Annotated in this window: 69 protein-coding genes, 1 tRNA gene and 1 pseudogene (2 of these 71 cut by a window edge); 25 read left to right on the forward strand and 46 right to left on the reverse strand. The window is 67.4% G+C overall.

The features are described from left to right. The 42 genes from ACZYYX_RS17000 to ACZYYX_RS17205 form a co-directional block, all read right to left on the reverse strand. Positions 1 to 592, reverse strand: partial view of a hypothetical protein gene (locus tag ACZYYX_RS17000; protein WP_463815716.1) — the 5' end (the start) only. It extends 842 nt beyond the left edge of the window; the window shows 592 of its 1,434 coding nt (coding positions 1–592); the start codon lies at positions 590 to 592; the stop codon falls past the left edge of the window. After that, the gene (locus ACZYYX_RS17005; RefSeq protein ID WP_463815717.1) at positions 593 to 4,999 is read right to left on the reverse strand and encodes a transglycosylase family protein; all 4,407 of its coding nucleotides are present in this window, start codon (positions 4,997 to 4,999) and stop codon (positions 593 to 595) included. It abuts the gene before it with no gap. Positions 5,000 to 5,005: 6 nt separating this feature from the next. Continuing rightward, positions 5,006 to 5,329, reverse strand: coding sequence for a hypothetical protein (locus ACZYYX_RS17010; RefSeq protein WP_463815718.1), 324 nt, complete (start codon positions 5,327 to 5,329; stop codon positions 5,006 to 5,008). A 53-nt stretch (positions 5,330 to 5,382) separates the two neighbouring features. Then, entirely contained in the window at positions 5,383 to 5,802 is a 420-nt protein-coding gene (locus ACZYYX_RS17015) for an adenylosuccinate synthase (RefSeq protein ID WP_463815719.1), read from the reverse strand. Beyond that, entirely contained in the window at positions 5,799 to 6,614 is an 816-nt protein-coding gene (locus ACZYYX_RS17020; protein WP_463815720.1) for a hypothetical protein, read from the reverse strand. Before ACZYYX_RS17020 ends, ACZYYX_RS17015 begins: the two co-directional genes overlap by 4 nt. 86 nt (positions 6,615 to 6,700) lie before the next feature. Next, complete coding sequence (locus ACZYYX_RS17025) at positions 6,701 to 7,096, reverse strand: hypothetical protein (protein WP_463815721.1); 396 nt, start codon at positions 7,094 to 7,096, stop codon at positions 6,701 to 6,703. Beyond that, entirely contained in the window at positions 7,093 to 7,329 is a 237-nt protein-coding gene (locus tag ACZYYX_RS17030; RefSeq protein ID WP_463815722.1) for a hypothetical protein, read from the reverse strand. The genes ACZYYX_RS17025 and ACZYYX_RS17030 overlap by 4 nt, the downstream gene beginning before the upstream one ends. Continuing rightward, entirely contained in the window at positions 7,326 to 7,628 is a 303-nt protein-coding gene (locus ACZYYX_RS17035) for a hypothetical protein (RefSeq protein ID WP_463815723.1), read from the reverse strand. Before ACZYYX_RS17035 ends, ACZYYX_RS17030 begins: the two co-directional genes overlap by 4 nt. Continuing rightward, entirely contained in the window at positions 7,625 to 8,167 is a 543-nt protein-coding gene (locus ACZYYX_RS17040; RefSeq protein WP_463815724.1) for a hypothetical protein, read from the reverse strand. The genes ACZYYX_RS17035 and ACZYYX_RS17040 overlap by 4 nt, the downstream gene beginning before the upstream one ends. Next, positions 8,167 to 8,475, reverse strand: a complete 309-nt coding sequence (locus tag ACZYYX_RS17045) for a hypothetical protein (RefSeq protein ID WP_463815725.1) — start codon at positions 8,473 to 8,475, stop codon at positions 8,167 to 8,169. Before ACZYYX_RS17045 ends, ACZYYX_RS17040 begins: the two co-directional genes overlap by 1 nt. Positions 8,476 to 8,520: 45 nt before the next feature. Beyond that, positions 8,521 to 9,756, reverse strand: coding sequence for a phage major capsid protein (locus ACZYYX_RS17050; RefSeq protein ID WP_463815726.1), 1,236 nt, complete (start codon positions 9,754 to 9,756; stop codon positions 8,521 to 8,523). A 14-nt stretch (positions 9,757 to 9,770) separates the two neighbouring features. Further along, positions 9,771 to 10,571 carry an HK97 family phage prohead protease gene (locus ACZYYX_RS17055; protein ID WP_463815727.1) on the reverse strand — a complete coding sequence of 267 codons (801 nt, stop codon included), beginning with the start codon at positions 10,569 to 10,571 and terminating at the stop codon, positions 9,771 to 9,773. Next, positions 10,558 to 11,901, reverse strand: coding sequence for a phage portal protein (locus ACZYYX_RS17060; protein ID WP_463815728.1), 1,344 nt, complete (start codon positions 11,899 to 11,901; stop codon positions 10,558 to 10,560). Before ACZYYX_RS17060 ends, ACZYYX_RS17055 begins: the two co-directional genes overlap by 14 nt. A gap of 9 nt (positions 11,902 to 11,910) precedes the next feature. Further along, on the reverse strand, positions 11,911 to 13,671 hold the full coding sequence (locus tag ACZYYX_RS17065) for a terminase large subunit (protein ID WP_463815729.1): 1,761 nt from the start codon (positions 13,669 to 13,671) through the stop codon (positions 11,911 to 11,913). Beyond that, positions 13,622 to 14,113: a phage terminase small subunit P27 family gene (locus ACZYYX_RS17070; RefSeq protein WP_463815730.1), complete on the reverse strand. Its 492-nt coding sequence runs from the start codon at positions 14,111 to 14,113 to the stop codon at positions 13,622 to 13,624. The genes ACZYYX_RS17065 and ACZYYX_RS17070 overlap by 50 nt, the downstream gene beginning before the upstream one ends. Positions 14,114 to 14,338: 225 nt before the next feature. Continuing rightward, positions 14,339 to 14,524: a hypothetical protein gene (locus ACZYYX_RS17075; RefSeq protein ID WP_463815731.1), complete on the reverse strand. Its 186-nt coding sequence runs from the start codon at positions 14,522 to 14,524 to the stop codon at positions 14,339 to 14,341. A 2-nt stretch (positions 14,525 to 14,526) separates the two neighbouring features. After that, entirely contained in the window at positions 14,527 to 14,736 is a 210-nt protein-coding gene (locus tag ACZYYX_RS17080) for an HNH endonuclease (RefSeq protein ID WP_463815732.1), read from the reverse strand. A gap of 362 nt (positions 14,737 to 15,098) precedes the next feature. Then, positions 15,099 to 15,893 carry a DUF1922 domain-containing protein gene (locus tag ACZYYX_RS17085; protein WP_463815733.1) on the reverse strand — a complete coding sequence of 265 codons (795 nt, stop codon included), beginning with the start codon at positions 15,891 to 15,893 and terminating at the stop codon, positions 15,099 to 15,101. A gap of 77 nt (positions 15,894 to 15,970) precedes the next feature. Then, entirely contained in the window at positions 15,971 to 16,276 is a 306-nt protein-coding gene (locus ACZYYX_RS17090; protein ID WP_463815734.1) for a hypothetical protein, read from the reverse strand. Beyond that, positions 16,273 to 16,860 (reverse strand): RuvC family protein, encoded by a 588-nt coding sequence (locus ACZYYX_RS17095; RefSeq protein ID WP_463815735.1) that lies wholly within the window; start codon positions 16,858 to 16,860, stop codon positions 16,273 to 16,275. The genes ACZYYX_RS17090 and ACZYYX_RS17095 overlap by 4 nt, the downstream gene beginning before the upstream one ends. Next, complete coding sequence (locus ACZYYX_RS17100; RefSeq protein WP_463815736.1) at positions 16,857 to 17,027, reverse strand: hypothetical protein; 171 nt, start codon at positions 17,025 to 17,027, stop codon at positions 16,857 to 16,859. Before ACZYYX_RS17100 ends, ACZYYX_RS17095 begins: the two co-directional genes overlap by 4 nt. Then, a complete protein-coding gene (locus ACZYYX_RS17105; RefSeq protein WP_463815737.1) occupies positions 17,024 to 17,335 on the reverse strand; it encodes a hypothetical protein in 312 nt (103 codons plus the stop codon). The genes ACZYYX_RS17100 and ACZYYX_RS17105 overlap by 4 nt, the downstream gene beginning before the upstream one ends. Beyond that, positions 17,332 to 17,619: a hypothetical protein gene (locus ACZYYX_RS17110; RefSeq protein ID WP_463815738.1), complete on the reverse strand. Its 288-nt coding sequence runs from the start codon at positions 17,617 to 17,619 to the stop codon at positions 17,332 to 17,334. Before ACZYYX_RS17110 ends, ACZYYX_RS17105 begins: the two co-directional genes overlap by 4 nt. Continuing rightward, positions 17,619 to 17,771: a hypothetical protein gene (locus ACZYYX_RS17115; protein WP_463815739.1), complete on the reverse strand. Its 153-nt coding sequence runs from the start codon at positions 17,769 to 17,771 to the stop codon at positions 17,619 to 17,621. Before ACZYYX_RS17115 ends, ACZYYX_RS17110 begins: the two co-directional genes overlap by 1 nt. Next, on the reverse strand, positions 17,768 to 18,202 hold the full coding sequence (locus tag ACZYYX_RS17120) for a hypothetical protein (protein ID WP_463815740.1): 435 nt from the start codon (positions 18,200 to 18,202) through the stop codon (positions 17,768 to 17,770). The genes ACZYYX_RS17115 and ACZYYX_RS17120 overlap by 4 nt, the downstream gene beginning before the upstream one ends. Continuing rightward, entirely contained in the window at positions 18,199 to 19,164 is a 966-nt protein-coding gene (locus ACZYYX_RS17125; RefSeq protein WP_463815741.1) for a hypothetical protein, read from the reverse strand. Before ACZYYX_RS17125 ends, ACZYYX_RS17120 begins: the two co-directional genes overlap by 4 nt. Further along, positions 19,164 to 19,949, reverse strand: coding sequence for a DNA-methyltransferase (locus ACZYYX_RS17130; protein ID WP_463815742.1), 786 nt, complete (start codon positions 19,947 to 19,949; stop codon positions 19,164 to 19,166). The genes ACZYYX_RS17125 and ACZYYX_RS17130 overlap by 1 nt, the downstream gene beginning before the upstream one ends. After that, positions 19,946 to 20,083, reverse strand: coding sequence for a hypothetical protein (locus ACZYYX_RS17135; RefSeq protein WP_463815743.1), 138 nt, complete (start codon positions 20,081 to 20,083; stop codon positions 19,946 to 19,948). Before ACZYYX_RS17135 ends, ACZYYX_RS17130 begins: the two co-directional genes overlap by 4 nt. Next, positions 20,080 to 20,385 (reverse strand): hypothetical protein, encoded by a 306-nt coding sequence (locus ACZYYX_RS17140; protein WP_463815744.1) that lies wholly within the window; start codon positions 20,383 to 20,385, stop codon positions 20,080 to 20,082. Before ACZYYX_RS17140 ends, ACZYYX_RS17135 begins: the two co-directional genes overlap by 4 nt. Further along, on the reverse strand, positions 20,382 to 20,687 hold the full coding sequence (locus ACZYYX_RS17145) for a hypothetical protein (RefSeq protein WP_463815745.1): 306 nt from the start codon (positions 20,685 to 20,687) through the stop codon (positions 20,382 to 20,384). The genes ACZYYX_RS17140 and ACZYYX_RS17145 overlap by 4 nt, the downstream gene beginning before the upstream one ends. After that, positions 20,684 to 21,289 (reverse strand): hypothetical protein, encoded by a 606-nt coding sequence (locus ACZYYX_RS17150; protein ID WP_463815746.1) that lies wholly within the window; start codon positions 21,287 to 21,289, stop codon positions 20,684 to 20,686. Before ACZYYX_RS17150 ends, ACZYYX_RS17145 begins: the two co-directional genes overlap by 4 nt. Beyond that, positions 21,290 to 22,648 carry a hypothetical protein gene (locus ACZYYX_RS17155; protein ID WP_463815747.1) on the reverse strand — a complete coding sequence of 453 codons (1,359 nt, stop codon included), beginning with the start codon at positions 22,646 to 22,648 and terminating at the stop codon, positions 21,290 to 21,292. It lies immediately after the preceding gene. 14 nt (positions 22,649 to 22,662) lie between these two features. Then, a complete protein-coding gene (locus tag ACZYYX_RS17160; RefSeq protein WP_463815748.1) occupies positions 22,663 to 23,763 on the reverse strand; it encodes a PD-(D/E)XK nuclease-like domain-containing protein in 1,101 nt (366 codons plus the stop codon). Then, positions 23,760 to 23,912 carry a hypothetical protein gene (locus ACZYYX_RS17165; protein WP_463815749.1) on the reverse strand — a complete coding sequence of 51 codons (153 nt, stop codon included), beginning with the start codon at positions 23,910 to 23,912 and terminating at the stop codon, positions 23,760 to 23,762. The genes ACZYYX_RS17160 and ACZYYX_RS17165 overlap by 4 nt, the downstream gene beginning before the upstream one ends. Then, entirely contained in the window at positions 23,909 to 24,181 is a 273-nt protein-coding gene (locus tag ACZYYX_RS17170; protein ID WP_463815750.1) for a hypothetical protein, read from the reverse strand. Before ACZYYX_RS17170 ends, ACZYYX_RS17165 begins: the two co-directional genes overlap by 4 nt. Next, positions 24,174 to 24,743 carry a hypothetical protein gene (locus ACZYYX_RS17175; protein ID WP_463815751.1) on the reverse strand — a complete coding sequence of 190 codons (570 nt, stop codon included), beginning with the start codon at positions 24,741 to 24,743 and terminating at the stop codon, positions 24,174 to 24,176. The genes ACZYYX_RS17170 and ACZYYX_RS17175 overlap by 8 nt, the downstream gene beginning before the upstream one ends. Beyond that, positions 24,740 to 25,087, reverse strand: a complete 348-nt coding sequence (locus ACZYYX_RS17180; RefSeq protein WP_463815752.1) for a hypothetical protein — start codon at positions 25,085 to 25,087, stop codon at positions 24,740 to 24,742. The genes ACZYYX_RS17175 and ACZYYX_RS17180 overlap by 4 nt, the downstream gene beginning before the upstream one ends. After that, positions 25,084 to 25,329 carry a hypothetical protein gene (locus ACZYYX_RS17185; RefSeq protein ID WP_463815753.1) on the reverse strand — a complete coding sequence of 82 codons (246 nt, stop codon included), beginning with the start codon at positions 25,327 to 25,329 and terminating at the stop codon, positions 25,084 to 25,086. Before ACZYYX_RS17185 ends, ACZYYX_RS17180 begins: the two co-directional genes overlap by 4 nt. Next, positions 25,326 to 25,625: a hypothetical protein gene (locus ACZYYX_RS17190; protein WP_463815754.1), complete on the reverse strand. Its 300-nt coding sequence runs from the start codon at positions 25,623 to 25,625 to the stop codon at positions 25,326 to 25,328. The genes ACZYYX_RS17185 and ACZYYX_RS17190 overlap by 4 nt, the downstream gene beginning before the upstream one ends. Positions 25,626 to 25,686: 61 nt before the next feature. Beyond that, complete coding sequence (locus tag ACZYYX_RS17195) at positions 25,687 to 26,106, reverse strand: hypothetical protein (protein WP_463815755.1); 420 nt, start codon at positions 26,104 to 26,106, stop codon at positions 25,687 to 25,689. Then, positions 26,103 to 26,456 (reverse strand): hypothetical protein, encoded by a 354-nt coding sequence (locus ACZYYX_RS17200; protein WP_463815756.1) that lies wholly within the window; start codon positions 26,454 to 26,456, stop codon positions 26,103 to 26,105. Before ACZYYX_RS17200 ends, ACZYYX_RS17195 begins: the two co-directional genes overlap by 4 nt. Positions 26,457 to 26,568: 112 nt before the next feature. Further along, positions 26,569 to 26,811, reverse strand: coding sequence for a helix-turn-helix domain-containing protein (locus ACZYYX_RS17205; RefSeq protein WP_463815757.1), 243 nt, complete (start codon positions 26,809 to 26,811; stop codon positions 26,569 to 26,571). 238 nt (positions 26,812 to 27,049) lie between these two features. Between ACZYYX_RS17205 and ACZYYX_RS17210 the strand changes: the two are divergent. Beyond that, positions 27,050 to 27,142, forward strand: a pseudogene (locus ACZYYX_RS17210) (hypothetical protein); the annotation flags it as partial. Positions 27,143 to 27,233: 91 nt separating this feature from the next. Here ACZYYX_RS17210 and ACZYYX_RS17215 read toward each other — a convergent pair. Next, positions 27,234 to 27,306, reverse strand: a tRNA-Arg gene (locus tag ACZYYX_RS17215). Between the two features lie 101 nt (positions 27,307 to 27,407). On the opposite strand from ACZYYX_RS17215, the gene argS reads away from it, so the two are divergent. The 6 genes from argS (at position 27,408) to rho (ending at position 36,163) form a co-directional block, all read left to right on the forward strand. Next, positions 27,408 to 29,060: an arginine--tRNA ligase gene (argS, locus tag ACZYYX_RS17220; protein ID WP_463815758.1), complete on the forward strand. Its 1,653-nt coding sequence runs from the start codon at positions 27,408 to 27,410 to the stop codon at positions 29,058 to 29,060. Positions 29,061 to 29,095: 35 nt separating this feature from the next. Then, positions 29,096 to 30,475, forward strand: coding sequence for a diaminopimelate decarboxylase (gene lysA, locus ACZYYX_RS17225; protein WP_463815842.1), 1,380 nt, complete (start codon positions 29,096 to 29,098; stop codon positions 30,473 to 30,475). Positions 30,476 to 30,479: 4 nt separating this feature from the next. Further along, positions 30,480 to 31,796, forward strand: a complete 1,317-nt coding sequence (locus tag ACZYYX_RS17230) for a homoserine dehydrogenase (protein ID WP_463815759.1) — start codon at positions 30,480 to 30,482, stop codon at positions 31,794 to 31,796. After that, complete coding sequence (gene thrC, locus ACZYYX_RS17235) at positions 31,793 to 32,872, forward strand: threonine synthase (protein WP_463815760.1); 1,080 nt, start codon at positions 31,793 to 31,795, stop codon at positions 32,870 to 32,872. Before ACZYYX_RS17230 ends, thrC begins: the two co-directional genes overlap by 4 nt. 15 nt (positions 32,873 to 32,887) lie before the next feature. After that, positions 32,888 to 33,841: a homoserine kinase gene (gene thrB, locus ACZYYX_RS17240; protein ID WP_463815843.1), complete on the forward strand. Its 954-nt coding sequence runs from the start codon at positions 32,888 to 32,890 to the stop codon at positions 33,839 to 33,841. A 309-nt stretch (positions 33,842 to 34,150) separates the two neighbouring features. Next, positions 34,151 to 36,163, forward strand: a complete 2,013-nt coding sequence (gene rho / locus ACZYYX_RS17245) for a transcription termination factor Rho (RefSeq protein WP_463815761.1) — start codon at positions 34,151 to 34,153, stop codon at positions 36,161 to 36,163. 3 nt (positions 36,164 to 36,166) lie between these two features. Here rho and ACZYYX_RS17250 read toward each other — a convergent pair whose 3' ends face one another. Beyond that, the gene (locus tag ACZYYX_RS17250; protein WP_463815762.1) at positions 36,167 to 37,132 is read right to left on the reverse strand and encodes a quinone oxidoreductase family protein; all 966 of its coding nucleotides are present in this window, start codon (positions 37,130 to 37,132) and stop codon (positions 36,167 to 36,169) included. Positions 37,133 to 37,210: 78 nt separating this feature from the next. Here ACZYYX_RS17250 and ACZYYX_RS17255 point away from each other — a divergent pair, with 78 nt between their 5' ends. Next, positions 37,211 to 37,717, forward strand: coding sequence for a MarR family transcriptional regulator (locus ACZYYX_RS17255; RefSeq protein ID WP_463815763.1), 507 nt, complete (start codon positions 37,211 to 37,213; stop codon positions 37,715 to 37,717). Here ACZYYX_RS17255 and ACZYYX_RS17260 read toward each other — a convergent pair. Next, positions 37,698 to 38,102: a MarR family winged helix-turn-helix transcriptional regulator gene (locus tag ACZYYX_RS17260; protein WP_463815844.1), complete on the reverse strand. Its 405-nt coding sequence runs from the start codon at positions 38,100 to 38,102 to the stop codon at positions 37,698 to 37,700. The two genes, ACZYYX_RS17255 and ACZYYX_RS17260, sit on opposite strands and share 20 nt — an antisense overlap. Before the next feature lie 97 nt (positions 38,103 to 38,199). Between ACZYYX_RS17260 and ACZYYX_RS17265 the strand changes: the two genes are divergently transcribed. Next, complete coding sequence (locus tag ACZYYX_RS17265; protein WP_463815764.1) at positions 38,200 to 38,790, forward strand: maleylpyruvate isomerase family mycothiol-dependent enzyme; 591 nt, start codon at positions 38,200 to 38,202, stop codon at positions 38,788 to 38,790. Between the two features lies 1 nt (position 38,791). On the opposite strand, the gene ACZYYX_RS17270 is transcribed toward ACZYYX_RS17265, so the two are convergent. After that, positions 38,792 to 39,412 carry a TetR/AcrR family transcriptional regulator gene (locus ACZYYX_RS17270; protein ID WP_463815765.1) on the reverse strand — a complete coding sequence of 207 codons (621 nt, stop codon included), beginning with the start codon at positions 39,410 to 39,412 and terminating at the stop codon, positions 38,792 to 38,794. A 129-nt stretch (positions 39,413 to 39,541) separates the two neighbouring features. Between ACZYYX_RS17270 and fadD1 the strand changes: the two genes are divergently transcribed. From fadD1 to ACZYYX_RS17350, 16 genes are all read left to right on the forward strand, one after another. After that, complete coding sequence (gene fadD1, locus ACZYYX_RS17275; protein ID WP_463815766.1) at positions 39,542 to 41,125, forward strand: fatty-acid--CoA ligase FadD1; 1,584 nt, start codon at positions 39,542 to 39,544, stop codon at positions 41,123 to 41,125. A 160-nt stretch (positions 41,126 to 41,285) separates the two neighbouring features. Beyond that, entirely contained in the window at positions 41,286 to 41,531 is a 246-nt protein-coding gene (rpmE, locus tag ACZYYX_RS17280; RefSeq protein ID WP_463815767.1) for a 50S ribosomal protein L31, read from the forward strand. Positions 41,532 to 41,652: 121 nt separating this feature from the next. Continuing rightward, a complete protein-coding gene (gene prfA, locus ACZYYX_RS17285; RefSeq protein WP_463815845.1) occupies positions 41,653 to 42,696 on the forward strand; it encodes a peptide chain release factor 1 in 1,044 nt (347 codons plus the stop codon). A gap of 23 nt (positions 42,697 to 42,719) precedes the next feature. Further along, positions 42,720 to 43,547 carry a peptide chain release factor N(5)-glutamine methyltransferase gene (prmC, locus tag ACZYYX_RS17290; RefSeq protein ID WP_463815846.1) on the forward strand — a complete coding sequence of 276 codons (828 nt, stop codon included), beginning with the start codon at positions 42,720 to 42,722 and terminating at the stop codon, positions 43,545 to 43,547. Between the two features lie 13 nt (positions 43,548 to 43,560). Next, positions 43,561 to 44,223 (forward strand): L-threonylcarbamoyladenylate synthase, encoded by a 663-nt coding sequence (locus ACZYYX_RS17295; protein WP_463815768.1) that lies wholly within the window; start codon positions 43,561 to 43,563, stop codon positions 44,221 to 44,223. 15 nt (positions 44,224 to 44,238) lie between these two features. Further along, a complete protein-coding gene (locus ACZYYX_RS17300) occupies positions 44,239 to 45,444 on the forward strand; it encodes a glycosyltransferase family 4 protein (protein ID WP_463815769.1) in 1,206 nt (401 codons plus the stop codon). A 262-nt stretch (positions 45,445 to 45,706) separates the two neighbouring features. Next, positions 45,707 to 46,180: an ATP synthase subunit I gene (locus ACZYYX_RS17305; protein WP_463815770.1), complete on the forward strand. Its 474-nt coding sequence runs from the start codon at positions 45,707 to 45,709 to the stop codon at positions 46,178 to 46,180. A gap of 19 nt (positions 46,181 to 46,199) precedes the next feature. Then, a complete protein-coding gene (gene atpB, locus ACZYYX_RS17310; RefSeq protein WP_463815771.1) occupies positions 46,200 to 47,033 on the forward strand; it encodes a F0F1 ATP synthase subunit A in 834 nt (277 codons plus the stop codon). A gap of 70 nt (positions 47,034 to 47,103) precedes the next feature. Further along, positions 47,104 to 47,352, forward strand: a complete 249-nt coding sequence (locus ACZYYX_RS17315; RefSeq protein ID WP_046361386.1) for a F0F1 ATP synthase subunit C — start codon at positions 47,104 to 47,106, stop codon at positions 47,350 to 47,352. A 9-nt stretch (positions 47,353 to 47,361) separates the two neighbouring features. Further along, entirely contained in the window at positions 47,362 to 47,871 is a 510-nt protein-coding gene (locus ACZYYX_RS17320; protein WP_463815772.1) for a F0F1 ATP synthase subunit B, read from the forward strand. Then, complete coding sequence (locus ACZYYX_RS17325; RefSeq protein ID WP_463815773.1) at positions 47,871 to 49,208, forward strand: F0F1 ATP synthase subunit B/delta; 1,338 nt, start codon at positions 47,871 to 47,873, stop codon at positions 49,206 to 49,208. Before ACZYYX_RS17320 ends, ACZYYX_RS17325 begins: the two co-directional genes overlap by 1 nt. Before the next feature lie 49 nt (positions 49,209 to 49,257). Then, the gene (atpA, locus tag ACZYYX_RS17330) at positions 49,258 to 50,898 is read left to right on the forward strand and encodes a F0F1 ATP synthase subunit alpha (protein WP_463815774.1); all 1,641 of its coding nucleotides are present in this window, start codon (positions 49,258 to 49,260) and stop codon (positions 50,896 to 50,898) included. Between the two features lie 41 nt (positions 50,899 to 50,939). Then, positions 50,940 to 51,869: a F0F1 ATP synthase subunit gamma gene (locus tag ACZYYX_RS17335; protein WP_463815775.1), complete on the forward strand. Its 930-nt coding sequence runs from the start codon at positions 50,940 to 50,942 to the stop codon at positions 51,867 to 51,869. A 32-nt stretch (positions 51,870 to 51,901) separates the two neighbouring features. Beyond that, positions 51,902 to 53,353 (forward strand): F0F1 ATP synthase subunit beta, encoded by a 1,452-nt coding sequence (gene atpD, locus ACZYYX_RS17340; protein WP_048422046.1) that lies wholly within the window; start codon positions 51,902 to 51,904, stop codon positions 53,351 to 53,353. A gap of 34 nt (positions 53,354 to 53,387) precedes the next feature. Then, on the forward strand, positions 53,388 to 53,753 hold the full coding sequence (locus ACZYYX_RS17345; protein ID WP_463815776.1) for a F0F1 ATP synthase subunit epsilon: 366 nt from the start codon (positions 53,388 to 53,390) through the stop codon (positions 53,751 to 53,753). 6 nt (positions 53,754 to 53,759) lie between these two features. Next, positions 53,760 to 53,817: the 5' portion of a DUF2550 domain-containing protein gene (locus tag ACZYYX_RS17350; RefSeq protein WP_463815777.1), read on the forward strand. The gene runs 389 nt beyond the window's last position; 58 of the gene's 447 nt are visible here — the first part of the coding sequence; the start codon lies at positions 53,760 to 53,762; its stop codon lies beyond the right edge, outside the window.

Here is a 53,817-nt window from a genome sequence, read left to right on the forward strand (position 1 = left end):
GGAACGTGCCGCCCGATCCCGTCACCACGAGGCTGAACCGGTCGTTGGTGGTCTGCCCGCCGAACGTCAGGGGGAAACGGCCGCCGGTGGCCACCACGGCGACAGTGAACCGGTCGTTGGGGTTCTTCCACTGCGACGCGTCCTCGCGGCCCTCGTACATCGGGTTCAGCGCCACGCACGACGCCACCGCGTGGTACTCGTAGTCGATGTCGGCGTCGAAGCCGTCCGTCGTCGTGTAGACGATCTCTTTGGCCAGGCGCAGCGTCAGTGACCTCGGCCCCGACGGGCCGTCCCAGGTGGCTTTCACCTTGCGCAGGTTGTGCGGAGTGCCCCACAGGCGCTGAAACCGTTTGCGGCTCTCGGGAGTGAGCCAGAACGGCAGCACCGGCTCACGGATCGGCACCTCAATTCCGACCGCTCGGCCGCCGGTCTCGAATGCACCCGACTGCGTGCGGAGCTTGAACGCGGTGTCGTACATGCCCTGCGGGTCGGTGTCGAGAATGATGTCGTCTTCGAGATAGTCATCGGTCGGCGCGGAGATCACCACGGAATCGCCGTTGTCCGACTCGAGCGTGATGGTGCTGACGGGCATCTAGAACCTGTCCAGTTTCGTTGCGGCGCGCTCACGTTCAAGACGAGTTGCCTTGACGAACGCGTCCTCGGTGTCGCGGGCGTGGATGTTCCACACGGTGGTCGGTGCCGGTCCGGGCTGTTGGCCGGCTCGGCGGCCGTGCTCGGGGCCGTTGTCCAAGGGCGGCAGTGTCGCGGCCGGCGTCGCCGACAGCGGCGCGGCAGAGCCTCCCCCGCCCCCGCCGAAGGAACCGAGCGGGTTCGAGCCGTCGAAGATCTTGTTTCCGGCGCTGTCGCTGATACTCAGGCCGCTGACGAACGTCGATGCCGCCTTTAGCCAGCCGGGAGCATCGTTGACGCCCAGCACCCCGAGCGCGGACTTCACCTGGCCGCCGGCCAGCTCGCCCAGCGCGGGGCCGAGGTCGCTGGCGCGTTCGTCGCCGCCGGCAAGGGCCGTGCCGAGCCCCGACAGCGGCAGCGCCGCGGCCTCCGAGATGGACGACGGCATGCCCGGTCCCTTCGCGCCGGACGCCGTCGGACCGGGCATGGGCGCGAGGCTCGCATCGGAGTACTGGCCAGCTGCTGTCTCGTCAGCAGTCGCCGGGTTGATCACGCCCGGGCCGGACGCATCAGCCGGTGCGCTCGCCTGCTTGGTGGTGTACGTGTTCGGCCACGCGCCCGGGCCCTGAACCTGCAACGTGGCCTCGGCCGCCGCGATCTGCTGCTCACGGCTCGCCAGGTCCGCGCGCGCTGGCGCGCCCTGCGGCTTGAACGCGTCCCACGTCGACTGCGTGAACTGCAGCCCACCGAAGTAGCCGTTGCCGGTGTTGATGTGCCAGTCGCCACCCGACTCCTTCTGCGCGATGGCGTCCCAATCCGGCACCGTTCCGCCGAGCGCGCCACCGGACTTGCCACCCTGCAGCGCGCCCCGGAGACCGTTCGCGATGCCGGGCCCCGAGAAGATGTGGACGTGGTCCATGTGGTTGTCGGTGGGGCTGCCGCGGTCGGGCATGTCGTAGCCGCCGCCGCCCGGGTAGTACAGGTGCTGCCGCCAGATGACCCACTTCAGGTCGATGGCGTCGGCGTTGGACAGCGCGAAGTCCTTGACGGCGTCGCCGGCTGACTTGTTCCCGCCGACCATGACGTCGAGCGCGCGGCCGGTGGAGTGCTCGTTGAAGCCGTCACCGCCCGGCCGGTACCCGCCAATGTCGCTGATGCCGAACCGCTGCCGGATGATGTCGCGGAGCTCTGACGTGCCTTCGACGAGGCCGCCGCCGGCATAGCCGGGCAGCGGGAGCCGGCCGTTGTTGTTCATGAAGTCGAGGAGGCCGGGGTACGCGTTTTCGATCTTCGTCTGTGACGGCGCCTTGATGACGTACTCCTTGCCGTGCACGACGCCGGCGATCTTGTCGACGGGGAGGCTGCCGGTGTAGCCGCCGGCCGACAGACCCTTCAGCGTCTTCCCCCAGCTGTTGAGCTTGTCGGCGCCGGGAACGCTGAAGCCAAACACCTCGGTCGGGACGCCTTCGAGGAAGCTGCCGAGCATCTTCAGCGGCGCCTTGATTACATCGACCAGGCCCGAGAATGCCTGTGTGACACCGGTCTTGATCGCGTCAGCGCCGCCGACCACCCCGGACTTGAGTGCATCCCAGCCAGACTTGAAGCGGTCGAAGATGCCGCTAACGAAGTCCCACGCAGTACTGAACGCCGTCTTGATGCCCTCCCACGCCGGCGTAATCGCGTTGTTCCACAACCACATTGCGCCGTCGCCGACCGTGCGCCACGCACCCGCCCACAGGTCGAAGACGATCTTCATGCCGGTCCAGGCGGTCTGCAAACCGGCGCTGATTCCCTCCCAGGCGGGTTTGAGGGCGTTGTTCCACAGCCACATCGCCACAGCGCCGATGCCTTCGAACGCCGCCTTGATGCCTGGCCACAGCGTTTGCGAGATCCAGTCCCACACCGCGGAGACGACGGTCTTGATGCCGGCCCACGCGCCCTGCACGATGTTGCGGAACGTCTCGGAATGGTTGTAGGCGTAGACCAGGCCGGCGGTCAGGCCCGCCAGCGCCAGGATAATCAGGCCGATCGGGTTCGCGTTTAGCGCCGCGTTGAGCAGCCACTGTGCACCGGTGATGACGCCGGTGGCCGCCGATCCGGCCAGCAGCGCGACACGGTGCGCAGCGAGTGCGATCGCGTTGGTTCCCAGCGATGCTGTGCCCGCGCCCGTTGCCGCGGCGAACACACCCTGAGCGACCGACGCCGCGGCCATAGCTGTGTTCCACACCAGCATCGCCGCGCCGATCCCCTTGGCGGCCAGAGTGACCGCAAGGATCACCGGGGCCATCGGCCCCAGGTGCGACACGATGGTGGCCAGGGACGGCGCAATCGCGGCGAGCACCGTTGACCACGGCCGGAACGAATCAACGATCGACGGCAAGATCGGCGCCAGGTTCGACATCACCTGACTCAGTGCCGGCATCAGCTCGCGCGCCATGGCCATGATGCCGGGCGTGGCCTGGCCGATCGCGTCACCGATGTCTCGGAAACCGGGCGCCAGCGCGGGAGCCGATATCTTGCCGAGATCTGCCAGGGTGCTGAAGATCGGACTCAGCACGTCGGAGACGCTCGAGATGATCGACTTCACTGCGGCGAAAGTGGCTTCCATCTGGCCGGGGCTGATGTTGGCCAGCCAGTCGCCGAGCCGGCCGAGCTGCGTGTCGATGGCCGTGCCCACATCGGCGAACGTCTTGCCCGCGGTGCCAGCGAACGACAGCAGACCCGTCACCAGGCCGCTGAGACCGGAGTCGGGGCCCTTGAACGCTGAGAAGAACGTGCCCGTCGCCGCGATCATGTCGTCAAAAGCCTTGCGGCTCTGCGGCCCAGCCAGAGTGTTGACGATGTCGACGCCAATGCCGCCGAACAGGGTGGACAGGCCGGCCAGTTTCGGCTTGATACCGTCGATCAGGCCGCTGAACGTGCCGAATGCCGGCTCCAACGCGGTGGTCAGGCTATCGGTGATCGTCTGCCTCAAACCCTTCACAGAGTCGAGCACTGGTGCGATTCGCTGCCCGATCATCAGATCGAATGGGTCGACGCCCGCCTGGCCCTGGTTCTGTGCGTCGGCGACCGCCTGCATCGCGTCGGCGAGCTGGTTCTGAGAGTCGATGACGGCCTGGTTGGCGTCGGCGACGCGCTGCTTGGCGGCCACCACCTCGTCGGAACCCTCGACGCCCTTGGCGTTCTGCTCGGCAGCCTTGTCGGCGAGATCGCCGTTGGATTCCTGCACTTCGGCGAGACGCTGCTCGGCCTCCTGAACGCGCAGGATCGCGCGCTCGCGGTCGATCATGTCGAACGACTGGCCGTCTTTGCCAAGGTTGTTCAGGTCGCGCCGCGCCTCGATCAGAGACAGTTGCGCGTCCTTCTCCGACAGCGCGGCACCGGCCAGCGTCAGCCGCATGTCCTCGATCTGCTCGACGGCATCTTTCCGCGCCCGCGTCAGGTCACGCTCGGCATCGCGAGAATCGCGCTTGGCCCGCTCCACCGACTTCTCAGCGGTCTCAACCTGCTTGCTGGCCGACGCCACCGCCTTGGCCTGCGACACCCCGCCGTCGCTCGACTCGTATGCCTTCACAGCATCCTGCAGCCCCTTGACGCCCAGGCCCAGCGTGAGCAGCGCGGGTCCGAGAATGCCCGACGCCGCGCCGGCGGCCACGCCCATCGCGGCAGCCAGTGCTGTCAGCGCCGACACCATCGGCCCACCCAGCAGCGCCGTCACGCCGGTAGCCACGCCCAGCAGCGCCGACAGGCCGATCGTGCCGACAGCGGCGTACTTGCCGATGTTGTTCAGGATCGACAGGCCGCGGCCGACTGCGTAGAGCACGATCAGCGACGACGTGACGCGTCCGATGTCGCGGGCCGCGCCGCCAGCTGCACGCGACACCAACCCCAAGCCGGCGGCGAGGCGGCCGACACCGCCGCCGCCAAGCATGGCCACCGCGCCGCCAGCAGCAAGCAGCGACCGCGACATCACTTGTGCCGCAGCAGAAGCCAGCTTCGTCCCCGTGGCGATGGCACCAACGTTGCGCAAGATCGCCGCGCCGCTGGACACCGCGGAATCGAACCCCGACGACAGCCCCTTGATGCCGGACGCGATGCCCGCAGCGAGGCTCGAGCCAAAGCGTTGGCCGGTGCGCGACGCGTTGGCCGAGGACAACTCATCCTCAACCTGGCGATGCAGACCGCTGGCGATGCGGGCGCCAGCGATGCCCTGCTTGATGTCGCGGCCGGCGCGCACACCCGCAGCGCGCGCGCCGGACACATCGACGTCGACATCGATCGACAGGTCGCGCGCCTGCCGAGCGATGTACTCACGCACCCCGCGCAGCGACGGGATCAGCTGCAATGTTGCGTAACCGATAGTCGTCACTTCACATCACCCCAATCCGTATGCCTTCTTGCGCTTTTCGTACGTGGCCCGCAGCTCGGCGAGCCGCGCCTGCTTCGCGTCGTTGCGGGCTTTGGCTTGCGCCGCCGCCCGAACCGGATGGTCGACGAACCCGCCCCGGCGGCCCTCGTTGGCCTTCTGCGCCCACAGGTCCGCGAGCAGATTCGCCTCATTGCCGTACGGGATGCGGCCATCGTTGAGAGCTCGTACCGTTGCCGACTCGACCGGCAGCTGCCGCACCAGCACACGCACCCGGCGAAGCGACAATGCGCCGCGATACAGGTCGAGCAAGTCGACTTGGTAGAACCGCAACAGGTCAGCCTCTATCGCGTCACCGTGCTCGTTGAGCAGGTGATAGAGGCCGGCTAGTTTCCCCCGAGCTCCTCAAGCTTCCGGCCCAGATCGGCGAAGTCGCCGAGTGTGGGCCGCTGCGCAACGAAAGCCGCCCACTGCTCCGGACCGAGCAGCAGACGCAGCCCGGCCGTCTCCGCATCCTCTGGGCGAATCTCGAGGCGCGCCAACGCCTCTTCGTCACCGTTAAGGACTAAGAATGCGTCCAGCGGCATGTTTTCGCCCACGGGGATCTGCAGGGTGATCCCGCACCTTGCCTCAACAGCCACGTACCCATCGGTCGCCTCGGCCTCACGCTGCTTGGCTGCAGCCGTCTTGGCCGGCGCTTTCTTGGCCGGCGCCTTGCGCGGCTTGCGATCCTGCGGCTTCGGCGCGTGATCCGGAATGCGAGACGTCCGCTTCGCCGGAGGCGTCCGCTTCGCGGGGGCGCTCACGCGACGCTCACGGTGCCGCCGGTGCCGGCCGCGGCGACGCCGGTGACCGGGCCGGTGAACGTGACGACCAGGGGGCCGCCGTCGGGGCCGGTCACGGTGGCGCCCGGCGCGGGCAGCGCCTGCACCGACGACAGGCCGCGCAGCGCGGTCTGCAGCGCGGCAGCGGTCTTGGCGTTGATGGCGCCGGACGTCACGCCGGTGACGGTGGTGGTGTAGGACGTCACGCCCGCGGCGATCGTGTACGTCTTGGCCACGTCGTCAGTCGACGCATCGGTGACCTGGAAGATGTCGCCGCTGGCGTCGGGGCTGTGGTGCAAGGTGATGTCGGCCCACGACAGTTCGCCGTCGATGATGCCGCCGTGCCCCTTCAGCTCCGCCGCCGCGGGGCGCAGCGCGGTCCAGATGATGGTGCGGTCCTCGTCGGCGAACTTGTACAGCACGTAGACCTGGACATTGCGCGGGTTGCCGATCTTGTTGGGCGCCGAGCCGGGCAGCACGACCTTCTTGGTCACCGCGTTCGTCTCGAGCACCGTGAAGCCCGTGTTGAGCTTGCCGTTGCGCAGCTTCGTCCGGAACTTCGGGTGGCCGAACGCGTCGTACTCCTTGACCTCGATCGACGGGTCGAGCGGGATGCCCTTCTTGTCGTCGACCAGGCCCGAATGACCCCAGCCGAGGGTCGAGAGGTCTGCCGTCACCGAGGTAGGGATGAACGGCGTGATGTCGTTGTTCGGGACGTCGGACTTCAGCAGCAGCCACACCTCGGCCTGATCCGGGATCAGGCTCTGATCGGGGTTGATGATTCCATTCGGCATGCGAATTCCCTCCTTCAAGGGCGTTGCGAATTGCCCTCGCGGGCTTCGACACCTCCACCCGGGCGGGCGAGGCAGATCAGTGCGCGCTACTGCGGCACAGCGGTGCGGGCGCGTGTCCGCACGGTGAACGACGCAAGTTCGCCCTTGGTCTTTGGGTCGCGGGCGTCAAGCACGCCGGTGCCGGGCAGGACCGCGGCGATACCGGGGATGCGGGCGGTCAGCAGCCGGGCCAGCGCGGCGTGCGCGTAGGTGCGGTCACGACCCCCCGTCCACGACGTCACGCGGATCGTCGGCGACGTCCCGACCGGCCACACGGTCAGCGGGTCGCCGTCGTCGGCCACGATCAGCGCTGGCTCAGAATCCACCGTCCACTTCGCCGGCAGCTCAAGAGCGACAATCAGGTTCGGAAACCGTGTCGCCAGATCGTCTTTCAGCCAGTCCTTGATGACCTGAGCCACGTCGATCGGCTCTCGGCTTGTCACCTGGGGTGCACCTCAAGGCCGACTGCAGCGGCGGCGCGGGTCAGTACGCCGTCCTTGGCCTGCTGCTCAGCCGGGACGCTGATCGCCGCGGCAGCGCGGTCGGTCGTGTAGAAGTCGACGACGGCGTCTTCACCCGCGGCAGCACCGACCTTGCGGGCCACATCGTGCACATACCTCGCGGCGATGTCTTTCAGCACTTCGGCGCCGCCGGCCTCGTCGAGCTCGAAGCTCATCCCTGCCCCCGGTTGCACAGCACCTCGACGACGCCCCGGCCGGAATGCTCCCAGCCGTTGACGACGATGCTGAACCGGTCGCCGCGCACCGTCAGCTCGTCGTCGTTCTTGATGTCCGTGCCCAGCGGCAAATACACGGTGTAGGCGGTCGATTCACCGTCTCGGCCGCGCTCGACGAACTCCGACCCGCCACCCGGGGCGACGACCACCGGTGTCAGCGGCAGGTCGGGCACCTCGGGTGTGAGCTTGCCGTCGTTGTCGCGGGTCCGGCCGCGGTGACGGATGACCTTCTCGGTCATGCTGGCGCCTCGAGTCGGTACTGCTCGAGCAATGATCGTTCGACGACGCTGAACGCCGAGCCTGCTGCCAGCGCCTCTACGGGCCACTGGACGGGGCCGATGACGTTGGGCCGGCCGCCGGTTGGCGCGTGTGACGAGCGGTCGATGAACGACAACACCGCGGCGTTGAAGTCAGCGGCATCATCGAACCCGTGGTCCATCGTCACCGTGATCGCGCCATAGTTGCTGGCCCACAATCCACATGAGCGTTTGCGCACCAGGCCGCGGGCCGACCAATACAGGTCGGTGTCCACGTCGAGCTCGACACCGTTCTCGGTTACCGACTTCAGTTCGACGAGGCGCAGCGTCGGCAGCACCAGCAGCCCCGACCCCGGCCCGTCAAACGTCACCTCGTCGTCCTCGACGAGGGTGACCTGCCACCCACAGAAGCGCCGCGCAGCCGCCAGACCGAACGACAGCAGACGTTGCGTCTCCGCATCGTCTTTCGCCAAACGGCCTGACGTGTACTGCGCGACGTCTTCCGGGGTGAGCTCAGGCATCAGGACTTGTTGTCCTCGGCGCCCTTGTTGGCCGGCGTCGCCGACTTGTTCGCCGGAGTGGCCTGCTTGTTGGTGGACTGGGCCAGCTTGGCCTCTTCGGCCGCCCGGGCTTCGGCCGCGGCTTTCGCCTTGGCCTCTTCCTCGGCCTGGCGGGCCTCGGCTTCAGCTGCGGCAGCTTCGGCCTCGGCGGCCTTGGCCTGGACAGCCTCGACCGAATCCGATGCCTTCAAACCGCGTTCCTTCGCGTCCTCGTCGGACAGCTGCACCGTGTAGGGGCCCGCGGGGCCCATGACGTTGTACTCACGCATCGCTGTGTTCTCCCTTGTCTCTCAGGTGATCCGGTTCCGCGCGACTTACGTCGTGCCCAGCGTGACCTTGCACAACCCGAGCGGCTTACGGAGCGCCAGCGCGCCACGCTCTTCCGCACGGATGGTGATCAGGTTGTTGTCGAAGTCGTCGACGTTGGAGTTCGTCGACTCGACCCGGACGCCACCCTTCTGGTAGAAGGTGGCCGCCGACGCGAATGCGCCGACCAACGGCGTACCCGCGGCGATGGCCGGTGTGACCACCGTGCGCAGACCCCACAGCGGCGGGTTCTCAGGGACACCACCCATGCCGTACTGGCCAGCGAAGAATCCGCCGCCGTAATACTGCTGGTTGCCGTCCTTCTTCAAGCGGAACGCCTGGTAGTCGGTCGGGTGGATGATGATGCCGTCGGCGGGCAGACCCGAGTTGACCGAAATCTTCGTGATGGCACGGAAGATCGCGTCGGCGTTGTCGGCGATCGACGCCCCCGTCTCGGTCTGGATGCCGGATCGGTTCATCAGGCCCAGCAGGTTCTGGCCGGTGCCGTTGCCGTTGAGGATCTGCTGCTCTTCGAACCAGCCGAGGTCGTAGAGCAGACGGGTGTCGATCTCCGACTTCAGGAACTCGGCGTCCTCGATGAACTCGTCGGTCAGCTTGATCCGGCCGGCGATCTTCTTCAGGGCGTCGACCACCGCCGTCGGGTTGACGTAGTGCATCAGCGGCTTCAGGCCGCCCTCGGCGACGGTCGCGAACCCGCCCTCGCGAGCACCTTCCACGAGGTAGCTGATCGCGTTGCCCGACACGGTGCCCGCGCCCAGGAGATCGCGGACGGTGAGTCGCGGCCGGAACGCCTGAACGACGGTGCGGTCGTAGTCGGTCAGCAGCGGAACGCCAGCCGTCCAGCCGCCCACCACGTGGGGGTCACCGGCGGCCTTGAATTCCGGTGCGGCGACCGATGCCTCGTTGACGCCCTTGATCTCGAGCATGCGGGCGTGCGCGTGCTTGACGAAGTGCTCGCCGAGAGACTTCGCGGCCTGCGGCTTGCCGCCGCCATTGCCCTCGTCGCGCTTCTGCTCGGGCGGCGCCATCGCGTCGAGCGCGGCCAGTGTCGCCGCCGACTTCTCGCCCGCGGCGATGTGGGCCTTCAGGCGGTCGATCTCGGCCATCTTGGCGTCGAGATCCTTCTGCTCGTCCTCGTTGAGCGCGCGCCCCTCGGCGCGCGCCTTCTCTGCGACCCCGCGAGCGTCCTTGATGAGCGCTGCGAGCTGTTCCTTGGGATTCATCCCAGTTGCCCCTTTCAGGCGGTTTCGGTTAGGTCCAGCAGCGCCAGGTACACGGACGGGCTCGGCGTGGCCGCGGCCGACTTGGTGTCGGGTGGCGGCGGTTCCTTACCGCTGGTGTCGTCCTGGTCTTCTTCGTCTGCCGAATCGTCCTCCGGCAGCACGCTCTTGAGTGAGGTGACGATCTCTTCGGCCTGCGCCAGGGCGCCGCGGATCGCATCCTCGTTCTTCGCCGACAGAGTGCGGCCGGCCTTCGCGGCCAGCGACCCCACGACGGATTTCACAGCCAGGATCTCGGTCTCCTGGTTGGCGCCGATCGGCACGATCGACACCTCGTACAGATCCAGCTCGCGCAGTTCGTAGTAGGCGTCGCGCCACGTCTTGCCTTCGCCTTCGGGCTGGATATACGCGCCGTCGACCACCGAGTAGGCGAACGACATCTGGTTGACCCGACCGGATTTCAGCAGCCGGTACGTCTGTGCCGACTTCGGCGATTCCATGTCGAGCTTGCCGTGCACCTTCAAGCCGTGCTCGTCCTCTTCCGCGGACAGCAGCTCGCCGAGGTTGAAATCCGGATCTGCGGTGTTGTGGCCCCACAGCAGCGGGATCGGCACGCCCTTGCGCTCCCACTCAGCCAGCGTGTTCGTAAACGCGCCCTTGATCACGACATCGCCGTAGGAGTCCCTGTTGCCGAACACCGATGCGTAGCCGGTGAATTCGCCCTCGGCCAGGCCGTCGGTCTTGAACTTGACCGTCACGGACTTCACGCCCGCCTCGGCGTGCTTGCCGAGCTTGGCTTCCAGTTCAGATGCGGACATGGACGCCGTTGATTTTTCGGATGCCACGGTTCTTCTCTCCCTCGGTCGGATCGTCCGGCTCGTTGGCCGGTGCGGCCGGTGTCGGGTCCTGGTCGCCGTTCTGGCCCAGATTCAGGGGGACAATCAGCTCATCGCCGCCCTCAATGGCCGGCATGTTCTGCTTCGCGCGGGCCTCGTTGCGGGTCATCCACGGGCCACCCACCGCGGTCTGCAGCACCGCGCCCTGTTCCTCGAACGAGCCGGCCAGCTTGGCGTTCAGGTTGAACTCCACGTACGTCGCATCCGGCCGGCGCGCGACACGGCGCACCAGCTGCGCATTGATCCGCTGCTCGAACTGCGCCAGGTACGGGCCGAGTGTGTCGCCGTAGAGCATGCGGCGGAACTCGCGGACGTTCGAGTAGTTCGCGTTGTCGAGCAGGCCGACCATTGTCGGGTTGATGTGGTAGACCTGCGCCACCGTCTCGAGCGACAGCTTGTTGCCTTCGACGTACTGCTCATCCTTGGCTGAGAATCGCGACGATTTCAGCTCCATGCCGTCTTCGAGAAGCGGTGTGCGGCCGGCTTTCGGTCCTTTGTCCCCGGCGAATTCCTGCCACTGCTCAACGAACCGAGATCTGGCGTCGGGTACGCCGTTGGCGCCCTTGCCCCACTGCGGCGCATCAGCCGGCCGCGTCAGGTACGTGCCGACACGGCCGCCGTTGCGCCACATCTGATCGCGGAACACCTGCGCGTGCACTTGCTCGGCCAGGATCGACTTCAGCGCGTGCACCGGTGACGTGCCGATCTTCGGGTCTGACGGCGACCAGCCGTGAAACTCGATCATCGACGCGGCCGGGATCTCGATCCACTGCCCGTTGTTGTTGGGCAGCGCCACCTTGAACTTCTCGACCGCGAACGCCGACGCGCCGACCGTGCCGATCACCCACGGCGTCGGAATGTGTCGGATGACCCAGCCCGACGGCGCGTTGTTGTCCTCGCCGACATACCAGTAACCGACGTCGTACAGCAGCATCGACGCCGCGGTCGCGTAGATCAGCTCATACAGCGTGGACTGCGGGTTCGGCATGTCGAGCAGCTGCACGAGCGGGCCGTTCCGCAGACGGTTGCGGCCATCCTCCGCGTCACGCTCGAACGCGTGCAGACCGAGGTGGGCGATGTTGCGCGCGATGAACCCGACGACCGTGCGCAGATGCGGCTGCTCACGCCACAGCTGGTCGATCGGCTGCTGCAGCATGCCGTCGATCAGTAGGCCGATGTCGACCGACTGCTGCCAGTACACCGCGGGTGGCGGTGTCGTCTGGCGGAATCCCAGCCAGGAGGCTAGGCCCACCGGGCAACCTCACATTGCGACGAAGTCGCTGTCTTCGTACGCACTCTTGGTCTCCTGTTCCTTGGCTGCCACCGCGCGGGACAGCGCCATGATCAGCGCCACCACACCGTCGATCTTGTCGCCGACATTCGCCTTGTCCGGCTTCACGTTTCCTGCCGGGTCCATCGCCACCGCGAAGTTGTCGATCATCCACCGCAGCAGCGGGTTTCCGCCGTGCCGCACGATCGGACGTTCCTCCGTGCCCGTCAGGATCAGCCGCTGCAGATCCTTCGTCGGCGCTGACATCGACGCGAACCCCTGGCCCATCGTGATCATTGGGGCCCCATCGCCGACCAGGTTGTTCACCAGCTGTTGCGCGTTCCACCGGTCGTAGGCGATCTCCTGCACCGCGAACTCGTCGCGATCCCGGCCGATCTGCGCCTCGATGAAGTCGTAATCGGTCACGTTGCCTGGCGTTGTCGACAACCAGCCCTGCTTCACCCAACCCGACGCGGCCCGCGCGGTGCGCTCGTCCAGAGCCTCCACCGCGGCCTCCGGCGTCCAGCAGCGCAGCAGCAGATCGAATGCGTCGCCATCCGGGAACACCCACATCAGCGCCGTCAGGTCCGACGTGGAGCCGAGATCCAGGCCACCGAAACACTCACGGCCCTTCAACCGCTCCGGAATCACGATGCTCGCGTTGCGATCCCACGGCTCGAGCTCGAAATACTTGAACTGCTGCTTCGTACGCAACCCCAGGTGCAGCCGCTGATACGACGCCAGTTCTGCCGGCGAATCCCTGGCCTTCAACGCCGCTGTCTTCATGAATCGCAACGTTGGCGATGTCCCCAGACCCGGGTTGGCCTTTCGCTGCGTCGCCTCGGAGAACGGATCATCGGTCGCCTCCGCGGCCCACACCGCGCCATACGTCGTCGGATCTTTGAGTACGCCGCGCGCCAACTTTTCGATGCGCGTGCGCTTCTCGTCATACGGTGTGTGCCGGCGGCCCGCGTCGGCGGTGGTGATGAACAGGACCAGCGGCTGAATCCTGGATCCCGTGCCCGTCTCGATCGCTTCGATCAGATCGTTGCTCTTGTGCAGGTGCAGCTCGTCGACGATCCCGCCGTGCAGATCTGCCCCATGCTGTGCGTCGCCGACATTGGCCACCGGCTGGAAGTACGACCCCGACGCCTTGTGGATGATCTTCGACTGGAAGGCGCTGAAGTGCTGGCCCAGCGCCGGGGACTGCCGCACGATCTGTTTGATGGGATCGAACGCGAATTTCGCCTGATCCTTATTCGTGGCCGCGCACACCACCTGCGCGCCCGGCTCCCCGTCCGCGCCCGTCAGGTAGATCGCGGTACCCGACGCCAAGGTGGTCTTGCCGTTCTTGCGTGGCAGGTCGATGTAGGCCGTCGTCGCGATCCGCGCATACGCCCCGGTGTCTTTCGACTTGGCGACCCATCCGAACACCGGCGCCAGGTAGTAGGCGACCTGCCAGCACGCCGGATCGAACGTCTGCCCGGCGAACCGGCCCTTCGTGTGCCGCAGCCGCCGAAACGCCGCGACAACGTGGTCGACGCGCTCCGGATCGAACACTGCGCCCCGCACACCCTGCCCCGGCTCCGGGGTCTTGATCAGCGGCGGGCACGTCGGCGGCTTGTAGCCGCGCGACTCGAGGTACCAGGCGACCTCCGGGCTGAGCTTGAGCGCCCGAAGATCAGCCTTCGCCCAGGCGGCGCTACGCCTGGGCTTGGCCGGCGCCCGCGAACGGGTCGCCCTCGCCGCCATCGCCCTTGCCCGCCTTGCCGAGACCGCTCTCGGCCGCCGGCGTCAGCCCGAACTCCCGCGCGTAGTTGCGCAGCTGGCCGGCCATCTCGTTCACCACCGCCAGCACCGGGTGCTTGCGCTCCAGACCCGACTCCGGGTTGATGATCGTCATACCCTCGGCGCGCACCTTCAGCACCGCGGTCATGTACATGTCCCACGTCTCGCAGTAGGCGACCAGCGCGGCGCGATCAGCCACCTTCAGCAGATCCATCGCCTCGAGCGCCGGCACCACACGATCCCACTCGGCGCGCGCCTCCTCCGACAGCCATTCCGGCGGCTCCGGGGCCTCGCGCTCAAAGGCCGGCGGCGTCTTGACGGGCCTGCCTCCGCTGTCGCGGCCCGGGCCGCGGCCGTTGATCAGCCTCAGGGCCGCTGGGGCCGTAGCAGGGCCTCTAGCGCCCACGCGGCCCACCGCCGGAAAAACGCTTCAAACTTGAGTGCGAAAAAGAAAGCGCACCGTGGCGGGGGGCCGGGCGGGGGTCTGTGGAGATTCCGACCCCCCTACCCCTGTTGCGATGGGCCGCACTGGGGCTGTGTGGGCCGCTGAGGCACGCGGGCGCCTGTGCCGGAGTGATCCGCTGACGTGTGGCCAATGCCTGACGAGCTGCACGGCGCTGCGCTCGGGTCGTCATGCGACGTGGCCGGCTGCCTTGTAGTGCTCGGCGAAGCGGTCGGCGAGGTCGACGATGCGGACGGGCACCTTGACTGCCTTGGCTCCGGGCTTGGGCTTGGCTGATGCGCCTGCCTCGATCGACACCACGATCTTGTCGTCGCAGCGCGGGCAGTCGACTTCAGCTGTTCCGAGTGGTGCCATCGTTACCTCGCTCTGGTCTTGCCGCGCTGGCTGTCAGCGTGGGTCTTCTGGTCGTGGTGTGGCTCGCAGAGGGATTGCATGTTGTCCCAGTCGTAGCGGTCGCCGCCCTCGGCGAGGGGCACGATGTGGTCGACGGTGTGCATGACCTTGGGGCAGCCGGGCCACTCGCAGTAGGGGTGGCTGGCGCGGTAGGCGTCCATGCTGCGGCGCATCCGCATGTCGGTCTTGCCGCCGATGTGGGTGGAGCCTTCCCAGGCTGGCCGGCAGGGGCATCGGCCGTTCTTGGGGGCGGGTTGTCTGCACCTGTTGCAAACCCTCGGCGGGGCGCTAGGCATAGCTCTGCCCCAACAGAATCGGATCGTACCAGGTCAGCGATCCAAAAATGGGAATGAGCATCTGATAACCCCGCCTTTGCGTCACGTGGCGCTGTGATCTGCGCACAGCCAGTAAGGCTGTGGCCACGGTTTGCGTCGCCGGTGGTCAACGTGCGGTAGGACGATGGCAACGCCTGGTTGCGCGCAGTCGCGACACCGGGGGTTGGGTTGGCCGAAACGAGATCGCGCATCAATGACCGTCATTGCGCCGCCTGCGCTTTCGTCTTCAGTCGCGCGTCTCGAGCCCGGAGCTTGCGGGCGCGTTTGACGCTGTAGACGTAGGGCTTGTCGTCGTGGGTGTGGGTGGGGACGATGTCGCCGTTGTGGAGTCGGCCGGCAGGCCGTAGGCGTTTGGCCTTGATCCACGCCTGCACTTTGTCGAGCTCGACGGGTTCGCCGCAGTTGGCCATGATGTCGACGATCTGCTCGGCGGTGTGATAGTCGCGTTCGGCGGCGGCGACGCGGCGGGTCTTCTGCACGTCGATGTCGTGTTCGCAGTCGGGGCAGGTGACCGTGGCGTCGTAGGTGTCGGCGTAGAGGATGCGTCCGCAGGTGGTGGGGTGTCCGTGGTGGTCGCGTCCGGTGGGTGTGGGGCAGGGTCCGACGAGGTGGCGTTGTGTGGGGTTGATGGCGGTGACGAGGGTTCCGGTGCGGTTGGTGTCGGTGCCGACGAGGGCTTTGATGGCTTCGTAGAGTTTCCCGGCGTCGGGGTGTTCGGCGATTGCGGCGATGTTGACGTGGAGCCAGCGGGCGAGGTCGGGTGTGGCGACGGTGGCGAGGCCGGGCGGGATGCGGCCGGTGTGGTGTTCGACGACGCGAACGACCCACAGCATGAGTAGTTTTCGGACGCGGCGTGATTCGTCGGCGGCGTCGAAGTCGATGACGTCGAGGCTGTCTTGGGGTCGGCTGCGGCCGATGGTGCCGAGGTTGACGCGATCAAGTTTCTGTATGCGTGCGTCGAGTTCGCTCAGCAGCCAGGGGATTTGGTCGAGCATCTGACCAAGCTGGGCGGCGCACCTATCGCAAAGGTGGTGCGCTGACGGTTGCCCGCAGACCTGGCACTTGATCCCGCTCACCGCGGCGGCCTCCCGTCGTGTGTGGTGTGCCGGATCGGCGAGCCAGCTTTCCAGCCCAGCGTCCAGTCGGCGGCGCCAGGTTCGCGGTGGGGGTTGCCAAGCGCCGGTCCGTCGTCGGTAGTGCGGCCAACCATGCGCCAGCCGGCTTCCGCGCGCCCGCCGTCGGTGGTTCCGGGCCCGAACGCGCGCAGTGCATCGGAGTCGACCGGCCCAGCCCAGATTTCACCGGGCGGGATCGCTTCGCATGGCTCGACGAGTTCGTCGAAAGCGCCGGTGGCGCCCAGATCAATCGGCTCGCTCATCGTGCAGTCGCGATCTTGGGCCAGGGCAGCAGCTCGAGGGCGGTGCGGTGGCGTTCCTTGGGTTCGAACGGGATGGGGTCGCCGAGTTTGTAGGCGCCGATGGTGGCGTATCCGAGGGCGTCGGCGACGTCGTCGGGGTTGCGGTTCTTCTTCCAGCTGGCGAGGGGTTCGGGGAGTTGGTCGGCGTACCAGGCGTCGATCGCGTTGATCATGTCGAGCTTCGATGCGCCGCCGGCACCGGTGCACCATGCTTTGCCCTTGGTGTTGCCGACGACGACGATGGGGATTTTGTAGGCGGCGAACACTTCGAAGATCATGTGCCACAGGCCGGATCGGTCGAATTCGGATGCGGTGACGCGGATCGCGTAGGGGTGTTCTTCCATGACGACGAGGTCGGGTTGGCCGTGGGTGGTGGCGGCTTTGAAGACGTCGGTTCGTAGGGTGCGGAGTCGGTTGTTGCGGCTGAAGTAGGTTGCGCCGTCGTGGCCGGGGCGGCCGTAGCGTTGCGCGTGGGCGATGCGGCCGTCGACGAGAACGGCGACGCCGGTGGAGGTGAGGGACGGGTCGACGCCGACGGCGATCACAGGCTGCCTCCGATTTCGATGTACGGCCCGCCGGGGGAGTCGACGACGCGGGTGACGCCGTAGATGTCGGCTGGTGGGCTGCTGTCGACTTCGTCTTCGACGACGATGCGGACGGGGGTTTCGAGGGGGTAATTCATCAGCTGGTCGATGAGCTCGTCGACGGTCATTCGCTGGCCCCGTCTGTTGGCAGCTTCACGCCGAGAGCATCGCTCAGGCGTTGCATGGCGGCGTTTTTGGCGGTTTCGACGGAGTTGATCAGCATGAATGCGTGCTGTCCGGTGTGGGCATCTGCGCGCGCGAGATCGGCGAAGATGGCTGCTTCAGCGACTGCGGCCCAGCATTGGTCGGGCAGCGGTTCGGGTGCTACGCGGCGACGCTGCAGGTCTTCTGGTACCTGCCGCAGTTGACCGGCCGCTTGTAGCGCATTCCACGCGCAGGTCCAGGCGGCGACGCGGGCGTCGGGGATCTCGGTCATGCGGTGGGGCCTTTCTGGTGGTGGGCGGGGCAGAAGTACTTTCCGGGGTAGGGCGATGGCCGGTACTGCCAGAGTTGGCCGCGGGCGTGGGCGTCGCGTGCTTCGGATGGGAGTCGCATTGCGTCGCAGTCGGGTTCGGCGCAGAGCAGCGGGGATGGTTCGACGGTGCAGTCGGGTCGGTGCTCGCGGCCGGTGCGGCGGTCGAGTCCGCAGCCGTGGCACACGGGTCGGTCTTCGTCGATGACGTAGTTCGATGTCATCTGCGCGGCGATCAGCTTGGGCATCAGGTGGCCTCGGTGTCGCGGTAGGCCAGGGCCCAGTAGCCGCGGTCGTTGCGCCGCCAGAGTTGGCCGCAGAGTTCGCATGTCCAGCGGCGCTTGCGGGGCGCGTTGACGGGCACGGGGCAGATGTGCGCGGCGTCGAGGCGGGCGTTCACGGCGCGAGCTCTGGTGCGTCGATGACGGGCCCGAATCCGGCGAGCAGCTCGCCGACGTTGCGTTCGGCACGGCCGAGCTGGTCGGCTTCGCGTGCACGTCGGATCGCGGCGAGCTCGGCCGCGTCTTCGGCCTTCGATTCGCACAGCGCCTCGTACGCCGCGGACGGGCCTTCGTAGTCGCGGCGGTCCTTGCGGACCTTGCGGGCGAACGCGATGATCTCGGCCGGTTCGGGGGCGTCGGCTTCGTGCTGGGCGCGCAACTTCACGCCGGCGAGCAGGTCGGCGAGCTCGAGCCGGTGGGCGTCGAACAGGTCGGCCCAAATCTTCGCGGTGGCCATCGCGGCTTCGCGGTCGTCGAGCTTGGGGGCGGTGCGGCGGTGGCAGGCCGCGACGAGGGTGAGGACTTCGAGGGCGTCGGCGGTGGTGGTCATGCTTCGATCGCTTTCGTTGTCGGGGTTCCGTTTTCGGCTTCGCGGGCTTCGCGGGCGAGTTCGGCCCAGTCGCGGAGCTTGCTTGAGGGGGCCGCGGGTGCGGCGGCTTCGCGTTGGACGGTGGACGCGATGTGGGGCAGCAGGCCGGGGCCGGCGTCGGGTCGGGTCTGCCAGCGGCGCAGGGCTTCGGCGACGACTTCGGAGGTCATGCCGTCTCCGACGATGAGCTGGGATGCGGCGAGGCGTAGCGCGGTCTTGACGGGGGCGGGGGTGTTGCTCGGGATGAGTGTTGCGACGAGCCGGGATGCGGAGGGGTCGACGGGGTTTGATCGCCCGCGCTCTTGGCCGCGCTGGTCGTCTACGTTTCGTGACTGTGCGTGATCAACGTAAGTACTTAAAGACTCTGTCTCTGTCTCTGACTCTGACTGTCCGGACGTCCGGCGGACGTCCGCCGGACGCTTCTGCGTTTCCGCTGGCTGAGCCGATTTGTCGTCAAACGTATTTCGACTCTGATCGGGCTGCATTGGCAATGCATTCGAAGTAGATTCCGAATGCATTCCAGATGCATTGCCAATGCGTTGGTTCTTCTTCGCCGCTCGAGCGACCCGTTTCCGCTCCGCTTCGGACTCCCGATACGTCGTCACCTCGCGGGCGGTGCGCTGCCATTTCGACCACTTCGTGAACTGAATTCCGTTTGCTGGCGCCTCCACCCACAGCGGGTCAGGGACGCCGCCTTTGCCGAGTGTGCTCATCAGCGCGGCCCGGATCGCCGGCCCGCAACCGAGGTCCGCGAGCGTCTCCGCGTCGACGTAGCCGTCGGAGAGCCGAGTCGCCGAGTAGTTCCCGGCCATCGCCCACACGCCGAGCGCCTGCGCGCGGATACGTTTCGGGATCGACTTGGCCTCTGGCCCGTCGTAGAAGCCGAGCGGGATGTTGAACCCGGGCGGAATGCGTTCAGCCATCAGGTGCCGCCGAAGTCGAGCACGTCCTGCGTCGCGGCCGGCACAAATTCACCTGCAGCGGTCCGTATTCGGCGCTCGGCAATTGCGAGGTTGTGCGCGTGCAGATCGGCGCCGATGAAGCGGGCGCCGCGCATCACTGCGGCGACCCCGGTGGTCCCTGAGCCGACGAACGGATCCAGTATCAGATCTCCCGGCCTGACAATGCCGACCAGATGCCGCATGACTTCGAGGGGCTTTTGCGTGATGTGCTCTCGATCGCGGGGTGCGGCGCAGAGGAAATATCCCGCGATCGTGGGATCGTCGCCGTGAAAGTTGATCTCACGCGGCCCATTGGTTCCCCAGGTGACATATTCAGCGGCGGCCGAGAATCGCCCCTTCTGCGGTCGCGCGTCGGGCTTGATCCACGGGATGACCCCGCGCCACACCCACCCGCCGGCCTGTATCGCATCGGTGGTCGCCGGAAGCTGCCGCCAGTCGGTGAACATCGCCAGGATGCCGCCGGGCTTGGTCACGCGCAGGCATTCAGAGAGCCAGAGCGTGCACCAATACTGGTAACTGCGCTGATCGCGGTTGTCGCCGCCGAAGGTCTCCAGCGCGTGCTGTGCATCGCTGCTCACGTACTTCGATCGAGCCGTGCCCATTCGGTCGCCGCGCACTTGTCCACCCGAGCTATATGGCGGATCAGTGATCACCGCGTCGACGCTGGCTGTTTGCAGGTCGGCCAGCATGGCTAACGAGTCGCCGTGATGCAGCGTCACCCGATCGTCTTGGTAGTGAATCGTCACTGATCCTCGTCGGTGTCGTAGTTCTGGTGGCCGCAGAGGGGGCAGACGCCGGCGCACTCGGCGCTGTTGCGGAACATCACTCGGCACCGCGCGCAGTCGCTGTACCAGTGCTGACCGGCGTCTGCCGCGCTCACAGCAGCTTCACCGTTCGTCCGTAACGGCGGCTCAATCGCTCTGCGTACCGCTGGACCTCTTCTTCGTGGCGATCAGCCAGCGACGTGAAGTACTCCTGCCAGGTCACGATCTCTTTGTCGACAAGCAGTTTCATCAGGGCGCTGTGCTCGAGCATCGCTGCGTTCACACCCACCCGTAGATGCTTCGGTGACGTCGGTGACGTCGGCCCGCTGTCGATCTCCATCTCCATCAGCACGCCGGTCTGCATGGCATGCAGGGCGGCTTCGTAGCGGGCTTGCGCTACTTCGACACTCTCGCTCATGATCCGACCCGACTTCCGTCATCCCAGCGGAATTCGCTGACTGGTAGATGCATTTGGCAGCGCACGCAGTAGGTGGCCCCGTAGAAACTGGGGTTGCGTGCGTAGGTCTCGGCGATGTCTTGGCTCATCGTGGTGGCGACCCCGCAGGTGTCGTGGACGTACGTGCGGCGCACCGGCCGAACGAAGCCCTTGGCGCGTTCCTCGGCCGTCGCGACGAGGTAGACGTCAGCCTGCGGGCCGGGTTCAGTGTCGGCGCCGTGCGTGAGGCGCGGATCGTTGCGATCGCTGGTGGTGCCGCTCACGTCTTCGGCCCGTCGGAGAACGGCACGACGTTCGATGCGTCGTCCTGGTGGTCGACGTCGCCGGGCCAGGGGCCATCGGTCGCGCTGCCGCCGCTGCCGGGGTGCACGGGGCAGTCCTCGTGATTGCCGTCCTCGCGGCAGACGCACGCGTCGTCGCCGGTGGCGAGCGGGATCGGGTCGCCGTCCTCGTCGAACATCGGCGGTTCGTTCTGCTCGGATTCGGCGCGCTCGGCCTCTTCCTGCGCGGCTTTCTCGGCGGCGGCCTTGATCTTCGCCTCGGCCTGCTGGGCGGCGATCTCTTCCCGCGATGGCGGGCGCTGCGTGCCGGGCAGGTACATGTCACCGATGCGGCGGCAGCGGCGGATCGGGATGATCGCGTCACCGCCGTCGTTGAACCGCTTCGACTCTTCGATGACCTCGACGTCGACCATCAGCGTGATCCGCTCAAGCCCGGCGGGCGCGTCGTCGAGTGTGCAGACGTGCGCACCGGACAGGTAGATCTCGGCGCGCTCGCCGCGGTCCTCGTCCTGGTCGGGGTCGTGCACGTCGTCGAGGGCGTTCGTCGACGCGAGATCCTCGGGCTGGTCGGTTATCAGTGCCATCTACTCGTTCCCTTCGGTGGTGTGATCCGCTGCGGGCGCAGTGGATTCGGCGGCCTCGCGGGCGGCGTCGGAGAGGATGCCCGCGATCTCGTCGTCGAGGACGTTCTGCTGCTGCCACTGGTAGAGCTGGTCAGCGACTTTGGTGACGGCGGGATCGTCGAGCTCGTCGGTGGTGGTGATGCCGGGGCGGTCGAGGATCGCTTCGTACACGGCGAGGCGGCCGTCGCGTTCCTTGTCGCCGGACAGTCCGGCGTCGCCGAGCAGCGTGAAGAGTCGCTTCTCGAGGGCTTTCCGCATCGCGGTCTTGGGCTTGCCGGGGTCGGCGGTCGGCGCGGTGGTGCGCTTGGCCGCAACCTTTTTCGACGCGGCCTTCGCCTTGTGTTCGGCGTCGTGCATCGCGTCGAGCGTCGCGTCGATTCCCGCTGCTACCGTGTCGGGTTGCTCGGCCGGCGACGGTTTCGGATCCGGGGTCGCGTCGCCCTGGCCCTCGGTCACGTCGCCGGCCGGCGACTCGGGAGGTGTGACATCGGCGTGAAAATCTTTCGCGGGTTTGTCACTTTGGCTGGTCACAGGCTCAGGAACGGGCACCTCGTCGGCAAAGATCTCGTCTTCGGTGACGCGCCCCGGTGTCACGCGCGCGGGCACCGCGCCGCGCTCGTCCATCCGATCGAACTGCCGCTGATCCTCCGACTCGAGTTCTTCGCGGCTGTAGCTGATTCCCATCAGCACGTCGGGCGCGAGCTCGCGGCACACCTCGGCCTGTGCCTTCGCCTTCAGCATCGTCTGCGGGTCGGTGATGTACTTCATGTTCCCGACGATCGACGTCTTCGGTTTCTCGTTGCCCCATTGCTTCGTGACGGTCACCCAGTCGGATTCGACGTCTGGGCGGCGCCGAGAATTCTCGGTCGGTGTCGGCACGTAACCGGCCTGGATGGCTCGTTCGATCGTCCATGTGCTTGTCGACGTTTCGCCGTCGGGCGCAACACCTTCGACGGTCACGCTGGTGTCGGACTGCTCGACGGTGCGGACGCGGTAGCCCTTCGACTTGAGCAGGCCGACCATCGTGCGCGACTCGAGGGACGGCATGCCGTGAATGGCGACGACGCGCTGCAGCGACTGGATGGGGTTCAGTCCGAGCTCGGCACCGTAGAGGATCGCGGCGGTCGCGTCTTCGGGCTTGCCTTGGTACCGCTTCGGCACCACCGAGGTCTTGACCATCTTCGATGCCAGCGCGAACGCGTCTTGCATCATCTCGGCGTGCTCGCGCAGCATCACGCGGGCGGTGGCCGAGGCGGGCCGCGCCGGGGGCAGCGTGTCGATCCGTGACCCGTCGGTAGTGGCAATTTCGTTGGTGGTCATGGGTTTTGCGCCTCTCAGGTGGTGGGTTGGTAGAACGATTCGAGGGATTCTTCGATCTGCTTGATCGCCCAGCCAGCCATGCCGACGTGCTGAATGCCGTCGTATCCGGGCCAGCGGTTCTGCTCAACGCAGCGGGCGTACAGCTCAATCGCCATGCGGTTCTGTCGGCGGCCGAGCTCGACGACGTCGGGGTCGATTGAGCACACCGACACCGTGTAGGGCGCGTCTTTGGCCTGGACGATGAACAGGAATCCGACGTCGGTCAGGCCGAGCTCGGCGAGCCCGTCTTCGTAGAACGCCTGCTGCATGTGGTAGCCGTAATCGAAGACGGCGCGCTGAAACTGGGCGGGGCTGGCTGACTTCGCGGTCTTGTAGTCGACACACAGGGGGCGGCCGGGAAGGTCTGGCAGGTAGTCGGGGCGGCAGCGGAGCCGGACGCCGGTGGCGTCGTCGTGCCAGTAGATCGAGTGCTCTGCTTGGCCTTTCGACAGCAGGCGGGCGGCGACGCGGTGCTGGAAGACGCGCCCGGCCATCGTCTGGGCTTTCTCGATCTCGGCTTTCGCGATGGGGATCAGCCCCTGTGCGCGCGCCGCCTTGGCCGCGTTCTTCCACATCGCGGTCGACGTGGGGCTCTGTGACGGTTTCCCGTCGGCCTTGAGCCCGTGGATCTTCGGGTCGAGCATCTTCAGGCGCGATCCCTTGCCGAGCACCATCTTGTGCGCGGCATGCCCGAAGTCATAGTTACGGTTCGGATCTGACGGTTTCCGCCGGTTGAAGTCGAACTCTTCCGGTGTCGACGACAGCAGATCGCGCGCGCCGCTGGAGGACAGCGAGTTGACGTCGGAGTGGTAGACGTCGTCGTCAATCGTCGAGTAGATGCCGTCGTTCGGCGGGATGCCAGTGACGTCGACGCGGGCGGGCAACGCTTCGATCTTGTGCCCGGCGGCCTCGCATCTCATCACCCCCGCGCGGCAGTCAGCGCACAGCCACACGTTGTGTTCCACGCAGAACGCGGGTTTCTCGCCGGGCCGCTGCTTGCTGTATTTGGTTGAGAATCCACAGTTTCCGCAGCGGTCGGGCGCGGGTCCGCGGGAGCCGGCGGGTGAGGCAGTCATGAGCGGGGTCCGTTCATGACGGTGTCGCGCTGCTCGTTGGCGGCTTCGATCGCCGCGGTGTTCGCTTCGACGGCGGCGGCCAGGCGCAGGATCGCGGCCACGGCGGCGTCAGCGCGCGTCGCGGCGGCGTGCGACATTTCGATTTTCATGCGGCGTACCGCCTCGCCGGGAAGGGGCGGCCAGCGCGCGGGATGCCGGGCGCTCCTGTGTCGGCGCCGGTGAACGCGACCGCGGCGAGCGCGGCACGCCGGTCGGACATCAGGCAGCGCGCGGGCGCGGCGGTGCTGTTGTCGGCGTGGTCGTGGTACACGACGAGCTCTCTCCTGTCGTCCTTGACGGGTTCGCGGTGGGTGCCGACGCGTCGGCTGCAGACGGGGCAGAAGCGGATGACGTAGCCCGGGCGGATGCCGTTAGCCATCGGTCTCACCGCATCCCGCGTCGCCGAACTCTTGCCACGGCACGAACCGCTCACCGATGCGGCGGCGCCACTGCTCGGAGTAGGTGGGGCACCAGAAGCCCCACGTGCGCACCTTGCGGCCGGTGATGATGAGCGTCCAGCACGGCACTCGCGGCACGCTGCTGTCTGCGCGTCCGTCGGCGTTCAGTCCGTGCGGCAGCGCCACGCGGTGACGCCACGTCGCGGGCCGGAAGCCGACCGATCGCCGCCAGAATGGCGACCGCACATCGAAGACCGACGTGCGGCACTTCAGCACCATCCGCCGCTCAGGTGACTCGGTGTGCTCGATGTAGCCGCCGCGCAGGATCGCGGTGATGAACCACCACGGGTGATCGTGGAGACCGCGGTCGTCGTCGTCACGCAGGAATTTGTGAACGTAGACGTTCAGCAGCGGGTTGCGTGGAATGACATACCAGCGCAACAGGTATGGGTCGTCAGCACCACCGATCGCCTGGTGGGGCTGGCCGGACAGCCAAATGCTGAGCCACCGGCGCAGCGGGGGGTGTTCGGACGCGGCGCTCATCGGTGCGTCCTCACGTAGTCGATGGCGCCGAGCGCGATGACGAGTGCGGCGAGTGCGACGACGATCCACGCCGCGGCGGTGGCACCGGCGAAGATGATCAGAGCGGCGACCACCGTCCCGGCCGCCCCGCCGACCGCAACGGGCGTCACGACACCGGCTCGAACGTGCAGCGCGAGAAGTGCAATCGGGTGCGACGCCGGCCCTTCGTGCGGCTGTTGTCCGCGATCCCAATGCACCACTCGTCCGGCTTCGAGCCGCAGTCCGGGCATGTCCGGCCGAGGGCAGCGCGGGTGACCGGATCGCGGGGGTTCGCCAGCCGCTTCCCAGTACCGCGCGGCATTCACCCGGCGTCCTTCGCTGAGAGCGCCGAGAACACAGGCGCCAGCTCGTTGAGGCCGCGGCGCAGTGCGGCGTTGAACCCTTCGAAGCTGGGCGCAACCGAGAGAGACGCCGTGCCGTACGCGGCTTCGCGGGCTTCGCGCCGCAGCCGGGCGGCGATCGTCGAGACGGTGACCAGCGAGCCATCGGCGGGGCGCTCGGCGGTGCGCACGTGGTGCCGACCGCGGTAGAGCAGCTGGCGGATCATCGAGGGACCACCACGACCCACAGCACGAACGCGGTCACGAACAGGATCGCGACGGCGACCGTGACGCACGACCGGCCGATCGCACGGGCGCGGCCCGGGCGCATCCCCATCCGCTCGGGCCGCGCCCAGCCGGCGGGCGGCGTGATCGGCGGCAGAGTCTCGAGGTAGGCGAGATACGCGGCGTCGTCGAGCTCGTCGGCCGGAACACCGGCGTACGCCTGGTGTCGGCGCGCGTCGATCACTGTCTCGTCGAACACGTCGGGTGTCCAGATCGGCCGTAGCATCGGGTCAGACATTCGAAACGTCCTTCGGTGTCGCGGCCGGCGTTCCCGTAGCAGCGGGGCGCCGGCCTCTCCGTCACTCGGGGCGGGATTGCGCCGAGCTGGTGAGGTGGGCGCCCAGATGGGCGGGAGTCAGGAACGGCTCGGCAGCGTCGGCCTCGACGGCGGCGAACTGCGCGGCACGGTCACGAAGCGCGGCGACCAGGACGTCGACGTCGGTGAGATCGGCGAGCGTCTTCAGCAGGATCGGTTTCCAGCCGGCGATGATCGTCGCGGCGATGTTGATCAGCGCCGAGTCGGGGAGCTCGTCGAGCGCGGCACGCACGTCGTCGCCCGGGATGCGTTGCGTCAGGTCGGGGCCGTCGCATTCCATGCCGCCACCAGCGTTGTAGGGGTGGTCGGCCGATTTCCCCTCAAGTTCGCCGCGGACAGCGACGCCGGCCGCGATCAGCGCATCCCCGAACAGGACGCGCAGAGCCGACACCGTGCCGCTCATGCGCTTGCCGCCGTCGCGATTCCCGCTTCGAGCTCGATGTCTGACTCGGCCCGAAGTGCCGCCCACACGCCGTGACGGGTTGGAAGATCCGCGGGGTGTCCGTTGATCAGAACGCCGAGCACTTGGCCCCGGGCACCGAAGCGGACTCGCACCTCGCAGAGGCGAGTGACTGCGTGGGGCGGATACGCGGGGAGGTAGCCGCGGCAGAACACGTCGACCTCTGCGGCCCGCGTGGTGGGCGGCAGGCCGCGTGTGATCATCCAGTCGACGTCCCGTTGGGTCGGGCGCCGGTTCAGCCGCCAGCCGCGGGCCTTCGCGTAGGCGCGCATCTCATCGCGACGGGCGCTCACCAGATCACCGCCGCGGCGGCCCAGATGATCAGCGCCCACAGCACCAGAGCGGCAGCGCCGCCGACCAGCACGCTGACGACCCGCCACAGCTCGTCGTCCCAGTCCGGCGCGGTCACGCCGACGCCTTGGCCTGATCCTCAACACCGGCGAGCAATGTCGAGAGAGGTACACCGAGGACGCGCGCAATCGCGACGATCTCGTCGATAGTGAACGGAGACTGCCCCGACATGCGCCGACCGAGGGTGACGCGATGAATACTTGCTTCGTCAGCGAGAGTGGTGAAGTTCCAGCCGTGCCGCGCAGACTCTGCTCGGCAGTTGGCTGCGACTGTCGTGGATGCGTGCAACCTGTTCACAGGTGAACACTCTGCCGTTCAGATGTGCACTCGTCAAGAACGACATGAACTTCAAATCTTACGACTGTCGATAAAATGAACAGATGTCTCTGTGGTGCGGCATACTGTCGCTAATTGGTGACAGAACTAATCAATATTGATAGAGTGCCGATTCATGAGCACTGAAAGTGTCACCAGCATCAGCGCCGCCACTCGGGCGCAGCGCGGCCCGTCGATTGCTCAGCGCATCAAGGAGAAGATGGGCGGCCGAGACATCAGCAAGCAGCAGCTCGGCTCGCTTACCGGTATCCACCGCGTCACGATCGGGCGAGCGCTCAGCAATCAGCGCTCGTTCACGATTGACGAGCTTGAGCTGATCGCCGATGCGCTCGGTGTCGACTTCGACTGGCTAATTACAGGAACCGGTGACCCGGTTCCTCCGGTGCCCCCGGCAGGAATCGAACCTGCGGCCTTCTGCTCCGGAGGCAGACGCTCTATCCCCTGAGCTACGGGGGCGCATGATGACACTGCGCCGAGTCGGGCGTGGCTAGCGTAGCGCATCCGCACGGGGAAACGGATTCGGGGCAGACGGGCCCCAGACCATAGGATGGTCCCTCGTGACCCCCGCCGATCTGGCCGAACTGCTCCGCAGCACCGCTGCCGCGGTGCTCGATGCGCACAGCCTGGACACCTCTGCACTGCCGGCTACCGTCACCGTGGAACGCCCCCGTAACCCCGAGCACGGCGACTACGCCACCAACCTGGCCCTGCAGCTCGGCAAGAAGGTCGGCGCCAACCCCCGCGAGCTGGCCGGCTGGCTGGCCACCGCACTCGTCGAGCAGCCCAGCATCGCCGCCGCCGACGTCGCCGGGCCCGGCTTCGTCAACTTGCGCATCGAGGCCGCCGCGCAGAACGTGCTGGTCGGAGACGTCATGGCCGCCGGCGCCGGCTACGGAACGTCCGCCCAGCTTGCCGGCCGCAAGGTCAACCTCGAGTTCGTCTCGGCCAACCCCACCGGCCCCATCCACATCGGGGGCACGCGCTGGGCCGCCGTCGGCGACGCGCTGGGTCGGCTGTTGACCACCCAGGGCGCCGAGGTGGTACGCGAGTACTACTTCAACGACCACGGTGCGCAGATAGACCGGTTCACCAATTCGCTGATCGCCGCGGCCAAGGGGGAGCCGACCCCCGAGGACGGCTACGCAGGCTCCTACATCGGCGACATCGCCGCACAGGTTCTCGCCAAGGAGCCCGACGCGCTGAGCCTGCCCGACGAGCAGATGCGCGAGACGTTCCGCGCCATCGGCGTCAACCTGATGTTCGACCACATCAAGGCCTCGCTGCACGAGTTCGGCACCGACTTCGACATCTACACCCACGAAGACTCGATGCACACCTCCGGTCGCGTCGACCAGGCGATCGCCAAGCTGCGCGAGACCGGCGCCATCTACGAGAAGGACGGCGCCACCTGGCTGCGCACCACCGACTACGGCGACGACAAGGACCGCGTCGTCATCAAGAGCGACGGCAACCCGGCGTACATCGCCGGTGACCTGGCCTACTTCCTGGACAAGCGGCAGCGCGGCTTCGACCTGTGCATCTACATGCTCGGCGCCGACCATCACGGCTACATCGCGCGGCTCAAAGCCGCCGCGGCCGCCCTCGGCGACGATCCTGACAGCGTCGAGGTCCTCATCGGCCAGATGGTCAACCTGGTGCGCGACGGCCAGCCGGTCCGGATGAGCAAGCGCGCCGGCACTGTGATCACCCTCGACGATCTGGTCGAGGCGATCGGCGTCGACGCTGCGCGCTATGCGCTGATCCGCAGCTCGGTCGACACCCCGATCGATATCGACCTCGCGCTCTGGTCGTCCGCGTCGGCCGAAAACCCGGTCTACTACGTGCAATACGCGCACGCGCGGCTGTCCGCGCTGGCCCGCAACGCCGCCGACCTCGGCATCACGCCCGACACCGGCCACCTGGATCTGCTGACTCACGACAAAGAGGGCACGCTGATCCGCAACATCGGCGAGTTCCCACGGGTGCTCGCCACCGCGGCGGCGCTCCGCGAACCGCACCGCGTCTCGCGCTACCTCGAGGACCTCGCCGGCGACTACCACCGCTTCTACGACTCCTGCCGGGTGCTGCCCCAGGGCGACGAGGAACCCGGCGATCTGCACGCCGCGCGCCTGGCCCTCTGCGCCGCTACTCGCCAGGTGATCGCCAACGGCCTGACCATCCTCGGCGTCAGCGCGCCGGAGCGGATGTGATCGCCCACCCGGCCGGGCCCCGTCACGCTGAAGAGATTCACCACGCGGGCGCACCGGCCCGGCCCCAGACCGCGGCGGACGTCGCCGCATTAGCGCCGAAAGTGTGGCCGCGCAACGCCGTTCGCGACGACTCGGGTGTCCTGACCATCGGTGGGGTATCGGTGCCCGACATCGCCGCCGAGTACGGCACCCCGGTGTTCGTCGTCGACGAGGATGACTTCCGTTCTCGCTGTAAGGAGATCGCGGCAGCCTTCGGCGGCGGCGACCACGTGCGCTATGCCGCGAAGGCGTTCCTGTGCACTGAGATCGCCCGCTGGGTCGACGAGGAAGGTCTGTCCCTCGACGTCGCAAGTGGTGGTGAGCTCGCGGTCGCGCTGCACGCCGGTTTTCCTGCGAATCGTATTGCGCTGCATGGAAACAACAAGTCGATTGCCGAGCTGACGGCAGCCGTGCAGGCCGGCATAGAGCATGTGGTGGTCGACTCGATGACCGAGATCGAGCGGCTGGACGCGATCGCCGGTGCCGCAGGCGTCGTGCAGGACGTGCTGATCCGCGTCACCGTCGGTGTAGAAGCCCACACCCACGAGTTCATCTCGACCGCGCACGAGGACCAGAAGTTCGGGCTGTCGCTCGCCAGCGGCGCCGCGATGGCGGCAGTGCGCCGGGTGTTCGACGCCGATCACCTGCGGCTGGTCGGCCTGCACAGCCACATCGGCTCCCAGATCTTCGACGTCGCGGGGTTCGAGCTCGCCGCACACCGGGTGATCGGGTTGCTGCGCGATGTGGTCGCCGAGTTCGGTGTCGCCAAGACCGCGCAGATGTCGATCGTCGACCTCGGCGGGGGGCTCGGCATCTCCTATCTCCCGTCCGACGATCCGCCGCCGATGGAGGACCTCGCAGCCAAGATCGGGGCGATCGTCGAGAACGAGTCAGCGGCCGTCGGGCTGCCCGCGCCGCGGCTCGTCGTCGAACCGGGACGCGCGATCGCCGGCCCGGGCACCATCACGGTCTACGAAGTCGGCACCGTCAAGGACGTGGCGATCGCGGCGGACCGGCAGCGCCGCTACGTCAGCGTCGACGGCGGGATGAGTGACAACATCCGCACCTCGCTCTACGGGGCCGAATACGACGTGCGGCTGCTCTCGCGCACCACCGACGTGGCTCCCGTGCTGTCCCGTGTGGTCGGGAAACACTGCGAAAGCGGTGACATCGTGGTGCGCGACGCCTGGCTGCCCGGCGACGTGACGCCGGGTGACCTGCTCGGTGTGGCCGCCACCGGCGCATACTGCTATTCGATGTCGAGCCGATACAACCTGATCGGCCGGCCGGCCGTGGTGGCCGTGCGCGACGGGCAGACCCGCCTGGTCCTGCGCCGGGAAACGGTCGATGACTTGTTGAGTCTGGAAGTGAGGTAACGCGGTGAGTGACGCGATCGGGGTGGCCGTTCTGGGCCACGGCAACGTCGGTAGCGAGGTGGTGCGCATCATCGAGCGCAGCGCGGCCGACTTGACCGCGCGCATCGGCGCGCCGTTGGAGGTCCGAGGCATCGGCGTGCGCCGCGTCGCCGATGATCGCGGGGTGCCGGTGGACCTGCTCACCGACGACATCGACGGCCTTGTCTCCCGTGACGACATCGACATCGTCGTCGAACTCATGGGTCCGGTGGAACCGGCACGCAAGGCCATCCTGTCGGCGCTCGAACAGGGCAAATCCGTCGTCACCGCCAACAAGGCCCTGATGGCCGTCGCGGCAGGCGAGCTCGCCCAGGCGGCCGAGAACGCCCACGTGGACCTGTATTTCGAGGCCGCCGTGGCCGGCGCGATCCCGGTGATCCGTCCGTTGACCCAGTCGCTGGCCGGCGACACGGTGCTGCGGGTGGCCGGCATCGTCAATGGCACCACCAACTACATCCTGTCCGCGATGGACAGCACGGGCGCCGATTACGACAGCGCCCTGGCCGACGCCAGCGCGCTGGGCTACGCCGAAGCCGACCCCACCGCCGATGTCGAGGGATTCGACGCCGCCGCCAAGGCGGCCATTCTCGCCTCGATCGCCTTCCACACCCGGGTCACCGCGGACGATGTGTACCGCGAGGGCATCACGAAGGTCAGCGCCGCCGACTTCGCTTCCGCGCGCGCGCTCGGCTGCACGATCAAGCTGCTGGCGATCTGCGAGCGACTCACCGACGACGATGGGCAGCAGCGGGTTTCGGCCCGGGTCTATCCGGCCTTGGTGCCGCTGACCCATCCGCTGGCGTCCGTCAGCGGGGCATTCAACGCCGTGGTCGTGGAAGCCGAGGCGGCCGGCCGACTGATGTTCTACGGGCAGGGTGCAGGCGGCGCTCCGACCGCATCGGCGGTGCTGGGTGACGTGGTGATGGCTGCTCGAAACCGTGTGCAAGGCGGTCGCGGCCCGAGAGAGTCCAAGTACGCGAAGCTGCCCGTGGCGCCGATCGGCCTGATCCCGACCCGCTACTACGTCAACATGAACGTCACCGACCGTCCCGGCGTGCTGTCGGCCGTCGCCGCTGAGTTCTCCAAGCGCGAGGTCAGCATCGCCGAGGTGCGTCAGGAAGGCATGGTCGACGAGGGCGGAACGCGTTGCGGCGCCCGCATCGTCGTGGTCACCCACCGGGCGACCGACGCCGCACTATCGGAAACCGTTGCCGCGCTTGCTGATCTGGAAGTGGTATCCAGCATCAACAGCGTGCTGCGGATGGAAGGGACTGCAGAGTGAACACCACCCGCGCCGTGCACCAGCCCTGGCCTGGACTGATCGAGGCCTATCGCGAGCGGCTGCCCATCGACGACTCGTGGACGCCGATCACGTTGCGGGAGGGCGGAACTCCGCTGCTTCCCGCCCCGCGGCTGTCCGACTACACCGGCTGCACCGTGCATCTGAAGGTGGAGGGCCTCAACCCCACCGGTTCGTTCAAGGACCGCGGGATGACGATGGCCGTGACCGAGGCGGTCGCCCGCGGTCAGCAGGCGGTGCTGTGCGCCTCCACGGGCAACACGTCGGCCTCGGCAGCCGCCTACGCCGCGCGGGCCGGCATCACGTGCGCGGTGCTCGTGCCGCAGGGCAAGATCGCGCTGGGCAAGCTCGCGCAGGCGGTCATGCACGGCGCCAAGATCATTCAGATCGACGGCAACTTCGACGACTGCCTCGAGCTCGCCCGCAAGCTGACCGCTGACTTCCCGACCGTGTCACTGGTCAACTCGGTCAACCCCTTCCGCATCGAAGGGCAGAAGACCGCCGCGTTCGAGATCGTCGACGCGCTCGGCGACGCGCCTGACGTGCACGCGCTTCCGGTCGGCAACGCCGGAAACATCACCGCGTACTGGAAGGGCTACACCGAATACCACCGCGACGGCCTCGCTGCGCGCCTGCCCCGCATGCTCGGCACGCAGGCCGCCGGCGCCGCACCGCTGGTGTCCGGTGAGCCCGTCAGCGACCCCGAGACCATCGCGACCGCGATCCGGATCGGCTCGCCGGCGTCCTGGACGCAGGCGGTGGAGGCCCAGCAGCAGTCCGACGGTAAGTTCCTCGCGGCCACCGACGAAGAGATTCTCGCGGCCTACCACCTGGTGGCCCGCACCGAGGGTGTGTTCGTCGAGCCCGCGTCGGCGGCCAGCATCGCCGGCCTGCTCAAGTCCATCGAAGACGGCTGGGTCACCAAGGGTTCCACCGTGGTGTGCACCGTCACCGGCAACGGACTCAAGGATCCCGACACAGCGCTGAAGGGCATGCCGGCCGTGATCCCGGTTCCCGTCGATCCGGTCGCCGTCGTGGCCAAGCTCGGCCTGGTCTGAGCCGACGTGTCCGCGATCCGCGCCCTGCCCCCGGGTTTGACCGCAACCGCGAAAGTGGCCGCGTCGAGCGCCAACCTCGGCCCCGGCTTCGACAGCATGGGCATCGCTCTCGGGATCTATGACGAAATCACCGTCGAGACAACGGATTCCGGTCTAGTCGTCGAGGTGCAGGGCGAAGGGGAGGGGCAGGTTCCTCTCGACGCGACCCACCTCGTGGTGCGGGCGATCCAGCGAGGATTGCAGGAGACGAACGTGTCGGCGCCGGGGATGATCGTGCGCTGCTGCAACAGCATTCCCCACTCTCGTGGCCTCGGTTCGTCGGCAGCCGCGGTGGTCGGCGGCCTTGCGGCTGCCAACGGCATTGCCGCACAAGCGGGTTCGAGCCCCATGTGCACCGAGACGCTGGTGCAGGTGTCCTCGGAGTTCGAAGGACACCCCGACAACGCGTCGGCCGCGGTACTGGGCGGTGCGGTCGTGTCATGGACCGAAGGGGCGGGGGCATCGCCGCGCTACGCCGCGGCGCCGATCCGGCTTCATCCAGACATCGTGTTGTTCAGCGCGATCCCCGCGGTGCGCTCCTCAACCGCCGAGACCCGGATCCTGCTTCCCGAGCGCGTCAGCCACACCGACGCCCGTTTCAACGTGAGCCGGGCGGCGCTGCTGGTGGTGGCGCTGACCGAGCGGCCGGACCTGCTGATGGCGGCGACCGAGGACGTGCTGCACCAGCCGCAGCGCGCGCCGGCGCTGCCGGCGTCTGCGGAATACCTCGATGTTCTGCGTCGTTGTGGCATACCAGCAGTGCTGTCGGGCGCCGGGCCCGCAGTGCTCGCCTTCGGTCTTCACGCCGAGCACCAGGCGGAACTGCCGCATGAGGCGGTCGAGCGGGGTCGAGAACTCGGGTTCACCGTGGTGAAGACGCCGGTCGGACAGGGTGTCACGTGGTCCGCAGATGTGGCCGCCCGCCCCTGACCGCCGCAAACGCGTCAATCACACACGCACCAGATGAATCACCGTGTTTCTTGCTTCCCGCCCGGAAGCGGGTTATTCTCGCAATCGTCCAGCAATCGCAGGCGTCTCTTCCTGCGTCGACTGCAGAGACCTCAGGACAACCCACACTTTTCAGGTGCTCAACTCGTGGACCGACGGTTGTGTCCCATCCCGGCGGACCCGTGGATCACTGTTGCTGTGGCAGCGGTGTGACCTCAGCGTTCAGCAAATTGGACTGAGCGCACAGAACCCTCGCGTTGACCAAGATCAGCGGGGGAAGAAAGGAAATCCGTGACCGATACGGACCTCATCACGGCTGACTCCAGCGCCGACAATGGTGCGCTGCCGCTTGCCGTGACCACTGACGCTCCCGCCGCGCCGGCGCGCCGTGGCGCTCTCACCAGCATGGTGCTGCCTGAGCTGCGCACGCTGGCCAAGGAGATCGGCGTCGAAGGCGCCTCCGGGATGCGCAAGAGCGAATTGATCGCCGCCATCCGCGAGCGCCGCGGGGACGGCAACGGCAAATCCGCCGCAGCTGCACCCGCTGCCGAGGGCTCCGCGCCGGCCGATGCGGCGCCGCCGCAGCGCCGTGAGCGCCGATCTGCCTCCCGCGGGCAGGGCGAGCCCAAGACCGGCGAACCCAAGACCGCTGAGCAGCCCGCGAGCGAGGACGCTCCGCGTGCCGACGCTGCGCCGACCGCCACCGAGGCGCCGGAGCGCAAGCCCGAGCAGGAGCGTCAGGACTCTCAGGACGGCGCGCGCGACGCGTCGGAAAAGACGGCGGAGAAGTCCGACCGCGACGGCCGCAGCCAGAACGACGGCGCACGCCAGAACGACGGCGCACGCCAGAACGACGGCGGCAATCGTCAGAACGAGGGCCGCAACCAGAACGACGGCGGCAATCGTCAGAACGACAACCGCAACCAGAACCAACAGAACGATCGCAACCAGGGCAATCGCAACCAAGACGATCGCAACCAGGGCAATCGCAACCAGGACAATCGCAACCAGGACAGCGACAACGACGACGACGGTGACGGCCGGCAGGGCCGGCGCGGCCGCCGGTTCCGCGACCGCCGACGCCGCGAACGCGGCGGTGAAGGTGGTGGCGGCGGCAATCTCGACCGCGACACCGAACTTCGCGAGGACGACGTCGTCCAGCCGGTCGCCGGCATCCTCGACGTCCTCGACAACTATGCGTTCGTCCGCACCTCGGGGTACCTCGCGGGTCCCAACGACGTCTACGTGTCGATGAACATGGTCCGCAAGAACGGCCTGCGCCGCGGCGATGCGGTCACCGGCGCCGTGCGCGTGCCCAAGGAGGGCGATGGCGGGGGACAGAACGCCCGGCAGAAGTTCAATCCCCTGGTGCGGCTGGACTCCGTCAACGGCAAGCCTGTCGAAGAGGCCAGGAAGCGGCCCGAGTTCACCAAGCTCACGCCGCTCTACCCGAACCAGCGTCTGCGCCTGGAGACCAGCGGCGACAAACTGACCACCCGCGTGATCGACCTGATCATGCCGATCGGCAAGGGCCAGCGCGCGCTGATCGTGTCCCCGCCCAAGGCCGGTAAGACCACGATCATGCAGGACATCGCCAACGCGATCACCCGCAACAACCCCGAGTGCCACCTCATGGTCGTGCTCGTCGACGAACGGCCCGAAGAGGTCACCGACATGCAGCGCTCGGTCAAGGGTGAGGTCATCGCCTCCACCTTCGACCGGCCGCCGTCAGACCACACCCAGGCCGCCGAGCTCGCCATCGAGCGCGCCAAGCGCCTCGTGGAGCAGGGCAAGGACGTCATCGTCCTGCTGGACTCGATCACCCGCCTGGGTCGCGCCTACAACAACGCCTCACCCGCTTCGGGACGCATCCTCTCCGGTGGTGTGGACTCGACCGCGCTGTATCCGCCGAAGCGGTTCCTCGGCGCGGCGCGCAACATCGAAGAGGGCGGCTCGCTGACGATCATCGCCACCGCGATGGTCGAGACCGGGTCGACCGGCGACACGGTGATCTTCGAGGAGTTCAAGGGCACCGGTAACGCCGAGCTCAAGCTCGACCGCAAGATCGCTGAGCGCCGAGTGTTCCCTGCGGTGGACGTGAATCCGTCGGGTACCCGCAAGGACGAGCTGCTGCTCTCTCCCGACGAGTTCGCGATCGTGCACAAGTTGCGCCGCGTGCTCTCGGGGCTGGACCCGCATCAGGCGATCGACTTGCTGATGAGCCAGCTACGAAAGACCAAGAACAACTACGAGTTCCTGCTCCAGGTCTCCAAGAACACGCCCGGCGGCAACGGCGACGACTGACCGTCAGGGGATCAGCACAACGCGTGTTCCCGACGGTGCCGGCGTCGTCCAGACCGTCTCGACGTCGGCCAGAGGTCGACGCACGACGTCGATCTCGAGGTCGCCTGCGGCAGCCATGGCGAACAGCTCCGGAAGGAATTCGCTGCTCGCGCGGGTATGCGCGTCAGCGGGCACGCTGCCGAAGCCGACCCCGGCCAGCGTCACGCCAGCGCTGCGCAGGACTGCCGAGGGCAGGCTGATCGGATCCCCGGCCATGGCACCGATCTGCACGTAGCGGGTGCTGTGGTAGTTCGCTGTCAGCCCTGCATTGCCCAGCGCAGCGAGCGTGCGTTCGGCCACCGGACCCCACAGGTAGTCGAGGACCGCGTCGAACGGCTGCTCGGCGTGGCGCGACGCCACCTGCTCGGTGAGGTCGTCACCGATGGTCAGGGCGTCGTCGGCGCTCGAGCGTCTCAGCTCGGCCAGCCGTTCCCCGTTGCGGCCGGCGACCACGACTCGCCCCGCTCCGAAACGGTGCTTGGCCAATTGTGCGGCGATGCGCCCGGTCACGCCCGTCGCGCCCAGAATGAGTACGGAGTGGCCGGGTTGCACCTGCGCGGCGTATTCGAGGGCGAACCAGGCTGACAGACCGGGGTTCGGGACGGCGGCGGCGAGCGCATCGTCGACTCCGCTGGGCAGCACGACCATCCGAGACGGGTCGACGACGGTGCGCTCGGCCATCATGCCGTGTGTCCCGACCGAGGAGCTGTAGACCCGGCGGCCGTCGGGCAGAGCGACCACTCCGTCGACGCCCGGCACGAACGGCGGCGTCAGGCCGCTGCTCCCGTAGTGGCGCCCGCTGACCAGGCTCCTGTCCAGGTTCTTCACGGAGGCGGCGAGCACCGTCCCCGTCATGGCGTCCTCGGGCGGATCAGCGATGTCTGCGTACTGCGGCGCCTCTCCGAACGCGGTGACGACGGCTGCTTTCATGGCGACTCCTTGGTTTCCAGAAAGAATGTTTCCATAGAAACCATATCTCGACGGCGGTTCGGTGTCACTATGGTTTCCGTGGCAACCAAGGCGGACGTCGTGGCCCGGATCGAAGGCCTGCTGGTTGCGCTCGCGGAACTGGAAGACGGACGCGACGCCGAGCGCGACTACCTCGTCGCGGCGTGCCCGGACCGGCTCGAACGCGCCATCCGGCAGATGCCGACCGTCGCTATCCACGTACTGGCGGCGATAGGAGAGGGCGCGACCAACATCGTCGGGCTCTCCGCTCGCACCGGCCAGCTCAAGGGCACGGTCTCCAAGTACGTGCAGCGATTGGTCGAGGCGGGCCTGGTGGACCGCAGCCCCGTGCCCGGAAATCGCAAGGAAGTGCGCCTGACGCTGACCGAGGACGGCGTGCTGCTCGACCGTGTCCACCGACGAATGCACGTCGAGAAATCCGAGGCGCTGCGGGAGTTCCTCGACCGCTACTCCAGCGCAGAGCTGCAGACGCTTGCCACGGTGCTCGGCGACCTGCTGACCTCGGGCCCGACGGTGTGGCGGCCCGTCAGCGGTATGGGTCGGTGATCTCACGCAGCGACAGCAATGCCGCGCGCAGTGCGTCGAAAGATCGCGCCCCGAGGTGCTCGCGCCATTGGCGCTCTGTCCGCGCGACTTCGTCGGCGGCCGCGCGGCACAGCGCAACGCCCTTCTCGCTGAGGGTCACCAGGCGCGCCCGTGCATCGGTCGGGTCTGGTCGGCGGGCGACGTAGCCCGCGCGCTCGAGTTGATCGACGAGTGCACCAGCGGTCTGCTTGGTGACGCGTGCCTGATCGGCGAGGTCGGTCAATCGCGTCCCGGCCGGGCTCAGGCGCTGCAGGAGTCGTGACTGGGCCACGGTCACATCGGTCACCCCCGTCGCGGCCAGGGCTGCCATCACGCGCGTTTCGACATCGCGATGCGCGATGAACATCAGCACCGCCGTACCCGGATTGTCGGTCACAGCCGTTGACTTTAGTACGAAGATCTGACTATTTTCGTCAGGATACCTGACTAAACCGGGAGGTTCCGTGGACGACGACACCGCACGGCGACACATCGCCACCCAGCGTCGCGAGCTCGCCGATCTGATCGAGGCGCTCGACGCCGACTCGCCCGAGTGCTGGTCGACGCCGTCGTTGTGTGCCGGCTGGTCGGTCCGTGACGTTGCCGTGCATCTCACCCACGCGACCTTGCCCGCGCCGCGCATCCTCTTGGAAGCCGCGCGCGGCGGCTTTCGGTTCAACGCCGTGGTCGACCGCATGGCCCGCGCTGACCAGCGCACCCCCGTGCGTATCGCCGAGGCGCTGCGGACCGACGCCGAGTCGCGGCGCCATCCGCCGGGCACGTCGGTGATGGAGCCGCTGATCGACCTGCTCGTGCACGGTCAGGACCTGTGCGTGCCCCTGGGTATCGATCGCGCGATGCCCGAGGATGCCGCCGTCGCAGCAGCGCATCGGGTCTGGGAGATGGGCTTTCCGTTCCAGGCGCGGCGGCACCTCGCCGGGCGGCGGCTGGTGGCCACCGATGTCGATTTCGAGGTGGGGGAGGGGCGCCCACACCACGCCCCGATCCGCGACCTGCTGATGCAGATGACCGGCCGGGCGGCCACGGCCGCGTAGGTCAGGGCGCCGGTTCGGCCCGCAACCCTGCCACGATGTAGCGCCGGGCATGGCGCAGGACCGACGCGTGATCGTCGAGGTCACACTGCTCGCCCGGGACTGTCGCCAGGCTCACGATGATCCGCGCGATCCACTCGGCGGCTTCGTCGCAATCGGTGGCGGGATGGATCTCGCCGCTGTCGACCGCGGCCTGCAGGTAGGGCTTCCAGAACGCTGCGATCTCCGGAACCAGGCCGCGCACACCGAGGCCGGCGCAGGCGGTGAAGGCCTCCGGCTCCTGCTGGCGCAGTTTGAGGACCAGCGCGCCAGGGGCCTCTGACTCCCGGCGGGCCAGTGCGACGCCGACGGCAATACGTTCGTCGAGCCCCTCGACCGCGTCGAGTCGGGCTTGCGACTCGGTCCAAAATGCCTCGTTGAGCCGGACGATCGCCGCCCCGAGAAGCTCGGCCTTGTCCGGGAAGTGCCGGTAGAGCCAGCCCCGGCTGACCCCGGCCACTTCGGCGACCTCCGAGACCGTGGTCGCACGAATGCCTTTGGCCGTCAGGCACTGCTCAGCCGCGTCGATGAGGCGGTCCCGAACCGATCGTCCGCGCACCACGGGGGTCGCCTGCGGGTCGGTCACACGATCTGCCCCGGTGTCCACGCTCACCGCCCTATCTTCGCAAATGGTCGCCGGGCCGTTGGTACGCTTCGCCGGCCGGTCGAGTAGACAAGTGCCGGAAACTGTTCACAATCGCGAAGGGCGGGGCTCATGGCCGATACCGTGCAGCAGCTCCTCCGGGAACGTCGCGATGACGACGGACTCGCAGTGACCCATGACGGGCAGCGTTGGACGTGGCGCCAACACCTCGCCGAGGCGGAGACGCAGGCAGCCGCCCTCATCGGTCTGGCCGATCCCACCAGGCCCCTGCACGTGGGCGTGCTGCTCGGCAACAGCCCCGAGATGCTGACGGCACTGGCTGCCGCCGGACTGGGCGGCTACGTGTTGTGCGGTATCAACGACACCCGCCGCGGTGAGGCGCTCGCTCGGGACATCCGGCGCGCCGATGTGCAGATCCTGCTCACCGACGACGCCCACGCGGAATTGCTCGACGGGGTGGACCTCGCTGGTGTGGAGGTGCTGCGGACCGGGAGCGCGCAGTGGAAAGAGGCAACCATGCAGGCGCCACCGTTGGTGCCGCACCGGGAGGTCGGCCCCACCGACACCTTCATGCTGATCTTCACCTCGGGCACCAGCGGCGACCCGAAGGCCGTCAAGATGATGCACGCGATGGTCGTGCTCGCGGGCGCCGCGCTGGCCGGCCGCTTCGCCATCACTCCCGCAGACGTGTGCTACCTGTCGATGCCGCTGTTCCACAGCAACGGGGTGCTCGCGGGCTGGTCTGTGGCGCTGAACTCCGGCGCGGCCATGGCGCCGGCGCAGTTCAGCGCGTCGCGCTTCCTCGACGATGTCCGCAGCCACGGCGTCACCTACATGAACTATGTCGGCAAGCCACTGGCTTATCTGCTGGCCCGCCCGGAGCGGCCCGACGACAGCGACAATCCGCTGCGCATCGCCTTCGGCAACGAAGCCAGCGACCGCGACATCGCCGAATTCGCCCGTCGGTTCGGATGTCAGGTCTGGGACGGCTTCGGATCGACCGAGAACGCGGTCACGGTCACCCGGGAGGAGGGCTGCCCGCCGGGATCGATCGGCAAGGGTTTCCCGGGGGTGGCCATCTACGACCCCGAGGCGCTGACCGAGTGCGCTGTCGCGGAGTTCGACGAGCACGGCGCACTGCGCAACGGCGACGCCGCGATCGGCGAATTGGTCAACACCGAGGGGCCGGGGATGTTCGCCGGCTACTACAACGACGAGGACGCCACCGAGGAGCGGATGCGCCACGGCATGTTCTGGTCCGGGGACCTCGCCTACCGCGACGCCGACGGCTGGATCTACCTGGCCGGACGCACCGCCGACTGGATGCGGGTCGACGGCGAGAACATGACCGCGGCACCGATCGAACGAATCCTCGGCCGCCTGCCCGCGATCAGCCAGGTCGCGGTCTATCCGGTCCCCGACGAACTGGTCGGCGACCAGGTGATGGCCGCGGTCGTGCTCGCCGACGGCGCAACGCTGACCCCCGAGGAGTTCGGGATCTTCCTCGCCGGGCAGCCCGACCTGTCCCCGAAAGCGTGGCCGCGCCACGTCTGGGTGGCCGACGCGCTGCCCGCGACCGCGACCAACAAGGTACTCAAGCGCGAGCTGGTCGCGATGGGCACCGATCCGGCGGGGCGGCGGCTCTGGCGACGGGACGGGCGGACCTACTCCGGGGTCGCCGGGCTCACGGAATAGCGGTCCGATGGCGCGCGTTTAGGCTGTTGGCGGTTGACCTGGCATAATTGGGCCAGCCTTCCGGCCCCTCCGGCCGGGTGCCGACACCTCGGTTCCGGTTCACGCCGATACCTCCCGACGCGGGAGGGGCGACCCGGGGCCCACGATCGAAGAGGAAACCATGAAAACAGGCGTCCATCCGGACTACGTCGAGACCACCGTGCTGTGTGGTTGCGGTGCGAGCTTCACCACCCGCAGCACGAAGAAGAGCGGCAACATCACCGTCGAGGTCTGCTCGCAGTGCCACCCGTTCTACACCGGCAAGCAGAAGATCCTCGACAGCGGCGGCCGCGTCGCCCGCTTCGAGAAGCGGTACGGCAAGCGCACCAAGGCTTCCGAGGCTTCCGAGGCTTCCGGCGACAAGTAGCTGACTGAACGGCGCCCGCTCTGCTGCACACCGCGCAGGCCGGGCGCCGTTTCATGACCGGGGTAGACCGATTCGGAACGGAGGCGAGGTGAGCGACACCGCTTCGGCAGTCGACGCCATCATGGCGGAGCACGCCGAACTCGAGCAGCGCCTCTCCGAACCCGAGTTGCACGCTGATCCGGCCATGGCTCGCAAGGTGGGGCGCCGGTTTTCCCAGATCTCGCCGATCGTGGCCACCTACCGCAAGCTGGAGGCTGCGCGCGGTGATCTTGAGACGGCCCGGGAGCTCGCCGCCGACGACTCCTCGTTCGCCGGGGAGGTCGACGAGCTCACGGAGACGGTCGCGCGCCTCGAGACCACATTGTCCGATTTGCTGGCCCCGCGCGATCCCCACGACGCCGACGACATCGTGCTCGAGGTCAAGTCTGGCGAGGGCGGCGAGGAGTCCGCGCTGTTCGCCGCCGATCTCGCCCGGATGTACATCCGCTACGCCGAGCGGCACGGCTGGACCGTCACGATGCTCGACGAGACGGCGTCCGACCTCGGCGGCTACAAGGACGCGACCCTGTCGATCCGCAGCAAGGGCGATTCCGCCGACGGTGTGTGGGCGCGTCTGAAGTTCGAAGGCGGAGTGCACCGCGTGCAGCGGGTGCCGGTCACCGAGTCCCAGGGCCGCATCCACACCTCCGCAGCCGGTGTGCTCGTGTACCCGGAACCCGAGGAGATCGAGCAGGTCCAGATCGACGAATCCGATCTGCGCATCGACGTCTACCGGTCCTCGGGCAAGGGCGGCCAGGGCGTCAACACCACCGACTCCGCCGTGCGCATCACCCACTTGCCCACCGGCATCGTCGTCACCTGCCAGAACGAACGTTCGCAGCTGCAGAACAAGGCGCGGGCAATGCAAGTTCTCGCCGCCCGGCTGCAGTCGCTGGCCGAGGAGCAGGCCCAAGCCGATGCCTCTGCCGACCGGGCCAGCCAGATCCGCACCGTGGACCGCAGTGAGCGCATCCGCACCTACAACTTTCCCGAGAACCGGATCGCCGATCACCGGATCAACTTCAAGGCCCACAACCTCGATCAGGTCCTCGACGGCGATCTCGACCCGCTGTTCGACGCGCTGGCCGCGGCCGACCGGCAGGCGAAGCTACAGAGCGCGTCGTGAGCGTGGCCGGCGGCCCCGTGACGATGCGGCGTCTGATCGACGACGCCGCGGACCAGTTGGCTGCCGCCGGGGTCGGATCGCCGAGGGTCGACGCTGAACTACTCGCCGCACACGTCGCGGGTACCGAGCGGATGCTCGTCGGCTTCACTGTTCCCGACGCCGACTTCGCGCAACGGTTCGCCGCGTTGGTCGCCCGCCGGGCTCAGCGCGTCCCGCTGCAGCACCTCACGGGCACGGCCGCTTTCGGCCCGGTGTCGGTGCATGTCGGGCCAGGGGTGTTCGTCCCGCGTCCGGAAACCGAGGCGCTGTTGGAGTGGGCGCTGGCCCAGCCGCTGCCGCCCGAGCCGGTGATCGTCGACCTGTGCACCGGTTCGGGTGCGCTGGCGCTGGCGCTGGCGAGTGGCCGCCCCCGGGCCCGAGTCGTCGCCGTCGATGACTCGCCCGACGCCCTGCGCTACGCCCGCCGCAACACGGCAGGCACCTCGGTGGAGGTGGTGTCCGCCGACGTCACCGCGCCCGGTGTGCTCGCCGAGTTGGACGGAACCGCGGATCTGCTGGTGGCCAACCCGCCGTACATCCCGGCCGGCGCACAGCTGGAACCTGAAGTGGCGCAGTATGATCCGGCTCATGCACTGTTCGGTGGCCTGGACGGGATGGCTGTGATCGACCGCATCGCCGACGTCGCCGCGCGCCTGTTGCGCCCGGGTGGTTCCTGCGCCGTGGAACACGACGACACCACCTCCCCGCGTACGGTCGACGCGTTCCTCCGCACCGGCCGATTCGCCGACGTGACGGCTCGACACGACCTCACCGGGCGGCCACGCTTCGTGACGGCCGTGCGCGACGAGTGAGAGGCTGGCTCACGTGAGCGAGATGTTCGACTGCGACGACCCCGAACAGCGCGACATCGGGATCGCATCCGCCATCAGCGCGCTCAAGGGCGGCCGCCTGGTGGTGATGCCCACCGACACTGTTTACGGAATCGGCGCTGATGCGTTCGACAGCGCGGCGGTCGCGTCGTTGCTCGCCGCCAAGGGCCGGGGGCGCGACATGCCGGTGCCGGTGCTCGTCGGCTCCTGGCACACCATCGACGGCCTCGTGTACTCGGTGCCCCAGAGCGCGAAGGAACTCATCCGGGCGTTCTGGCCCGGCGCGTTGAGCCTGGTGGTCCGGCAGGCGCCGTCACTGCAGTGGGATCTCGGCGACGCCAACGGCACCGTGATGCTGCGCATGCCCCTGCACCCCGTGGCGATCGAACTGCTCCGCGAGATCGGCCCCCTGGCGGTGTCGAGCGCGAACATCTCGGGCCGTCCCGCCTCCGTCAGCGCGCAGCAGGCCCGCGAGCAACTCGGCGATCTCGTCGAGGTCTACCTCGACGGCGGCCCGGCCGAACAACAGGCCGCGTCGACCATCGTCGACCTCACCGGCGCACATCCCCGCGTCCTGCGGCAGGGCCCGGTCTCCGTCGACGCGGTGGCCGGTGTGCTCGGTGTCGACGCCGCGTCACTGACGGCGATCACGGACTGACGCGGCGGACAGACGATGTCGACCACGTTGCTGGCACTGACCGACCGGGGGGCGGGGGTGCCGCTGCGCGAGTTGGCACTCGTCGGCCTGACCGCGGCGATCATCACCTACCTCGCCACCGGGTGGGTGCGGGTGCTGGCCACTCGCTGGGGTGCGGTCGCCTATCCCCGCGAACGCGATGTGCACATGCAGCCCACGCCGCGAATGGGCGGCCTGGCCATGTACGTCGGGGTGGTCTTCGCTGTCCTGCTCGCGTCTCAGCTCCCGGCACTGACCCGGGGATTCGTGTACTCCTCCGGCCTGCCGGCCGTCGTCGTGGCGGGCGGTCTGATCATGGTCGTCGGGCTGATCGACGACCGATGGGGGCTCGACGCGCTGACCAAGTTCGCGGGCCAGATCACGGCGGCGAGCGTGATGGTCACGATGGGCGTGGCCTGGAGCGTCCTCTACATCCCGATCGGCGGGGTCGGCACCATCGTGCTCGACCAGGTCGCCTCGATCCTGCTCACCCTCGCGCTGACCGTCGCGATCGTCAACGCGATGAACTTCGTCGACGGCCTCGACGGATTGGCGGCCGGCCTCGGCCTGATCACCGCGTCGGCCATCTGCATCTTCTCCGTGGGACTGCTGCACGACCACGGCGGCGACGTGCTGTTCTATCCGCCCGCGGTGATCTCGGTGGTGCTGGCCGGGGCATGCCTGGGCTTCTTGCCGCACAACTTCCACAAGGCCCGGATCTTCATGGGGGATTCCGGGTCGATGCTCATCGGGTTGATGCTCGCGGCCGCCTCGACCACCGCGGCCGGACCCATCTCGCAGACGGCCTACGGTGCCCGCGACGTGTTCGCCCTGCTGTCGCCGTTCCTGCTCGTGGTCGCGGTGATGTTCGTGCCGGCGCTGGACATGCTGCTCGCCATCATTCGCAGAACCCGTGCGGGCCTGAGTCCGTTCAGCCCGGACAAGATGCACCTGCACCACCGTCTTCTCGAGATCGGGCACTCGCACCGACGGGTCGTCCTGCTCATCTACGTGTGGGTGGGCATCGTCGCCCTCGGGGCGGCGAGCACGATCTTCTTCGATCCGCGGCACACCGCCGCGGTCATGGCCGGTGCCATCGTGGTGGCCGGGGTGGTGACGCTGATTCCGTTGCTGAGACGGCGCGACACCGACGGTCAGGAGGTCACGGACGGCCCAGCGCACGAGGTATACGACAAAAAGTAGTAGGCCCCCTTTTGTGGCTCTCACCATGTGTTAGGGTTCAATTAGAACCCGAAAAAACCTCGCGGGTTGCCGGCCTCCGAACCATCGGTTCTCAGATTCCTGAGCGTCGATCGGGGCGGACACACGACCGACAGATCGACCGATTCAGGAGCTACCTCTTGGGTGATTCCCGCGCGCCCGTCGCCCTCCGATACGCTACGGACGCTCACAGGATCAACGAGACGACGCTCACACGATATGACCGTGGAATTGAGGTGACACAGTGACGACGCCAGCGCAGGACGCGCCGTTGGTGTTCCCGTCCGTGGCTTTCCGGCCGATCCGCCTGCTCGTGATCTGCGCGGTCGTCTCCGGCCTCCTCACGGTCGCCGCGGCGCTGGTGGGATACCCCCTCTTCGGTGCCTTCTTCGCGATCGGCATGGCGCTGGGTCTGACGAACGCGCTGCTGGTTCGCCGCGCAGTCGAGTCGATCACCGCCGGCGACCACCCGCTGAAGAAGAAGATGGCCCTGAATTCGGCTTCCCGGCTGCTGGCGATCACCGTCGTCGCGCTCACCATCGCGTTCGTATTCCGGCCGATGGGCCTCGGGGTGCTGTTCGGTCTGGCACTGTTCCAGGTGGTTCTCGTGATGAGCACCTCCCTGCCCGTTCTCAAGAAGCTGCGCGCCGGTAGCCCCGACACCCCTGCCGACGCCGCGGCGCCCGCTGCTGACACCTCGACGCCCACCGACGGATAGCTCAAGGACTGATTCGTAGATGACTCAAAGTGTGCTCGCCCTCGAGGTCGGCCACCACATCGAACAGAAGTGGTTCGGCCTGACGGTCAACGTCGACACCGTCTTGTCGACCGCGATCGCCGGCATCATCGTCATCGCCCTGGCCTTCTTCCTGCGCGCCAAGGTGACCTCGACCGGCGTGCCCGGTGGCGTCCAGCTGTTCTTCGAGGCGATCACCATCCAGATGCGCAACCAGGTGGAGAGCGCGATCGGGATGCGGATCGCACCGTTCGTGCTCCCGCTGGCGGTGGCGCTGTTCTGCTTCATCCTGTTCGCCAACTGGTTGTCGGTGCTGCCAGTGCAGTACACCGACTCCGAGGGCGTCACCACCGAGCTGATCAAACCGCCGGCCTCGGACATCAACTTCGTGCTCGCGCTGGCTCTGTTCGTCTTCCTCTGCTACCACGCCGCGGGCGTGTGGCGCCGGGGCGTCATCGGCCACCCGATCAAGGTCGCCAAGGGTCACGTCGCGTTCCTCGCGCCGATCAACATCGTCGAAGAGATCGCCAAGCCGATCTCGCTGTCGCTGCGACTCTTCGGCAACATCTTCGCCGGCGGCATCATGGTCGGCCTGATCGCGCTGTTCCCGGCCTGGATTCTGTGGCTGCCGAACGCCATCTGGAAGTCGTTCGACCTCTTCATCGGTCTCATCCAGGCGTTCATCTTCGCTCTGCTGACGATCCTGTACTTCGGGCAGTCGATGGAGCTCGATCACGGCGACCACGACGCCAAGCACGATGACAGCAAGCACGATGACACCACGCACGATGACGAATCCGACCACGCCAAGCAGGGCGCGGCCACCGCTCACTGAGACCGCAGTACCCGTTAGACCCAACAGAACCTGGCGACAACCGACAGCCAGTTATCAAGGAGGATAAGCAATGGATCCCACTATCGCTGCAGGTGCGCTCATCGGCGGTGGTCTGATCATGGCCGGCGGCGCGATCGGTGCAGGCATCGGTGACGGCATCGCCGGTAACGCCCTGATCTCGGGCATCGCCCGGCAGCCGGAAGCCCAGGGCCGGCTGTTCACCCCGTTCTTCATCACCGTTGGTCTGGTCGAGGCGGCCTACTTCATCAACCTGGCCTTCATGGCGCTGTTCGTGTTCGCCACCCCGGTCGGCGGCTAACTCGTCGTCATGGGTGAAACCACCGCACGGGTCTTGGCAGCCGAAGAAGGAGGCGGGGGGACCAGTAACTTCCTGGTCCCCAACGGCACCTTCTTTTTCGTCCTGCTCATCTTCCTGATCGTGCTCGGCGTGATCTGGAAATGGGTGGTGCCGCCGGTGAGCAAGGTGTTGGCCGAGCGCGAGGCGATGCTCGCCAAGACCGCTGCCGACAACCGGAAAGCCGCCGAGCTGACGGCGGCTGCCCAGGCGGACTACGAAGAGACCATGGCCAAGGCGCGCAGCGAGGCTGCGTCGATCCGCGACGAGGCCCGCGCAGAGGGCCGCCAAGCGGTCGACGAGGCGCGTGCCGAGGCCGGTAACGAGGTGTCGGAGAAGCTGCAGTCGGCCAACGCCGAGCTGGAGCGCAACGCGGCGTCGACCAACGAGGAGTTGCAGTCGTCGGTCGACGGCCTGTCGGCCACCCTGGCCAGCCGCGTCCTCGGCGTCGACGTCAACGGCACCGCGAGTGAGAGGCGCTGATGTCCACCTTCATCGGACAGCTGGTCGGATTCGTGCTCATCGTGGCGATCATCGTCAAATGGGTGGTCCCGCCGGTCCGCAAGCTGATGAACACCCAGCAGGAAGCGGTGCGCGCCGCGCTCATGGAGAGCAAGGCCGCCGCCGACAAGCTGGCGAACGCTGACGCAGAGCACACCAAGGCCGTCGAAGAAGCCAAGAGCCGTGGTGAGAAGTTGACCGAGGAGGCTCGCGCCGACTCGTCGCGGATCGCCGAGCACCTGCGTGAGCAGGCCGGCACCGAAGCCGAGCGCATCAAAGCGCAAGGCGACCAACAGGTTTCGCTGCTCCGTGCGCAGACCATCCGCGGCCTGCGTCAGCAGCTGGGGTTGGAGTCGGTGGACAAGGCCGAGCAGATCATCCGTGATCACCTCGCCGACAACGATGCACAGACCGCATCGGTGGACCGGTTCCTCGACCAGCTCGACGACATGGCACCGTCCCCGGCAGTTCTCGAGGCCGGCGCCCCGCTCAACCTGCGTGCCGCCAGCCGGGAGGCACTCGCCGAAGTCGTCAAGAAGTTCGAGTCCGTCACCGACGGTGCCGACGCGGACAGCCTCACGACGCTCGCCGACGAGCTCACCTCGGTCGCTACGCTGCTGACCGAGGAGCACGCGCTCAACACCCACCTCGCCGAGCCCACCGACGAACCGGCCGCCAAGGAGCGTCTGGTCGAGCGGCTGTTCGCCGACAAGCTCGCCGAGACATCTGTCGATCTGCTCAAAACCGCTGTGGCACAGCGCTGGTCGGATGACGGCAACCTCGTCGATGCTCTCGAGCACGTCGCCCGGCTGGCACTGCTGGTCCGCGCGGAGCGCAACGAGCAGAGCGAAGAGGTCGAAGAGCAGCTGTTCCGCGTGGGCCGGGTGCTCGACGCGGAATCACGGCTCAACCGATTGCTGTCCGATCCCACGGTGCCCGCCGACAAGCGGATCGAACTGCTGAACAAGGTCGTCGAGGGCGGCGGGGGAGTCAACGACACCACCGCGGCGCTGCTGGCTCAGACCGTCCGGTTGCTGCGCGGCGGGCTCGCCGACGCAGCCGTCGCCGATCTCGCCGAGTTGGCGGTGTCCCGCCGCGGTGAAGCGGTCGCGGAGGTCACTGCCGCGACCGAGATCAGTGACGCTCAGCGCACGCGTCTGACCGAAATCCTCAGCCGCATCTACGGCACCGACGTGTCGGTGCAGCTCGACGTCGATCCGGCCATCCTCGGCGGACTCCTCATCACGGTCGGTGAAGAGGTCATCGACGGCTCCATCTCCTCCCGGTTGGCAGCGGCCCGCACGGGCCTGCCGGACTGACCGGCCCAGAACTCCCAGCAACGAAACACGAAGGCAGGAAGACGAACCCATGGCAGAGTTGACAATCTCGGCTTCTGACATCGAGGGCGCGATCGAGGACTACGTCTCCTCCTTCGCCGCCGACTCCGACCGTGAAGAGATCGGCACGGTCATCGATGCGGGCGACGGCATCGCTCACGTCGAAGGCCTGCCCTCGGTCATGACCCAGGAACTGCTCGAGTTCCCCGGTGGCGTGCTCGGTGTCGCGCTGAACCTCGACGAGCACACGGTCGGCGCTGTCATCCTCGGCGAGTTCGAGAAGATCGAACAGGGTCAGCAGGTGAAGCGCACCGGCGAGGTGCTCTCCGTGCCGGTCGGCGACGCCTTCCTCGGCCGCGTCATCAACCCGCTCGGCCAGCCCATCGACGGGCAGGGCGACATCGAGCCCGACGCCCGTCGCGCACTCGAGCTGCAGGCTCCGTCGGTGGTGCAGCGTCAGGGTGTGTCGGAGCCCCTGCAGACGGGCATCAAGGCCATCGACAGCCAGACCCCGATCGGCCGTGGCCAGCGCCAGCTGATCATCGGCGACCGCAAGACCGGTAAGACGGCGGTCGCGGTCGACACGATCCTCAACCAGCGCGAGGCATGGGAGACCGGCGACCCGAGCAAGCAGGTGCGCTGCGTGTATGTCGCGATCGGCCAGAAGGGCACCACGATCGCCTCGGTGAAGCGGGCCCTCGAAGAGGGTGGTGCGATGGAGTACACCACCATCGTCGCCGCGCCTGCCTCCGACGCCGCCGGCTTCAAATGGCTTGCGCCGTACACCGGTTCGGCCATCGGCCAGCACTGGATGTACGACGGCAAGCACGTGCTGATCGTCTTCGACGATCTCTCGAAGCAGGCCGACGCCTACCGCGCGATCTCGCTGCTGCTGCGCCGTCCGCCGGGTCGCGAGGCGTTCCCCGGTGACGTGTTCTACCTGCACTCGCGGCTGCTCGAGCGTTGCGCGAAGCTGTCCGATGAGCTCGGCGGCGGCTCGATGACCGGTCTGCCGATCATCGAGACCAAGGCCAACGACATCTCGGCGTTCATCCCCACGAACGTCATCTCGATCACCGACGGCCAGTGCTTCCTGGAGTCCGACCTGTTCAACCAGGGTGTGCGCCCGGCCATCAACGTCGGTGTGTCGGTGTCGCGCGTCGGTGGCGCCGCCCAGATCAAGGCAATGAAAGAGGTGGCGGGCTCGCTGCGTCTGGAGCTCTCGCAGTATCGCGAGCTCGAGTCGTTCGCGGCGTTCGCCTCGGATCTGGACGCAGCGTCGAAGGCCCAGCTGGACCGCGGTGCCCGTCTGGTCGAGCTGCTCAAGCAGCCCCAGTACACCCCGTACGCGGTCGAGGATCAGGTCATCGCGATCTTCCTCGGCACCGGTGGCCACCTGGATTCGGTTCCCGTCGAAGACGTCGCGCGCTTTGAATCCGAGCTGCTGGAGCACATCAAGAGTTCCCACAGCGAAGTCCTCGACAGCATCCGCGAGAGCAAGAAGTTCCCGGAAGAAGAGCAGGACAAGGTCAGCGACATCATCAACGAGTTCAAGAAGGGCTTCTCCGCCACGGACGGAAGCTCGGTCGCGGTCGACGACAAGACCGAGGCGATGGACGAAGAGGACGTCGAGAAAGAGTCCGTCAAGGTCCGCAAACCGGCCAAGAAGTAAGACCGACAACGACGTTGGACCGAAAGGGTCTGGAGAGCTAGATGGCTGCAACACTGCGCGAGCTTCGGGGGCGCATCCGTTCCGCCGGGTCGATCAAGAAGATCACCAAGGCCCAGGAGCTGATCGCGACCTCGCGAATCTCGAAGGCGCAGGCCCGAGTCGAGGCGGCTCGGCCCTACAGTACCGAGATCACCAACATGCTGACCGAGCTGGCCAGCGCCAGCGCGCTGGATCATCCGCTGCTGGTCGAGCGGGAGAACCGCAAGCGTGCCGGTGTGCTGGTGGTGTCCTCGGACCGAGGCCTGTGTGGGGCGTACAACGCCAACGTGCTGCGCCAGTCCGAGGAACTCTTCGCGTTGTTGCGTGACGAGGGCAAAGAGCCCGTTGTCTACGTGGTGGGCCGTAAAGCGCTGGGCTACTACAACTTCCGTCAGCGCGAGGTCGTCGAATCCTGGACGGGATTCTCCGAGCGCCCGGATTACGAGAACGCCAAGGAGATCGCCGAGACCCTGGTGGCGGCGTTCATGGCCGGTGCCGACGACGACGGTGACGACGCCGGCGCCGACGGCGTGCTCGGAGTCGACGAACTCCATATCGTCTTCACCGAATTCAAGTCGATGCTGTCGCAGAGCGCGGCGGCGCGCCGCATCGCTCCGATGGTCGTCGAGTACGTCGAAGACGACCGTCCCGACGACGGCCCCCGCACCCTGTTCACGTTCGAGCCCAACGCGGAAACGCTGTTCGACGCACTGCTGCCGCGCTACGTGGCCACCCGCGTCTACGCCGCGTTGCTCGAGGCGGCGGCCTCGGAGTCGGCCTCACGCCGACGGGCCATGAAGTCGGCCACCGACAACGCCGACGATCTGATCAAGTCCCTCACCCTGGCGGCCAACCGCGAGCGGCAGGCACAGATCACCCAAGAAATCAGCGAGATCGTCGGCGGCGCCAACGCGCTGGCCGACGCCAAATGACCTCCAGCAGCATCGGTTAGGAAGCGAAGAAAATGAGCGCACCCGCAGAAGAGAAGTCCAAGGAAAGCACCAAGGAGACCACCGGTCGCGTGGTTCGTATCACCGGCCCGGTTGTGGACGTGGAGTTTCCCCGCGGTTCCGTGCCCGAGCTGTTCAACGCGCTGCACGCGGAGATCTCCTACAAGGAGCTGTCGAAGACGCTGACACTGGAGGTCGCGCAGCACCTCGGCGACAACCTGGTGCGGACCATCTCGATGCAGCCCACCGACGGTCTCGTCCGCGGCGTCGAGGTCACCGACACCGGTAACTCGATCTCGGTGCCCGTCGGCGACGGCGTCAAGGGCCACGTGTTCAACGCCCTGGGTGACTGCCTCGACGAGCCGGGCTACGGCAAGGACTTCGAGCACTGGTCGATCCACCGCAAGCCGCCGGCCTTCTCCGAGCTCGAGCCTCGTACCGAGATGCTCGAGACGGGCCTCAAGGTCGTCGACCTGCTGACCCCCTACGTGCGCGGTGGCAAGATCGCGCTGTTCGGCGGCGCGGGCGTGGGCAAGACCGTGCTCATCCAGGAGATGATCAACCGCATCGCCCGCAACTTCGGTGGTACCTCGGTGTTCGCCGGCGTGGGTGAGCGCACCCGTGAGGGCAACGACCTGTGGGTCGAGCTCGAGGACGCCAACGTGCTCAAGGACACCGCGCTGGTGTTCGGTCAGATGGACGAGCCGCCGGGCACGCGTATGCGTGTCGCGCTCTCGGCGCTGACCATGGCGGAGTACTTCCGCGACGAGCAGGGTCAGGACGTGCTGCTGTTCATCGACAACATCTTCCGGTTCACCCAGGCCGGTTCCGAGGTGTCGACGCTGCTCGGGCGTATGCCGTCCGCGGTGGGTTACCAGCCCACGCTCGCTGACGAGATGGGTGAGCTCCAGGAGCGCATCACCTCGACCCGCGGCAAGTCCATCACCTCGATGCAGGCCGTGTACGTGCCCGCCGACGACTACACCGACCCGGCGCCCGCCACCACGTTCGCACACCTCGATGCGACCACCGAGCTTTCTCGTACGGTGTTCTCGAAGGGCATCTTCCCGGCCGTGGACCCGCTGGCATCGAGCTCGACGATCCTCGACCCGGCCGTCGTCGGTGACGAGCACTACCGCGTCGCGCAGGAAGTCATCCGAATCCTGCAGCGTTACAAGGATCTTCAGGACATCATCGCCATCCTCGGTATCGACGAGCTCGCCGAAGAGGACAAGCAGCTGGTCAACCGTGCGCGTCGTATCGAGCGCTTCCTGAGCCAGAACATGATGGCGGCCGAGCAGTTCACCGGTCAGCCCGGCTCCACGGTGCCGCTCAAGGAGACCATCGAGGCGTTCGACAAGCTCACCAAGGGCGACTTCGATCACCTGCCCGAGCAGGCGTTCTTCCTGATCGGTGGTCTCGACGACCTGGCGAAGAAGGCCGAAAGCCTCGGCGCCAAGCTGTGATCGCCAGTGACGCTATCGGGAAGGGCGGTGTGACATGGCGGAGATGAACGTCGAGATCGTCGCCGTCGAGCGTGAATTGTGGGCGGGTGAAGCGACTTTCGTCTTCACTCGCACCACCGCGGGTGAGATCGGCATCCTGCCCCGGCACATTCCGCTCGTCGCTCAGCTCGTCGACGACGCGATGGTGCGGGTCGAGCGGGACGGTGAGGACGATCTGCGGATCGCTGTCGACGGGGGTTTCCTGTCGGTGACGGAAGAGACCGTCCGCATCCTGGTCGAGAACGCACAGTTCGAAGACGAGATCAACGCCGACGACGCGAAGCAGGATTCCGAGTCCGACGACGAGCGGACAGCAGCATGGGGCAGGGCGCGGCTCCGCGCCCTCGGCCAGCTGGACTGACCGGCGATGAGCGCGTCCATGGTGTTCATGGTCGCGCTGGTCAGCGTGCTTCTGCTGGCCGTCA

Source organism: Mycobacterium sp. IDUB_1 (genome assembly GCF_055419625.1).

What these genes read in the sequence shown, in the direction of transcription:
- ACZYYX_RS17300 (WP_463815769.1), top strand. Translation starts at nt 44,239, where the DNA reads ATGTCGACCACGTTGCTGGCACTGACCGACCGGGGGGCGGGGGTGCCG.
- ACZYYX_RS17035 (WP_463815723.1), bottom strand. Translation starts at nt 7,628, where the DNA reads ATGACCGAGAAGGTCATCCGTCACCGCGGCCGGACCCGCGACAACGAC.
- ACZYYX_RS17315 (WP_046361386.1), top strand. Translation starts at nt 47,104, where the DNA reads ATGGATCCCACTATCGCTGCAGGTGCGCTCATCGGCGGTGGTCTGATC.
- ACZYYX_RS17120 (WP_463815740.1), bottom strand. Translation starts at nt 18,202, where the DNA reads ATGACCACCACCGCCGACGCCCTCGAAGTCCTCACCCTCGTCGCGGCC.
- ACZYYX_RS17090 (WP_463815734.1), bottom strand. Translation starts at nt 16,276, where the DNA reads ATGAGCGAGCCGATTGATCTGGGCGCCACCGGCGCTTTCGACGAACTC.
- ACZYYX_RS17030 (WP_463815722.1), bottom strand. Translation starts at nt 7,329, where the DNA reads ATGAGCTTCGAGCTCGACGAGGCCGGCGGCGCCGAAGTGCTGAAAGAC.
- ACZYYX_RS17335 (WP_463815775.1), top strand. Translation starts at nt 50,940, where the DNA reads ATGGCTGCAACACTGCGCGAGCTTCGGGGGCGCATCCGTTCCGCCGGG.
- ACZYYX_RS17150 (WP_463815746.1), bottom strand. Translation starts at nt 21,289, where the DNA reads ATGGCACTGATAACCGACCAGCCCGAGGATCTCGCGTCGACGAACGCC.
- ACZYYX_RS17195 (WP_463815755.1), bottom strand. Translation starts at nt 26,106, where the DNA reads ATGAGCGGCACGGTGTCGGCTCTGCGCGTCCTGTTCGGGGATGCGCTG.
- ACZYYX_RS17320 (WP_463815772.1), top strand. Translation starts at nt 47,362, where the DNA reads ATGGGTGAAACCACCGCACGGGTCTTGGCAGCCGAAGAAGGAGGCGGG.
- ACZYYX_RS17185 (WP_463815753.1), bottom strand. Translation starts at nt 25,329, where the DNA reads ATGATCCGCCAGCTGCTCTACCGCGGTCGGCACCACGTGCGCACCGCC.
- ACZYYX_RS17075 (WP_463815731.1), bottom strand. Translation starts at nt 14,524, where the DNA reads ATGGCACCACTCGGAACAGCTGAAGTCGACTGCCCGCGCTGCGACGAC.
- ACZYYX_RS17250 (WP_463815762.1), bottom strand. Translation starts at nt 37,132, where the DNA reads ATGAAAGCAGCCGTCGTCACCGCGTTCGGAGAGGCGCCGCAGTACGCA.
- ACZYYX_RS17170 (WP_463815750.1), bottom strand. Translation starts at nt 24,181, where the DNA reads ATGGCTAACGGCATCCGCCCGGGCTACGTCATCCGCTTCTGCCCCGTC.
- ACZYYX_RS17080 (WP_463815732.1), bottom strand. Translation starts at nt 14,736, where the DNA reads ATGCGCCGCAGCATGGACGCCTACCGCGCCAGCCACCCCTACTGCGAG.
- ACZYYX_RS17085 (WP_463815733.1), bottom strand. Translation starts at nt 15,893, where the DNA reads ATGCTCGACCAAATCCCCTGGCTGCTGAGCGAACTCGACGCACGCATA.
- ACZYYX_RS17055 (WP_463815727.1), bottom strand. Translation starts at nt 10,571, where the DNA reads ATGTCCGCATCTGAACTGGAAGCCAAGCTCGGCAAGCACGCCGAGGCG.
- atpD (WP_048422046.1), top strand. Translation starts at nt 51,902, where the DNA reads ATGAGCGCACCCGCAGAAGAGAAGTCCAAGGAAAGCACCAAGGAGACC.
- atpA (WP_463815774.1), top strand. Translation starts at nt 49,258, where the DNA reads ATGGCAGAGTTGACAATCTCGGCTTCTGACATCGAGGGCGCGATCGAG.
- ACZYYX_RS17190 (WP_463815754.1), bottom strand. Translation starts at nt 25,625, where the DNA reads ATGTCTGACCCGATGCTACGGCCGATCTGGACACCCGACGTGTTCGAC.
- ACZYYX_RS17155 (WP_463815747.1), bottom strand. Translation starts at nt 22,648, where the DNA reads ATGACCACCAACGAAATTGCCACTACCGACGGGTCACGGATCGACACG.
- ACZYYX_RS17160 (WP_463815748.1), bottom strand. Translation starts at nt 23,763, where the DNA reads ATGACTGCCTCACCCGCCGGCTCCCGCGGACCCGCGCCCGACCGCTGC.
- ACZYYX_RS17020 (WP_463815720.1), bottom strand. Translation starts at nt 6,614, where the DNA reads ATGCCGAATGGAATCATCAACCCCGATCAGAGCCTGATCCCGGATCAG.
- ACZYYX_RS17105 (WP_463815737.1), bottom strand. Translation starts at nt 17,335, where the DNA reads ATGACCGAGATCCCCGACGCCCGCGTCGCCGCCTGGACCTGCGCGTGG.
- ACZYYX_RS17260 (WP_463815844.1), bottom strand. Translation starts at nt 38,102, where the DNA reads ATGTTCATCGCGCATCGCGATGTCGAAACGCGCGTGATGGCAGCCCTG.
- ACZYYX_RS17175 (WP_463815751.1), bottom strand. Translation starts at nt 24,743, where the DNA reads ATGAGCGCCGCGTCCGAACACCCCCCGCTGCGCCGGTGGCTCAGCATT.
- ACZYYX_RS17100 (WP_463815736.1), bottom strand. Translation starts at nt 17,027, where the DNA reads ATGACCGTCGACGAGCTCATCGACCAGCTGATGAATTACCCCCTCGAA.
- prmC (WP_463815846.1), top strand. Translation starts at nt 42,720, where the DNA reads ATGCGGCGTCTGATCGACGACGCCGCGGACCAGTTGGCTGCCGCCGGG.
- ACZYYX_RS17165 (WP_463815749.1), bottom strand. Translation starts at nt 23,912, where the DNA reads ATGAAAATCGAAATGTCGCACGCCGCCGCGACGCGCGCTGACGCCGCC.
- atpB (WP_463815771.1), top strand. Translation starts at nt 46,200, where the DNA reads ATGACTCAAAGTGTGCTCGCCCTCGAGGTCGGCCACCACATCGAACAG.
- rpmE (WP_463815767.1), top strand. Translation starts at nt 41,286, where the DNA reads ATGAAAACAGGCGTCCATCCGGACTACGTCGAGACCACCGTGCTGTGT.
- ACZYYX_RS17140 (WP_463815744.1), bottom strand. Translation starts at nt 20,385, where the DNA reads ATGAGCGAGAGTGTCGAAGTAGCGCAAGCCCGCTACGAAGCCGCCCTG.
- ACZYYX_RS17345 (WP_463815776.1), top strand. Translation starts at nt 53,388, where the DNA reads ATGGCGGAGATGAACGTCGAGATCGTCGCCGTCGAGCGTGAATTGTGG.
- ACZYYX_RS17065 (WP_463815729.1), bottom strand. Translation starts at nt 13,671, where the DNA reads ATGGCGGCGAGGGCGACCCGTTCGCGGGCGCCGGCCAAGCCCAGGCGT.
- ACZYYX_RS17040 (WP_463815724.1), bottom strand. Translation starts at nt 8,167, where the DNA reads ATGCCTGAGCTCACCCCGGAAGACGTCGCGCAGTACACGTCAGGCCGT.
- fadD1 (WP_463815766.1), top strand. Translation starts at nt 39,542, where the DNA reads ATGGCCGATACCGTGCAGCAGCTCCTCCGGGAACGTCGCGATGACGAC.
- ACZYYX_RS17125 (WP_463815741.1), bottom strand. Translation starts at nt 19,164, where the DNA reads ATGGCTGAACGCATTCCGCCCGGGTTCAACATCCCGCTCGGCTTCTAC.
- ACZYYX_RS17110 (WP_463815738.1), bottom strand. Translation starts at nt 17,619, where the DNA reads ATGCCCAAGCTGATCGCCGCGCAGATGACATCGAACTACGTCATCGAC.
- prfA (WP_463815845.1), top strand. Translation starts at nt 41,653, where the DNA reads ATGGCGGAGCACGCCGAACTCGAGCAGCGCCTCTCCGAACCCGAGTTG.
- ACZYYX_RS17050 (WP_463815726.1), bottom strand. Translation starts at nt 9,756, where the DNA reads ATGAATCCCAAGGAACAGCTCGCAGCGCTCATCAAGGACGCTCGCGGG.
- ACZYYX_RS17325 (WP_463815773.1), top strand. Translation starts at nt 47,871, where the DNA reads ATGTCCACCTTCATCGGACAGCTGGTCGGATTCGTGCTCATCGTGGCG.
- ACZYYX_RS17045 (WP_463815725.1), bottom strand. Translation starts at nt 8,475, where the DNA reads ATGCGTGAGTACAACGTCATGGGCCCCGCGGGCCCCTACACGGTGCAG.